Below are 57,671 nucleotides of genomic sequence, written 5' to 3' on the forward strand. Positions count from 1 at the left end.
CCCGAATACTCGCCGACGCCAATACTTACGCCGTTTGATTGAGCACAACCAAGAAAAACTCACCGTGTTGGATGAGATCTTACCCGATCCGCCACTGGTGCGAGCCATGCACCAATTATTGCTGACCCGGCTCACCGTGCAGCCTTACTTTATACGCCGAGACAATGGCGTACTCTCGGTATCCGCGGTCGGCATTAACCTACCACCGAGCCGGTTACACCGATTACTCGAGCGCGCCGGTGGAGGGCGACAGATTTCCTTCTACCCCTTGTTTGGCGACAAAATTCATACGCGCACGCATGAGGTTTCCCGCCTGTCTCAACCGCAAAAAGAACTGATCCGCGAATACTATGTCTGGATGGACATGCAAGATGAAATCGTACGCAGAGTGCATACCTTCGCGGATAGCGAGTTTGAGTCCGACGATGCCCGCCGCAAGTTTATTGAGCTGGCTCAGCGCGGTGGGCTATTTGCCGTACTGCGCAACCGCATGGCGCCGCTTGCTCATGCGGAACAAGAAATCAATCCCGAAAAACTCGCGGCATTGTTACAACGCGATACCCATAAAGCGCGCCAGCTCGAGGATGAGTTTGCCGCACTGTGCGCGTATGGCGAGCTGGTCGATGTCACCGATGAGGTGCTGATGCGCCTTGGCTGTTAGCGAGCCTGCCAACTGATACGTCCCTCGCGCAAGCTTGCCGATAGGATACAAAGCACACCGCCTAACCAAGCGTGTTTCACCGCCGCTTGCGCTTGGGCGTTGACCATCGGCTTGGCATGGTAAGCAACACCAAGCCCGGCGGCGTTCATCATGGGTAAATCGTTGGCACCATCCCCGACCGCAAGGGTATTTTCTGCTGCAATATCATATTGTTGTGCCAGCATCGTCAGCACGTCTGCCTTTCGCTGGGCATCGACCACCTGCCCTTCCACTTCTCCCGTCAGCTTTCCGTGCGCTATCGAGAGTTGGTTGGACTCGGCATAATCTAGTGACAGCATCTCTTTAAGGTGATCAGAGAAATAGGTAAAGCCACCAGAGGCAATTGCCACCTTCCAGCCATGCGCACGTAAACTGGCGACTAAACGCGCCATATCCGGCATCAAAGGCAACGTGGATTTCACTGACGCTAGGATTTGGCTGTCCGCGCCTTTCAACGCGGCAACACGCTCGCGTAAACTGGCTTCAAAGTCTAGTTCACCCAGCATGGCACGTTCTGTCACCGCGGAGACCGCACCCCCAACCCCCGCTAACGCAGCTATTTCATCAATACATTCGATTTGAATCGCGGTTGAATCCATATCGAATACCGCAAGACCCGGCTGACTGAGATCTGGCAGACCGTGCACGTCCGCACAATCTAGGCCAAGCAAATGGACAATGGTTTGATGCGCATCGGTTAATGGTCCTGCCATTAATAAGACTTCATAAGGCCCTACCCGCCAGCCATCAATCGGTGTCACCGCTTCGCCAGTAAAAAAAGCAATATCATCAAGCTGGCGCGGATCTACCAGCTCACCAAAGAGCACCCATCCACCTTGACGTCGGGTATAGCGACTGTAGATCGACAACGATGGGAAACGTTGATAAAGCGTTGGGGTGCGGTAAATTTTAAAAGGCGTCGCGTCCATGGTTGTAGGCGTCCTTGCGGCCGAAGCCGTCGATTGAATAGTGAATGAATCGTATTGAGGCTGTGATACCATAAAACCGGCACTGAGCTCCAGTGCAATTTATTCTGGCGGTTTAGCTTTTGAGGTGGCTATGTTTACGGTTTCGCGACAAGCACTGCGACGCGTGGTGAAATGGGGGATCTTGTTCAGTGCGATCGCTGCAATTGCGGCGTTGATGCTTTACAGCACGACATTAAGCCAGCGCCAATATCAAGCGCTCTACCAACAAACGGATGAGCTGGCACAACTGATGACCCGTCAGATTGGCGCACAAGCCTACGACGCCTTGGTGGATAAGAACTATCAGCCATTACAAACTATGGCCGACGCCTTGGTCAAAGAGCCTCTGATCCGCGATGCGAGTTTCTACCGCCTAAACGGTCAGGCCGTGGTGCACTCGGCTAATGCCCTGCCACTCGAAACGGCGGTTGGATTAACCACACCGCTTGGGTTAGAAAGCCGCGGCCGTCAGCAACTCATGGCCCCCATTAGCCGAGAGGGCGATGTTGCAGGCTTTCTCCGTCTCACGCTAGAACATCAGGCGGTCACAGAAAAAGCCCATCACCAATTGCAAGAGAACATGAATCAGTTTCGCACCCTGCTAGTACTTGCGATTCTGTTGGGAGCATTGCTGGTTGGCATGCTTAAGCGTCGCGACAGCCAAACCTCATTGCTTCCTTGGTAACCCAACTCAGATACACACGAGGGCGCCTCAAACCTCACTCATAAAAAAAGAGATGGCCAAAGCCATCTCTTTGATGCATGAATCCTTTATCCTTACAGGAAGGATTGTCCATAGTCCATCGGCGACGTGCCAAAATAAGCCGCTAGTGATTGGCCAATATCGGCAAAGGTTTCACGGCGACCTAATGACCCCGCAGGTACCTTGCTGCCATAAACCAGAGCAGGAATGTGCTCACGGGTATGGTCAGTGCCCGGCCAAGTCGGATCACAGCCGTGGTCGGCAGTGAGGATCAAGACATCATCTTCTTCCAGCATGGCCATGATCTCTGGCAAACGCGCATCGAAGTATTCCAAGGCCGCAGCGTAACCAGCCACATTACGGCGGTGACCATATGCAGAGTCAAAATCAACAAAGTTGGTAAAGACTAAGCTGTTATCACCCGCGTCTTTGATCGCGTCTTTGGTCGCGTCAAACAGCGCTTCAAGGCCTGTCGCTTTGATCTTTTTGGTGATCCCGCAATGGGCGTAGATGTCGGCAATCTTACCAATCGAAATCACGTCCCCGCCTTTCTCGTCCACGATTTTTTGCAATACCGTGGCCGATGGTGGCTCAACTGACAAATCACGACGGTTACCCGTACGCTCAAATTGGCCTTTGCCTGGGCCCACAAATGGACGCGCAATCACACGACCAATGTTGTAGTCTTCCAGCTCTTCACGCACGATTTGGCACAGCTCGTACAGGTTATCGAGGCCGTAGGTTTCCTCGTGACATGCGATTTGGAACACAGAATCTGCAGAGGTGTAGAAAATCGGCTTACCGGTTTTCATGTGCTCTTCGCCCAAATCGTCCAGCACTTGAGTGCCTGACGCATGACAGTTACCCAAATAGCCCGGCAGCTTGGCACGCTCGACAATACGATCTAGCAGCGCTTGCGGGAAGCTATTGGTCTGGTCAGTGAAGTAACCCCAATCAAATAGCACGGGGACACCGGCAATTTCCCAGTGACCAGACGGGGTATCTTTGCCAGATGACAACTCTTTCGCGTGCGCATAGGCACCGATGATCTCTGCGTTGGCATCTAGCCCTTCAGGGAAGTAACCCGATGATTCTTCACATGCCTTACCTAGACCTAATTTGGTGAGGTTTGGCAATGAAAGCGGGCCGCTGCGGTCGGCATTATCCGCTTCGCCTTTGGCACACGCTTGAGCAATGTGGCCCAAGGTATTAGCACCTTGGTCACCGAATTTAACTGCGTCTTCAGTGGCACCAATACCAAATGAATCTAAAACTAATACTATTGCGCGTTTCATGATCGCCTCCGTTAGACGTCTTCTAGGCTGATGCGACGGTAAACGTCTGGCGTCGCACTTGGCGCCGTATCAGCCACTTTTACTGCGGCTCGCACCGCATTCGCCGCTTGTTGCCATTGCTCTTCAGTTTGAGCATGGAGCATGGCGAGCGGTGTTTGCCCGTCCACGTGTTGCCCCAGACGAATCATTTCGTTCAGCCCAACGGCATAATCAATTTTATCGCTAGCAACCCGACGGCCGCCACCTATTTCTACCATAGCCATGCCCAATGCTCGGGTATCCATGGCACTGACTATACCTGAATCCGTCGCGTAGACTGGCTTAATGATAGCGGCGGTAGAAAGATAGCGCTCCGGCGACTCAACAAAGTCACGCGGACCACCCAGTCCAGCCACCATTTTGGCAAAGCACTCAGCCGCACGGCCACTGTCTAGTGCTTCATCCAGTTTCTGTTTTGCGCTGTTCACATCGTCTGCAAGCCCGCTAATCACCAGCATATCCGCACACAGTGCCATAGTGACATTGTACAAGCGTGGATTGCGGTATCGACCGGTCAGAAAATCAACCGCTTCTTTGACTTCTAGCGCATTGCCGGCAGAGGATGCCAATACTTGGTTCATGTCGGTTAACAAAGCGCTCGTTTTCGTACCTGCGCCATTGGCAACCGCCACAATCGATTTGGCAAGCGCCTCGGAATCTTCATACGTGGGCATAAATGCCCCCGACCCCACTTTGACATCCATCACCAATGCATCTAACCCTGCCGCCAGTTTTTTCGACAAGATAGAAGCGGTGATCAGAGAAATGTTGTCCACGGTTGCCGTGACATCGCGGGTCGCATAAACGCGTTTGTCCGCAGGCGCCAAAGACCCGGTTTGACCGATAATCGCAACGCCAGCATCACGTGTGACATCACCAAACACTTGGTTACTCGGCATGATGTTATAGCCGGGAATCGATTCCAGTTTATCTAGCGTTCCCCCCGTGTGTCCTAGACCTCGGCCGGAAATCATGGGCACATAACCGCCACATGCTGCTACCATAGGGCCAAGCATTAATGAGGTCACATCACCGACACCACCGGTCGAATGTTTATCCACCACGGGACCATCAAAATTCATATGTGACCAATCGATGGTCATTCCCGAGTCGCGCATTGCACACGTCAGAGCAACACGCTCATCCATGGTCATGTCGTTGAAGTAAATCGCCATCGCAAAGGCGGCAATTTGCCCTTCTGAGACCGATTCGTCGGCCACCCCTTGGATAAAGGTATAGATTTCTTCTTTGCTTAACGCGATGTTGTCACGTTTCTTACGAATAATTTCCTGAGGTAAGATCATCCATCCTCCTTACCGGCAAGACAGGGCAAGCAGTCACTTGCCCTGCGAATCTCATCACTAAGGATTAGTAGCCGCCTTGCGCTGCTTTTTCACCTTCACCCAGCGTATGTAATAAATTTGCTAACAAGCTTGAAGCGCCAAAGCGATAGTGGCGACTGTCTGCCCAGCTCTCGCCCAAGATACGATCAGCCATCGCGAGGTATTGCTGCGCATCCTCAGCAGTGCGTACACCACCGGCTGGCTTAAAGCCCACTTTATCCGCAACACCTTTGTCTTTAATCACGTTAAGCATAATTTCTGCCGCTTCTGGCGTGGCATTCACCGCCACTTTACCGGTTGAGGTTTTGATAAAGTCAGCGCCCGCATCAATTGAGATTTCAGACGCACGCTTGATAAGCGCGTCTGTTTTCAGTTCACCGCTTTCGATGATGACTTTTAGCAGCGCTTGATCGCCACAGGCAGCTTTACATTGTTTGACCAGTTCCAAACCGATCTCTTCGTTCCCCGCCATCAATGCACGATAGGGGAAAACAACGTCAACTTCATCGGCGCCATAGGCCACGGCCGCCTTGGTTTCAGCCACGGCAATATCAATATCATCGTTGCCGTGAGGGAAGTTGGTGACGGTAGCGATACGCACCTCGGGGGTGCCTTGCTCACGCAGCGCTTTTTTTGCCACCGGAATGAAACGTGGATAGATGCAGATCGCAGCCGTGTTACCGACTGGTGATTTCGCGTTCTGACACAAAGCGATCACTTTTTCATCCGTGTCATCATCATTCAGTGTGGTCAGATCCATTAATTTCAGTGCGCGTAGGGCTGCGGTTTGTAATTCGTTCATGGGTATCTCCAGTCCTCATTCTTTTGCCAAACAGTTATGGGTTGGCCACTGTGTAAACAACCTATTAGCAGGTTGCCGTTCAGCGGACTTGGCTCCTTGAAGTTTGAGGCTGGACATCTCGCCGCCTTCAACCAACCATCCTTGTTGCCGCGTGCAAACGTGATGTGTTTGCGTGTTCCGCCGTTGGACGTTCTAGATTGGGGCTAGCCACACCTTGTTGCTAACCATAAGAGGAAAATAAGGGATTGTGGCACCCTCAAACTATGACGGTGTTCACTTATTTTACCAACGCCATCCAAGCAAAACTAGATTTTACCGTTTCTGTTGAAATACACACTGTTGCCCACCAGCACCAATCGCAAAGATGGAGAATACTTAGCCGGTTAAGAAAAGAAACGCTCCACCACCCACTGGTAACCAATGCCTCCCAAATAGACACCGACAATCCCCATTATTCCTGATAAAACCGGTGGCGCTGGGATAGGGAGTTTAATCGCACTGAATAACACCCCGACCAAAAAACCTGCCACAAGCGCCAGTAAGACTTCCTGCATAGTATTTCCTTATTTTGTTGATAGATATCGCACTAACTAAGTATGGTCATCACAAATAAAAACGCCACACAGTCTCCTGTGTGGCGTTTTTGATGACACATGGTTGGGGGAAATTAACCCATCATGGTCAAGGTTAGGAACAGACCAGCAATAGTCGCAGACATCAGGTTAGATAGCGTACCTGCCGCAACGGCTTTCATACCAAAGCGTGCAATGTCTGGACGACGGTTTGGCGCAAGGCCACCCAGACCACCCAGCAGGATGGCGACAGATGACAAGTTTGCAAAGCCACACAATGCGAATGAAATGATCGCTTGTGTTTTCTCTGTCATCAGTGCACCTGTTTGCGCGACTAACTGACCGTTTTCACCTAGATACTGGGTGAAGTTCAAGTAAGCAACGAATTCGTTCACAACCAGTTTCTGGCCGATGAAAGAACCGGCAACGATGGCTTCTTCCCATGGCACACCAATCAAGAAGGCAAGCGGAGCGAAGACATAACCTAGGATGAGCTCAAGCGTGATGTCTGGATAACCGAACCAGCCACCGATGCCGCCTAGCATGCCGTTAATCAGTGCAATCAAGCCGATGAATGCCAGTAGCATCGCGCCCACGTTTAGCGCCAGTTGCATACCTGATGATGCACCCGCTGCGGCCGCGTCAATCACGTTCGCTGGCTTATCAACACCTTCAGCAGTTGCATCTGCCATTTGCTCGACAGGCTCTTCCGTTTCAGGCTTGATGATTTTCGCAAACAGAAGACCACCCGGTGCCGCCATAAAGGATGCCGCGATGAGGTACTCAAGTGGCACGCCCATTGATGCATAACCGGCCAGTACACCACCAGCGACAGAGGCAAGACCACCACACATAACGGCAAACAGCTCAGATTGGGTCATACGCGGTACGAATGGACGAATCACCAATGGCGCTTCAGTTTGACCCACAAAGATGTTAGCGGTTGCTGACATGGACTCGGCACGTGATGTACCCAGTGCTTTCTGTAGGCCACCACCCAGTACATTGATCACAACCTGCATGATACCTAGGTAGTAAAGTACGCTGATCAATGATGAGAAGAAGACGATAACAGGCAGAACTTTTAGCGCGAAGACGAAACCGCCACCGCCGAACAGTTCAAACATTTTGCCAGAAACCAGCCCACCGAAGATAAAGCTGATCCCTTCATCACCATAGGCGATGACGTTGGCAACGTATTGTGATGCACCGTACAAAATGTCACGACCCACGTCGACATACAGTACGAAAGCACCGAAAAAGAGTTGGATAGCGAATGCGCCACCCACGGTACGGAGGTTAATCGCTTTGCGGTTATCGGAGAGAAGGACTGCAATCCCCAGCAGCACCATCATCCCTACCACGCTCATCAGCAGGCTCATAGTTTTGGCATCCTCAAAAATAAAAATTGGCGTCTCGACAAAGTGGAATTTGGTTTCCGGGGAGGGATTATACGCATGCAAGTCACATTAAAGTAATATTCCAATCACAGTTCGCTGTAAAACTATTCTGCAATGCATCAATAAGTATGACTTTGATCTACTTTTGTGAGCTTATACGAGTGCAAACGTTTGGCTTTAGACGATAGCGGCTTATTTAAGACTAAACAATCGCTCAGCATTGCCTGATGTTTCAGTCAATAGACGATCTTTATCACAGTCTTTTAACTCACAGAGAACGTCTGCCACCCGAGAAACCTGTGCTGGGGTATTGGCTTTTCCTTGAAATCCTGCCAAAGGCATATCCGGCGCATCGGTTTCCAGTAACAGATGTGAAAGAGGTAAATGTTGAATCGCTTGACGGGTCTTATTGGCGCGCGAATAGGTAATGGTTCCACCTACTCCCAACATCAAACCCGCATCGATAAACTGCTTGCCTTGCTGTGCGCTACCACTAAAGGCATGAAGCACGCCGCGTACCCCCGGATACGCTTTAATCACACGCAATAATTGGTTATGGGATTGGCGACTGTGCAAAATAATGGGTAAGTCATAACGGCGAGCCAGCCATAACTGCCCTTCCAGTAAGGCTTGCTGGCGCTGCTTCATCTCTACGGTATTCGCGACAAAATAGTCTAAACCCGCTTCGCCCACCGCCACGCAAGATAGCGGCCGTGATACCAGCGCGTCTTCTAATGCGGTAAGACTCGAGTCGGTGTGCGTGTCGACAAAACAAGGATGCAGCCCAAGCCCGGCATAGATGCCAGCAAAGCGCTCCGTCAACGCTAACACCGCCTGCCAGTTTTGTTCACTCACGCTGGGCACTATCATCCGCGTGACGCCCACCTCACGTGCCGCTTGCCAATATTGCGCTGGCGCTTGGTTAAACGGAGGAAAATCAAAATGACAATGGGTATCAATCATGCTTGTCAGTGCGATTTATCTGAGTATGTGATTCGCGTTTTACCGGCACGCAACTGCGCCGGTTTTCAGGAGTGAGTCCCATGCGTTGGCACCAGGCATCATAACGCGCTACCCACCTTTTGATGGCCAAAGCTAGCTTCATCGCTGTCCTCTTGAGAGTAAAATGCCGTCCCTATACAGACGGCATTATAGAAGGTTTGCCTCTCACCCGCAGGGAACGAACCTGCTCCCCTACATGAGTGCGATGCCTTTGGCATCAACCCGCTTACTTAGTGCTCACGCGTTGCCCGCAATTGAATGTCCGGGAAACGCTCTTGGGTCAGGTTGAGGTTGACCATGGTCGGTGCGATATAGGTAAGATTGTCACCACCATCCAGCGCGAGGTTGGCTTGGTTTTTACGCTGGAAGTCGTCGAGTTTTTTCTCATCCTCACATTCAACCCAACGTGCAGTCGCCACGTTAATCGACTCATAAATCGCATCAACGTTGTATTCCGCTTTCAAGCGTGCCACCACCACATCAAACTGCAGCACACCAACCGCACCAACGATAAGATCGTTCGATTGTAGCGGACGGAAGACCTGTACCGCACCTTCTTCCGAAAGCTGGACCAGACCTTTAAGCAGCTGCTTTTGACGCAAAGGGTCGCGCAAGCGAATGCGGCGAAACAGTTCAGGCGCAAAGTTAGGGATCCCAGAAAACTTAAGATCTTCGCCTTGTGTAAAGGTGTCCCCAATTTGGATAGTGCCATGATTGTGCAAACCAATAATATCGCCGGCGTAAGCATCTTCAGCTCGCGCGCGATCACCCGCCATAAAGGTCACGGCGTCAGAGATATTAATCTGTTTGCCCAAGCGCACATGCTTTAACTTCATACCTTGCTGGTACTTACCGGATACCACACGGACAAAGGCAATTCGGTCACGGTGACGGGGATCCATGTTGGCCTGAATCTTAAAGACGAAGCCGGTGAATTTTTCTTCATCGGCATTAACGACACGATCTGGCGTCGGACGAGAGAGTGGTTTCGGCGCCCAAGCCGTCAACCCATCCAACATATGATCGACACCAAAGTTACCCAATGCCGTACCAAAAAAGACCGGTGTTAAATCGCCACTGAGAAACAGATCGCGATCAAATTCGTGCGATGCCCCCATGACCAGCTCGAGCTCATCACGCAAGTCTTGCGCAATATCAGCACCAATTGCTTCATCCAATTCAGGGTTATCCAACCCTTTAATGATGCGCGCTTCTTGAATGGTGTGACCTTGGCCAGACTGATACAAGATGCTTTCATCACGATGAATGTGATACACCCCTTTAAACCCTTTACCACAACCAATTGGCCATGACACTGGCGCACAGGCAATATTGAGCTCACTTTCTACTTCATCCAGCAGCTCCATCGGATCGCGAATATCACGGTCCAATTTGTTCATAAAGGTAATGATCGGGGTATCGCGCAAACGCGTAACTTCCATCAACTTGCGAGTACGATCCTCAACACCTTTTGCTGCGTCAATCACCATCAAACAGGAGTCAACCGCGGTGAGGGTTCGATAGGTATCTTCCGAGAAATCCTCGTGCCCTGGGGTATCAAGCAGGTTGACCAAACAGTCATTGTACGGGAACTGCATCACCGACGTGGTCACGGAGATCCCCCGCTCTTTCTCCATATCCATCCAGTCAGATTTTGCATGGTGGTTAGAGCCGCGCCCTTTGACCGTCCCGGCGGTTTGGATCGCACGTCCGAATAGCAGGACTTTTTCAGTAATCGTGGTTTTACCCGCATCCGGGTGCGAGATAATCGCAAAGGTGCGTCGTTTATCAACTTCCTGTTGCAGCGGTGTATTAGACATAGCAAGTTATCTTCTTGATTTATTCAGGCGGCAATCAGGCGCCAACTGAGGGGGTTAATCACAAAGGGAACGTATTTTCGCTGATCTTGTAGCCAGCTTCAATTCACAAATCTGACTTGGCACTGTTATCTGTGTTCGTTAGGGTCAAGATTGCTTGCCAAACACATCACAAATGTTGCCAATTGCACGCAGCGTGGTGTCGTTATTGGTGAAGCACGTGTATAATTAGCGCCACTTTCAGTTGTGACACAGTCAACGAAGTCGACCATCCGGTCGCGGCTATTGACAACACATTGCACGTCCGCCCGCGAGACAAGCCCTCAGTGTGTTGCCATTAGTCGCGATGGTGAACAGCTGAAAGCTTACATTTAGCTCGATAAATCGGATGATTTATCTCCTCAGCAACAAGGAAACATTCTGTGAATCCAATCGTAAAAACATTCCAATACGGCAACCATACCGTGACGTTGGAAACCGGTGTGATGGCTCGCCAAGCCACCGGTGCGGTAATGGCAAGCATGGACGATACCTCAGTATTCGTCTCTGTCGTCGGTAAAAAAGAAGCGGCAGAAGGCCAAGGCTTCTTCCCACTGACCGTGAACTACCAAGAGCGTACTTACGCGGCAGGTAAAATCCCAGGTGGTTTCTTCAAGCGTGAAGGTCGTCCTTCAGAGTCAGAAACCCTGACAGCACGTTTGATTGACCGCCCTATTCGTCCGCTTTTCCCTGACTCGTTCAAAAACGAAGTTCAAGTGATTGCGACCGTAGTATCGGTAAACCCAGCTGTTAGCCCAGATGTGGTTGCCATGCTAGGTACCTCTGCGGCACTGGCGATTTCTGGTATCCCATTCAATGGCCCAATCGGTGCAGCACGTGTTGGTTATATCAACGATGAGCTGGTATTGAACCCAAGCGAAGCAGAGCTGGACAACAGCCGTCTTGACCTTGTGGTTGCCGGTACTGAAGGCGCGGTGCTGATGGTTGAATCTGAAGCCGATCGCCTAAGCGAAGAACAAATGCTGCAAGCGGTGATGTTTGGTCATGACCAACAACAAGTCGCTATCAACGCTATTAAAGAGTTCGCCGCGGAAGTTGGTACCCCTGCGTGGGATTGGCAAGCACCAGAAGTGAATGCTGCCCTGCAAGCGCGTGTCGCAGAAATGGCGCAAGGCCCACTCGCACAAGCGTACCAAATCACTGAAAAAATGGCGCGTTATGAGCAAGTCGGTAACGTGAAGCAAGAGGTGGTTGCCGCTCTGCTTGAGCAAGACGAGACCCTCGACGAGCGTGAAATCCTCGATATGCTTGGCGACCTAGAGAAAAAAGTCGTGCGTAGCCGCATCATTGCCGGCGAGCCACGTATCGATGGCCGCGAAAAAGACATGGTTCGTGCGCTAGACGTACGTACCGGTGTGCTACCTCGCACACACGGCAGCGCGTTGTTCACGCGTGGTGAAACGCAGGCGCTGGTGACCGCCACACTGGGTACCCAACGTGATGCACAGATCATCGACTCAATCATGGGTGAGCGTCAGGACAGCTTTATGCTGCACTACAACTTCCCTCCATACTGTGTCGGTGAAACCGGTTTTGTCGGTTCACCAAAGCGTCGTGAAATCGGCCATGGCCGTCTCGCGAAACGTGGTATCGCTGCGGTAATGCCAAGCCAAGACGAATTCCCATACACCGTCCGTGTGGTCTCTGAGATCACTGAGTCAAACGGCTCATCGTCAATGGCGTCGGTATGTGGTACCTCTCTGGCACTGATGGACGCCGGTGTACCGGTGAAAAAATCAGTCGCGGGTATCGCGATGGGTCTGGTTAAAGAAGGGGACGATTTTGTCGTACTTTCTGACATCCTCGGTGATGAAGACCACCTTGGCGACATGGACTTTAAAGTCGCGGGTACCGATGACGGTGTGACTGCACTGCAGATGGACATCAAAATCGAAGGTATCACCAAAGAGATCATGCAAATCGCCCTGAACCAAGCAAAAGGTGCGCGTCTGCATATCTTGGATGTGATGGATCAAGCGATTGGTTCAGCACGTGATGATATCTCTGAGTTTGCTCCACGTATTCACACCATCAGCATCAACCCAGATAAGATCCGTGATGTGATCGGTAAAGGTGGCGCGGTGATCCGTCAGCTAACCGAAGAAACCGGCACCACAATCGAAATCGATGACGACGGTACGGTGAAAATTGCTGCAACTGATGGCGCGGCGGCACAAGATGCGATTTCTCGTATCGAAGCCTTGACCGCTGAAGTGGAAGTGGGCCGCATCTACACGGGTAAAGTCCAGCGTATCGTTGATTTCGGTGCGTTCGTGTCTGTGATCGGTGGTAAAGATGGCCTGGTACACATCTCGCAAATCGCAGATCAGCGCGTTGAGAAAGTCTCTGACTTCCTCGAAATCGGCCAAGAAGTCGAAGTGAAAGTGCTAGAGATCGACCGCCAAGGTCGTATCCGTCTAAGCATGAAAGAAGCGGCTTCGGATAAAGCAGCCACTGAGGCTGCACCTGCCGATGATGCACCTGCAACTGACGCTTAGAGTCTGATTGTAATTCATGCTATAAAGGGGGCCGTGGCCCCCTTTTTTTATATGGAGACGCACCGTCATGACCGTTTTTTTGAAGTCGCTGGTCATTGCAGGCCTTTTACTACTCACAGGCTGCACTAGTCAGTGGACTTTCCCGCCCATGGCCGTGCCATTGCAACCCACGTTGCAACAGGAAGTGCATCTTGCCCGTATTGACCAACTACTCGCTCGCGACGATCTGAGCGACGATGCGCGCGCCCAACTCCACTATGAGCGCGGTTTGCTGCACGACAGCCTCGGAATGCGCGATCTGGCACGGCTCGATTTTAATCAGTCACTCTCATTAAAGCCGGATCAACCCGATGTGTTTAATATTTTGGGCGTCTATTTCACCCAAACCGGTCACTACGATGCCGCATATGAAGCGTTTGACTCTACCTTAGAGCTAGATAACACACACACGTATGCCGAGCGCAATCGTGGTATCGCGCTTTACTATGGTGGACGCTACCGCCTCGCCTATCAGGATCTTCTCACCCATTACCAAGACGACGTGGACGATCCTTATCGAGTGATTTGGCTGTATTTGGTGGAGCGCGACTGGAAAGGCGATGACGCGGCCAAAACACATTTAGCCGATCGGATAGAAAACAGCGACCAACTGGATTGGGGATGGCAATTGGCGCGGATGTTTTTGGGCAAGGTAAGCGAGCGAGAATTGCTGGAACAATTGGCCACTCAAGCGAGCGATAACCAAGTGCTGGCGGAGCGTTTATGCGAAGCCTATTTTTATCTGGCCAAACACTATCAGTACCTTGGCAATCAAGACAAAGCGGTTGCACTATATAAGTTGGCCATGTCTGGCAATGTGTATGCCTTTGTCGAACACCGCTATGCCCTACTGGAGCTCAATCGTATTGCCTATCATCAATCCCAGCAAAACGACGAATAGCGCAAACCAATAACCGCCTTGTATAGGCGGTTATTTGATCTGGTTAGTCTGTAGGAGCGGGTACGGTTTGGGGTGGCTGCTTACGAGGCTTACTTTTTTGTAATAGCTTTTCAAATTCTCGCCGCGGCATGGGCGAGTGAAAATAATATCCCTGAATGGTGTCACAGTTTAAATTAGTCAGCACCGACGCTTGCTGGCGCGTTTCTACCCCTTCTGCTACCACCGTCATCTCCATGGCCCGCCCAAGGTTGATAATGCTTTCCACCAAGGTCACTTGCTTACTCAACGCATCCATATCGTGAATAAACGCGCGATCAATTTTCAACTCATCCAGCGGAAAACGCGCTAAGTAGGATAACGAGGAATATCCGGTTCCGAAGTCATCGATAGACAAGGCAAAACCCAGCTCTTTGATTGCATTGAGCATCTGCATAGCATGGGTATCGTCGTTCATCACCGCACTTTCTGTAAGCTCAAACGTGATGTCTTCGGGATTTGCGCCGGTTGCGCGCAGCAGTTTTTCCATATGCTCGGTCAGTTTAGGATTACGAAACTGCTCCGGAGAAAGGTTGATAGCGACGCGGCCGGGCAAGACATCATGAAGACGCCAACGACGCACATTTTGAAACACCTCTCGCATTACATTTCGGCCCAGTTGCTCAATCAAGCCACACCGCTCTGCGACCGGAATAAATCGCGCAGGACTGATGTATCCTTCGACTGGATGCTTCCAGCGCACCAGGGCTTCCGCCCCGTTGACGCGGTAATCGCTCGCGTTGACTTTTGGCTGATACCACACTTCTAGGCCATTATTTTGTAATGCTTTTTGCAGTTCAATCTCAAGCCATAGCCGCATCCGAGCTTCTTTGCTCATTTGGTCGTTATAGGCGACTACGCGGTTTCGGCCGCGCTCTTTCGCCTCATACATGGCAGTATCGGCGTTTTGCAGTAGGCTGCGTGCATCTTTGCCATCTTCTGGATAGCGTACCAACCCGACAGAGCACGCCAAGTACTTACTAAAATGGTGCAGTTCAAACGGCTGACTTATCACAGAGACCACTTTTTCCGCAAGCTGATCAGGCGCGTCATCGGTCGCCGGCTTGGGCAGAATAATTGCGAATTCGTCGCCACCCAGATGACCCACAATGGTGTCTGGTGACAGTAAACGGCGTAAGCGTTGGGCTATATCTTGTAATACCCGATCGCCAATATGGTGACCTAATGAGTCGTTGATATTTTTAAAGTTATCTACGTCAAGGTACAGCATGGCTAAGGGTGTATCGCTGGCTATCAAGCCATCCAACTCACGACTAAAGCCATGACGGTTATACAATCCAGTTAACGCATCCGTGTACGCCGAATGGATCATCGCCGCAGGTTGTGGCTCAGCCACGACAGCCTGGGTATGCAAACGCACCATATGCGCGTTTTTACCTAGGATGTGAATAGGTGCACAAGACACTTCGATGGGTGTTCCCGTGTTGGCAAGCACACACGGGATGCTTTGATGGCCTTCAGGCTGTGAAAGCATGGCGACGAGGGACTGATTAGAATCTGCGGGACGCAGGAAGGTCGATAACGACTCACCCAATAAGGCGTCTGCGCTGTCAACACCGAGGCGTTCCACTGCCATGGGATTTGCAGAGAGGATCAGTTCGTCTTCTACCAAACAGCAGCCGTCATCAATCAACTCACTCAAGCGGTAAAATTTTTCTTCGGCTTCTTCAAGGGCACTTGCAAGCACCTGCCGCTCTGATGTGTCAGCAGCATGAATGACCACATACGGCAGCCCTTTGCTGTCTCGATGCTCATTAAGCGGGGCGACACTAAAATGAAAACTGGTACTGTGATAGCCATCAGACACCACCACTTCCCCTTCAGTGCTTTTCCCTCGCCGCGCTGACTCGTAATGCGGCTTTACCGCAGCATAAAACTGTTCCCCGAGCGTTTGCCGGTCGTTCGCCCCCGCCAAGGCATCCAATGAGACCCCAGTTAAATCCGCATATCGCTGATTGGCATAGAGGTAACAATCGTCACTATCGAGAATGGCAAAAAGAAACGGACTGCTGTCGGTTAAGCGGTAAAACCAATCGGTTAACTGCGAAATTGGCATGGATGGCTCACATCTTCCTCGGTACAGGTGCCGACCAACGTGTCGTGGCGAAAAATTCGTCTCACATGTTAGACACTTTTTATTAGCTTGTCAGTAGCACTCTATGTGGAGCTGCTGTAGCGTTCAAGCTTTTAACACTATATACCGCACATCAATCTGTAAAAATAGATAAGGTGCTCAAAATCAGTCATTGGTGTTGAGTTTGCAGCGAAAGTGCGCAATTTGTTGCTTAACAATACAGACTGTGAGCGTCGATATACTAGAACCTTGTTCGCACAGTGCTTGCACCGGATCGGGAATCCGTTATCCTGACCGCATCATTTGTCATCTAGGCCTTTCGCTATGTTAATCCGCTCAGAAGCGCCCGCCGATCTGGTTCGCCTCGATCAATGGTGGCGAGATACACTCGCTAACCCTCAGCAAGCTGATCAGTTGCAACAATGGCGAGAGCAAGGGCTGATCACGCTGTCACTGGTCGCTACGGATGATATGGGCAGCACGCTGGGACACATTGCCGTCGTGGATGCACAATCCGAGGATAATGCGCAACTTATCGCGGTTTGGTTTAGCCCCGACCCTGAATTGATTGCACCCCTTTTAGATGAGGCAGAATCCGTCTTGTTTGAACTTGGCTATTGTCAGCTTAAAATTGCGCCGAGTCCTCAAGCGGCCAATGCTGAATTTGCGCCGATTTCGACCGACAAGCATTGGTGGTACAAGCAACTCGCTGCCGCCACCGTTTAACGAGCACTCGATATGCTGACCGATATTCAACGTTTACAAGCCATGGGTTTATCCGTCTGGCAACTCCGCCATCCTGAGCTTTACGGCCGTGAACAGGAAGTTATCCAACTTCCCGACAACTGCCAGCTATTGCTGGTTTGCGACGATCCTCTCAGCGAGCAAGATGCGTGGTTATTTGGCAATATCTTAAAAAGTATGAAGCTTGACGCTGATAAGACGAGGCAACTGCCCCACGCTGCGCTCGCAGCACTCGGCGATCACCACTTGGTCTGGTGTTGGTATATTGGCGAGCCGGAAGTCTTGATTGACGGTGTGCGCACACTCCGCTCTCTCCCCTTGGCACAGATGCATGATAACCCTGCGGCAAAACGCGATTTATGGCGTCAGATCTGCCAATATGACTGATTACACGCTCCAGCCTATCGACGATAAGCACCTGAGCGATATCGTACGTATTGAACAGGCCGTGCATATCGCGCCTTGGTCCAAGACACAGCTTGCACCGGCTCAGGGGCGCTTCGATCACCACTATGCGTTAGTCAACCAAGATGATCAGATCATCGGTTATTTTTACACGCGTTGCGTCGCTGGCGAAGCAGAGCTTTTAAACATTGCCGTTGACCGACCTTTTCAAGGTAAAGGCGTCGGTCACCAGCTGATCATCTTGCTAAAAAAGACACTCGTTGCTGCAGGCGCGAACACCTTGTGGTTAGAAGTGCGACAAAGTAACCGTGGTGCACGGGCGCTGTATCAAAAACAGGGATTTGAGCTGATAAGCCGCCGAGCAAGCTATTACCCCTGCCCGGATGGCACCACGGAAGACGCACTCATTATGCGCGCTCAGCTTGGCAATGACGCGGACTGAGAAAGGTTGTCCAGTTGAACCGGTGGCAATATATAGCCTTGGTAACCATGACAGCCCAGTTGATGAAAATATTGGTGCTGATCAGATTGCTCAATGCCCGTGGCAATGACGCGTATCTCTTGCGCCGCGGCAATATTGATCAGCATACGGATAAAGACATCATCCACATCGCTCGACGGCTGACCAAAGCCAATATCGAGTTTGACATAATCGGGCTCAATATCGTGGATATAATTCACGTTGTCCATATCACGGCCAAAATGGTCAATCCCCACGTCAAACCCATGCTCTCGGATCATCTTAAACAGGGTTTGGCATGCCGCAATGTCGACCTGCACCGCTTCCTCTGCAACCTCGAACGCAAGCTTATCTGACAAGTAGGTTTTTAATAAGTAGTTGGCTAACCAGTCATGGAACGCGGTACTTCTCACACTCTCTACCGTCAGGTTAATGGCAAGTTTGTCCGAGTCTGGATGCGCTTTAATGTACTGATCGGCGCGTGTCAGCACATGACGGTCAAATTCTTCACCCAGCGCGTACATTTCAATACGATTGAGCAGCTGCCCAGCAGACAACCAAGCCTCATCCACCCACAAATGGGCATAGACCTCTTGGTGCCAGTTGGTTTGATTATCACGATGTCTCACTGGCTGAGCATACAGGGTGAGCGGATTTTTATTGAGTGCATCAAGCAAAATGTTGCGCCACTGCTCTCGGGTTCGACTATCGGCATTCGCATGACTAGGCCAATGGTAAACCTCACTGCGTCGCTTCGCTTGCTGCAAAGCGTTATCCGCTTTGGCCAGTAACGACGCCGCATCATCGTCTTGTGTTTTCGCTACACCAATATGAAAACCTTGATTCGCGGGCAAGGAAATGTTTTCCAGCTCTTGGTTAACCACACGCAGTAAGCGCTGTAGATAAGGACGAATATCCCCCTCATCAACACTGGTCAGGAGAATGGCAACTTCGTTGTGGCTTAGACGTGCAACCAGTTTGTGTCTCTCAGCTAACTCACCGTGACTTAAGGCTTCACCCAGCAACCGCCAGCATTGATCGCGATATTGATAACCATACCGTGCGCGCAGGCGTGATAACCATTCGGTCTCAATTAACAATAAAGTGCAGTTCACATCGTCTTTAATAAAACTTTGCAACTGATGTTGGAAGTAACCTCGATTCGGTAAACGAGAGACGGGATCGATCATCAATTTATCGCGTAAACGCGATAGCTCTTCTTGCTGGCTTTTATGGACCCGAGCTACCTGCTGACCCGCGAGATTAAAGGCCTGCAATAAGGCTTGCAGATCTTTGACGCGCGTTCTCGACTTAGCGGGTTGATAATCACCTCGCCCTAACGCGTTTAAGCGCGTGTCCAGTTCCGCCAAAGGAGTGGTCACGCGCCGAAACATAAAGGATGCCGCAAAAGGGATCACCGCACACATGGCCGCAAGCAGCGTCACCAGTTGCGACATGCGATTCCAAAGCGCCTCAACCGCAGGGAGTGGGCTGACCTCCACCGTAACTCTCGCTAATTGGGTCCAGCCATTACTGACTGATACTGTTTTCGACGCTGACTCAATGCCGGATAAATGCACAAACCAACTAGGCGTTGCGATCGCTCTTGCATCCGCCTGCCAAAGTTGTCGTTGTCCAGAAAGCATCGGCATCACCGATACCGACTTAACTTGGGGAGCCGCCATAAAATGCGCCACGAGCTGGTTGAGCCGCTCGTTGTCGCTTTGTTCAATAATGGGTGGCAGTGCCTCGGCCATCGCTGCACTGAGTAAACTGACTTGCTGTTGCTGTTCATTTTTCAGTTGGGTTATACCGAGCTGAAAAGCGACCGCCGCCGTCGCTAACGCAGTTAGCAAAGCGGCGGCGACAACAAACAGGACAACACGTTGATGTAATGTCATGCTTTCTCTTTTAGATCATTCTCTAAGGCGTCTGCTCTGAAGAATAAATTGTCCAGCGCATATGGGTTGAGCCATGCTCACCAGTGACATGAGCAATCACTCTTCGGTTCACTTCATTAGCGTAGTCGTTTTCTTGGTCAATCAACGGACGCGACTCACCATAGCCGATAGCCTCAATACGAGCAGCAGTAATCGCAAACTGTCGCGTCAATACGTCCGCAATAGCTTGAGCACGACGTTGTGAGAGTGCGAGGTTGTACTCTGCCGACCCCACTTTACTGGCATGTCCCTCAATCACCACCTGAGTATTCGGGTAGCGCTGCATAAAGTCAGCCAAGGTTTGGATATCGGTATATTGTGAGACATCCACATCAGCGGAATCGGTGTCAAAATGCACGTTTAACTCAAACGACTCACTGGTTTGCAATTGCTCAGGACAGCCGTTGTTGTCAACCAAGGCACCGTTTGGCGTTTGCTCGCATTGCTCACGGGCAGAAATCACACCATCATAATCGGCGTCGCTCAAATCTTGGCTTTGCGCAATGGTGGTTGGCATTGTATCCACCGCTTGCGGTGCGCAGCCGGCAAGAAGCATGACGGCAAATCCCGCGATATAAAACTGTTTCATTGGCTGTCCTCCTGCTTGAGAGTCCAATACATCCAACAATGTTCGTGCATTTAGGCGAAACTCCTCACGGTAAGCATCGCGGGTATCGGTAGCCGCTTCAACATGTTGGCGCATAAAGTCACGTTGCTGCTCAAGGTACGTACGCGCGTTCCAAGCGAGGGTTGCCCCTTCAATCACGTCCCGATGTGTCATTTCATTAATCTCTCGCGCTTCAATGGTTTGATACGCCGTTTGCCGTTCACGCGCACGGTCCGCGCCCCCATTAAACAGGTTATAGCGCATGCGTAACATCGCTTGGACGTTATTGTTCTCAGGACCAACGTCAGGCGGGCCCGCCCCATCTTCCCCACCAACGTTTTCGTTCCAATTTGCCGCCACTTCAACATTTAAAGTCGGCAAATACGCAGCGCGCGAACCATCTCGCGCAGCATTGGCCGCTGCAATATCGGATTGCGCAGCATGAATACGTGGGTGCTGTTCGAGGGCAATATCTAGCATGGCTTCTAGCGTGCGCGGCAGCAACTCAGCATCAGGCATCGGCAGGCGCAATGCTTCAGGTGACTCGCCAACCATTTTGGTAAAGCGACTTTGTGCATCAGCAAGATTGTTACGAGCTGACATCAGGTTTGCATTGGCTCTCGCTAAACGCCCGGTGACCTGAGAGAGATCACTGGCTTTGGCAAACCCGCCCGCATTGCTCTCCGCAATAGCATCATAGATTTCTTGGTGGTTTTGTAAGTTCTTCTCTGCCAAGGTCACTACTTGCTCTGCAATCAATACATCAAGGTAAACGCGAGAGACCTCTAGAGCCTTATCCTCGGCAGTAGCGACCATTGCCCACTGCTCCGCCGTCGCTTCATTTTGGGTGCGATCGACTTCGTTTTGGGTACGAAAACCGTCAAATAGCATTTGCTGAAGAGAGACACCCAGTTCACGCCGTGTTAGATCCACTTCATCATCGGTGGTGGTATCACGCCGTGTCGCGGGGGAGTCGGTACGCTCCCAACCGATCCCAGCCGTCGCATCGAGCTTGGGATAATAACCGGCTTTCGCTTGATCAATGGCTTGCTCACTGGCTTTATAGCGGGCAAACGCTTGACGAATCTGAGGATGTGATTCGAGCGACTGGGCAACCGCTTGCTCCAGTGTCTGTGATAAAACAGCAGGCGAACTTAGCCCTAACATCAAGGCTATGGCAGTCACACGCTTTTTAAATACCACGTGTGGTAAGTGCAGCATGTTGTTTCTCCTATTTTTAATTAGCGCTCGCGGAGCGCATTTTCTTTTGCTCGCAGTATCGGGTTAAGTAAGTACTCAATCACCGTCCGCTTGCCGGTTATAATATCCACTGACGTTAACATGCCTGGTATGATGGGCATGGGTGTCCCATCTTTCTTAGTGAGATGGGAAGAATCCGTACGTATTCTCACTAAGTAAAAACTGTTGCCTTCTTCATCTTGCGTTGTATCGGCGCTAATGTGCTCGACAGTCCCTTCCAATCCGCCGTAACGGGTAAAATCATAGGCTGTGACTTTCACGACAGCAGGTAAGCCGGGATGCAAAAAGGCGATATCTTTAGGCAAGATTTTCACCTCTACCAACAATTGGTCTTCGGTGGGGACAATTTCAATCACGTCTTCACCGGGTTGCACCACACCACCGAGGGTATTGATGTGCACTGTCTTTACCGTGCCGTTCACCGGTGAGGTGATCACCGCTTTATCCACTTTGTCTTGCGCACCAACGGTCGCTTCCGTCAACCGAGACAGCCGTGCTTCCATTTCGCTCAGCTTGCCACGTGTTTCACTGATAAACTGAAGCGCGGCCTCTCGTCGCTTTAGTATGGCCTCATCCAACGCCGCTTTGATTTTAGGTCGAGACAGCTTCAGGTTTGTTAACTCACCTTCCATATCATTGATCTGTCGCTGGAGTTTGAGAAGTTCCACTTCTGAGACAATGCGCTTTTCGACCAGTGGACGTGTGATATTGATCTCACGTTGCATGATTGTCATGCTGTTATTGAGTGTTTTTATCTTAGAGGCGACTTCTTGAAGCTCTTGGCCTTTTTGGACAATCTGACGCGCTTGTATCTCTAGCTGGTTACTCAAGCTATCTAATCGGCTGCGATATTCAGACTTTTGGCGAGCCACCAAATTGGGTTTTCGGCTAGTGAGGGTATCGGGGAAAGTGATCGTTCTGGGTTCAATCACAATTTGCTGTTGCCAAGGCTGGCTGGCGGGCAACAGTGATACGCTATCGAGTTCGTGATACATCCGAGTCACCGCGGCACGAAGGCTATCCACTTCTTGCTCTTGCTGGGCAAGATCTGAGCGGAATCGGGTATCATCAATCCGTGCCAACGGCATGCCCTTCTCGACGAGCTGGCCTTCATCAACGAACATGGCCTGAAGGATCCCTCCATCCAAGCTTTGAATCAGCTGAACATGAGACGACGGGATCACTTTACCACTGCCACGAGTGACGCGATCCAGCTCAGCAAAAGATGCCCAAACGATAAAACTCGCGACCAACAGGAGTGCTCCCCATACCACTGCGCGATAACGCAATGGTGCATCTGTCATCATCGCACCATAAACATCATCGATCATATCTAGATCTGTATGACGGTCTTTTTTAATTAACCGCTTGATCATGATGCATTTCCTTTATTGAGCTTACTGAGCACCTGATCTCTGGGTCCATCCATGACCACGCGCCCTTTATCCATCACAATCACACGCTTAGCCAGTTTAAGCAGCGCCATATTATGCGTCACCATGATCAGTGTTCGCCCACGCGCCGCCACTTGCATGGCTTTAATGAACTGGTTTTCGGCATGGGCATCTAGGCTTGCGGTCGGCTCATCCATAATCAACATCGGTGGCTCATTGAGCAATGCTCTTGCTAAGGAGACCGCTTGGCGTTGACCTCGGGACAGCCGTTCGCCTCGCTCACCGACTTGTTTGTCTAGCCCTTCATGATCTTGTGCGGTAAATAAGCTCACACCAGACAGCTGCACAGCACGCATCAATTGGTGTTCGGTCACTTGCCGCGTACCAAACATTATGTTTTCACGGATAGTGCCATGAAACAGGGCCACATCCTGTGCGAGATACCCAACGTTTCGACGCAGATCAGCTGGGTGTATTTGCCGGCTATCAACCCCATCAAAGCGTAAGCTCCCTTGCTGCGGCTGAAATAGGCCAGCTAATAGTTTGAGTAAGGTGGTTTTCCCTGAGCCGTTTTTGCCCAAAATCGCAATGACTTCCCCTGGCTGAACACGGAAGTTTAATGGATAAAGCGCTGGACGTTCAGATTCAGGGTAATTAAACGCCAAGTTGTCAGCACTGATCTCACCTTTTAAGCGTTTGCGACTAACGAGATGGCCTTTTTCTGCAAACTCATCTTCTTGCTCCATCATGGCATTAAGCTGACGAAGCGAGGAACTGGTTTGATTCCAGCGACTGAGCAGGCTCGCCATCTGTGCCATTGGCGACACGGCGCGGCTTGAAAGCATCACCGCCGCAATAATTCCGCCCATGGAAATATCACCATCAGCGACACGATACACCCCTAAAATCACCACCGCGATAGCCATCATTTGGGTCACAAATGTCGCGGTATAGGAGATGTTGTTGGTGATTTGCTTAACTTTAAAGTTCCAGTTAGCCGTGTGTGCGGTCATTTGTTGCCAGCTACGCTGCACAATACCTTCAGCAACATTAGACTTAATCCCTTCTAACGCCGAGAGGCTTTCGATTAAGTGTCCGTGTCGCTCTGATGCATACTTGTTGCTCTCTTCGATGGCCGCTTTTAGTTTGGGCTGAACCGAAATGGTATAAGCCAATATGATAAAGCCCGCAAGCACTGGCACTATCGCTAAGTCCCCCGCAACGAGATAAATCACCGTAATAAAAAATACTGCAAAGGGAAGATCGACAAGCGTGGTTATCGTGGCTGAGGTCAACATATCTCGCACAGCATCAAACTCACCCAACTGTTTTGCGGTTGCCCCCACACTGGCTCCTCGATTGACCAAAGGGGTTCCCATCAGCCGCGCAAATAAACGAGATGACACAATAATGTCGACCTTTTTTCCTGCGACATCAATCATGTAAGAGCGAAGTTTTCGCATTAAAAAGTCAAAACAATACGCTAGCGTCGCACCGCTTGCGAGCACCCACAGTGACTCAAACGCAAGGTTAGGAACCACTTTGTCATAGACATTCATGACAAATAAAGGAGAGACAAGCGCGAAAAGGTTTACCAAAATGGAGGCTAATAACGCATCTCGATAGATAGGTGCTGCGTCTTTTACCGTCTGCCAAAACCAGTGGATCTTGGTGTCGTGCAAATGCAGATCTACAGATTGATCACCGCGGTACTGACGTTTAATCAGAAAACAGTAACCAACATACATGGCCTCAAGCGCCTCAAGCGCAATGGTCTCTTCCCCAGCATTTTCAGGCAGTTGAATAAGTGCCGTGCCCGCATCACTATCTATTTCACGCAATACACAGGCTTTTTGGTCAGAGAGCAACAGAACACAGGGCAACAAGAGCGCGCCGACATTATCCAGATTACGTCGAGACAACCGAGCAGCCAGACCCGCTCGACCCGCGGCTTGTGGAAACATGTCCGGGGTAAGCAAGGCATTAGTCATCGGTAGTCCCGCGACCAACGCATCACCAGAGCAAGGGGTGCCATAGTGCTCAGTCAATAACACTAAGCAATCAAGCAAAGGATCGTCTGTGGGTTGCTCACCGGGCGCAATTCGCCATTGTGCAGTTTGACTATTGTTAGAAGGGTCAGTCACTTACGTCTCTCTTTTGACCGAAAATGAGCAGGCAGCGACATGATAGCCGCTGCCTGGTAGGGATTACCAGTCGGTATCGATCCGAATATCATCCAGTGCATCATGATTTGACGTTACTGAGATTGAACCATCGCTATGCTTATCGATCGTTAATGCCCCTCTTTCGCCATCAATCAGCGTGTTGATCACGACCGTTCCTCCTTCCATTTTGACATTGCTCAGCTCAATGGTCTGATCAGCATCTGCCCTGTTGTGATAATCGAACTTCAACGTCACATCGACAGTACCGTCATTGTCGCTATCGTCACTGACCGTAACACTAAAACGACTGAACTCGCCGTTAACAGAATCACCTTTGAACAAGTCATTTAGGTTCAATGTATCTTCTGCGGAGAAGTCACTGATCGTATCGGTATATTCATGACCATTTTGTGAGTTCACATCAGCCATCGACCAAGAGAAAGTATCCGCGCCATCAGAGCCGGTCAGCATATCGCTGCCACGACCACCGATTAGAACATCGTCACCTTCACCACCACGGACATTATCATCGCCACCTCCGGCATCAATGACATGATTATCCGTCACCCGCCAGTCGGACACAAACTCTGACATCCGGTGCGTCTCAGGCCCGTCAATAGTAAAGCTTTCGTCGTTAATGACGACTTTTTCAGACCCACTTAAACCGACATTCAATGCTAACCAACCACTGTCTGCACTCTGCAACATATCAATTTGATCGACACCATCACCGGTTTCTATCGAATGATTTTGTGGCTCAGGCACGTTTGCTGGCTGAACAGAAAACTCACCGGTTGCCGAATCACCATCGCCATCCACGACTTGGTATGAGAAGTCGATATCAGCATCACCTTCTGGCGTTTGCACGACTTGATATTGATAGAACTCCCATTTTCCTGTCGCTGGAGTCAACTGAACTTCAAAGACCAATGCACCGTTTTCATCAGTTGCAATGAGGCGATTATTACCATCAGAACGGGTTGTAATGGCTAACCCTTCAGCGGTGCGCAATCCATCCTCAAGGCCTGTGATCTTGAGAGAGCCTAGTCCATCGGCGCCAGCGTGGTATTGCAATGTACCATCAGCAACAGCAATCGCTTGTTGATCCGATGCGCCGGTGAAAGTTATCGACTTGACGGTTAGGTCACTATTATCTGGGCCATTTCGGTTTCCATTGTCAGTGGCCTCAATAGTAATTTGGTCAAAGCCACCTTCCTGAATATCAAAGTTCTTCGCATAGTCACCACTGGCCTCATCGGAGGTGAATGCCTTTTCAGCAATAAGCTGCCCATCACGATAGAAGCGCACAATGCCTGACTCGAGCTCTCCGCCATACATTTTTGAGAACTCAATTTGAGCGCCGTAAGCCACTTTGCCATTTAATGAGAAAATGAGCTGTTCGGACACACCTTGGCCTGTTTCCGTGATGCGATATTCGATCTCATTGGATAACGGATGACCGTGTTCGTCAGGATTACTTGGCCATGGCCAAGGAGTAGGCGAAGACCCGCTATCAACACCGATACCATCAGACGATAGATTCACCTTATCGTATTCAAGTTGTGTGTTGTAATCATTCGCAAACCCGAGCGCGGTCACCGTAACATCACCAAAGGTGACACTATCTCCCGAACCTTGCCCAGTAAACGAGACTTTGCCAGTAAGTACATCAGGGATGTCTTGCAACTCGACTGGAATAGCCTCTGCCGCTGTCGTTTCAGGGCTATCATCCTCAACAGTAACACTCAACGGCTTACTCAAGCCCGTGTGGTTGTCATCACTCACAACAACATTGATAGGAAGCGCGAGTGTATCTTCTGTCTGTGAGTCTGAATGATCGAGCGATCCATGCAACTCGACGTCATAAGTCCATACTTCGTTTCCGGGAGTAGGCTCATTAAGTGCAATGGAAACAACAGGGTTTGTGGTGCTCGTATACCCGATTAAGCGATTTGTAGATGCATCCCATGTCCAGGCTACCGCTTCACCGTTAGAGGTCAAACCGCTGCCGCCGGCAAGTGCGACGGTCACATTACCCACGCCTCCCGTCACAGCGAACTCGCCCGATACCGATGGGCTATTGGTCGTATCTGTGCCCGTTGGAGCGCTATCGGCGTTCCCACCATCCAGCCCCTCTTCGGACACATTAACACCCGAGCCAATGGTAATCACAGGCGCGAAACTTTTCACAACTGAATCATCAAACCATTGACTACCGTTTACATTCGTAGCGACGTTACCATCTTGGTCGATAAATGATGCAAACGCTTCAATGTCGCCATCTTGTAGATTACTGACATCAATACCACTGATGGTAAACAGGCCATTCTGTCCAGAAAGAGTAAGCGCATTTGCGTCAAGCTCTCCATTGATGACGTTAATACGTGGACCGTTATGATCCCAGACCAGTTGCAGTTCAACATCTGAATCATTGCCTGAACTATCTCGCAAGGCAATTGTACTGGTTCCAGCCGTAACCCCTTCACCAAAATCGACTGTTATTTCAGCCGTTTCTGAATTGGTGATCACGTCATCGCCATCGTTCTCCGTGCTGTCCGTAATGACAATATTAGGTAAACGTATATCACTAGGATCTTCGCCATCTTCACCACCATACTGAGTATCGAGTACGGCGCTGTCGCTGCCTGGTTCTGATGTATTGCCGATCTGATCTTCCAGTTCTGCAGTCACGGTGAGGGTTTCACCTTCCGCCGGGGCATCGAACGAAGTTGCTACGCTACCGTTGTCGATGTCGGCCTCGACCAACACGATCTCGTTGGTCGTGGTGCCATCGCTGACGCGGATGGTGTCGCCCACAGAGGCCCCAAGAGGCAGACCGACAATCACATCAACGTCACCATTCAGTTCATTGGCAGTGATAACACCATCATCGTTGGCGTCTTCACTAATAGTCACTGTTGGCGTGAAGAGTTCATCAATATTTTTTTCATCACCATCAATATTGATTGTCTCGAAATCACGAAGCTCGATACGATCTCCGGTATCACTGTTTTCGACGATGAGATAACCATTAGTGTCTTTACTAAAAGATAAATGACCAACACGAGTATTGAACACAGCTTTATCAGTACCCGCCCCACCATCAATCACCAATTGATCGTTCGCATCATCGGTAATGATATTAACCGTATCGTTACCTTTACCGGTTAGGACATAATCATCCCCTGTTTCGGTATTTGCATTCGCCCAACTACCGTGCCAGTAATGCACTGCCTCTGATGGCTCACTCTGATTGCCCGCATCGTCACTCTGTACGGCTTCTAAACGTACATTGTCATTCGTATCGATGCCTTCGATACCCTCGAGCTCAACGGCCCAAGAGCCGTCCGCTGCCACTGTGACTTGAGCAAGAGGCGCTCCACTCTCACCTTCGAAGTAAATCGAAATGGTTGCTCCAGGTTCACCCGTACCGTGCATAGTGACGTCGCTGTAATCACTACCCGCGGAGTCATCAGTAATATTGGTGATGATTGGAGTGTCTGGGGCCGCCGTATCTAGGATTGTGGTGTCGGTGACATCGCCGGTGTTGCCCGCCTTGTCCGTCACGTTCATGGTCACCGTCAAGGTGCCATCCGCTAACCCTGACAAGTCTTGACCTGTCACGGTCACGGCGCCTGTCTCTGCGTTCACCGTGATGTCGTCTGCGTCAACCGTGATTTCTTTCGCTGGCGTGCTGCCATCGCTGATCACGATGCTGTTGACCGTGCTGCCCACTTCGACCTGACCACTTAAGGTCACGCTGTCCGCTTCGTCTTCGCTCACCAACTCATCGCCGCCATCGTCGAACGCGATGCGGTTGCTGCCATCACCGGTGTCTGGGGCCGCCGTATCTAGGATTGTGGTGTCGGTGACATCGCCGGTGTTGCCCGCCTTGTCCGTCACGTTCATGGTCACCGTCAAGGTGCCATCCGCTAACCCTGACAAGTCTTGACCTGTCACGGTCACGTTGCCATCACCATCCACGCTGATGTCGTTCGCATCCACGGTGATGTCGGCCGTGTTGGCGTCGCCGTCGCTGATCACGATGCTGTTGACCGTGCTGCCCACTTCAACCTGACCACTTAACGTCACGCTGTCCGCTTCGTCTTCGTTCACCAAGTCATCGCCGCCATCGTCGAACACGATGCTGTTGCTGCTATCGCCACCTTCGCCTGGGGCCGCCGTATCAACCGCATGCTCTGATGAACCGATGCTCTCTACCGTATTGCCCGCGGCATCCGACGAGCTCACTGTGACTTCAAACTCGGTGTCCGCGGCCAGATCGGCACCCGCCACATCCACTGTCCAGTTGCCACTGCCATCCACGGTGGTGGTGTACTCGTTACCATTGATGGTCATGGTCACCACATCGCCTTCGCTGATGTCGCCACCTGTCGCCGTACCGGTCACCGTGATGGGCTCGCCTGCTTCTTGCGCGTTGATCACGTCATCGCTGGTGATGTTATCTACGCTGACCGTGCCGGCGTCTGCGCTGGTATCAATTTCCGCACTATCACTGCCTGGCGCGGAGGTGTTACCAGAAGTATCGGTAATGGTGGCGTCTACGGTGAGGGTTTCACCGTCTGCGGGAGTATCAGGGAGGGTCACGACGACAGAGCCGTCGGTAATATTATCGTCTGTCAGGGTGAAGGCTTGTCCATTCACCGTTAACACATCGCCCGGATTAGCGTTAGTACCCGTTAAATCGATAGATACACGAATACCGTCGCCAATTTCTTGGCTGCTAATCACACCATCATTGTTTGCGTCATTGAGGATGGTCACACCTGGCGCGTTGGGTGCCGTTGCATCAACGAAGCGTCCAAAGCCGTCTTCTTGGTTAGTGCCAATCGCACCTGCGTTGTTAGCAATCGAGTCAGAGTCAAATCCAGAGCTTGCGATGGTCTCGCTTCCATCACGCGCAATGTTGACATAGCTCCACGAGCCACTTCCGGTCGCGTCTTGTCCCGCAGCCGTCGCCTGATCTTCTTGAATGGTGATCTCGCCTTCACCGTCAAGGATTTGCTGTTGAATGTCTGCGATTTCGTCTTGGACGTCTTGTGGTAATGCGTCAAAAAGAGAGTCCGACGATTCACTCTGTGGTTCAATCATAAGCTGTGTCCCGTCACTCAAGGTGATAACGGTGTCACTGCTATCCGGCAAGCCAAGCTGGGTTCCCGACGGGAGCGTAGCCCCTTCGCTGAGTGTGGTCAGTTCACCATTGACTAAAACACGACCACTGCCTTGAATTGTGTCGATTGTAACGTTGCGAGAGAGCGAGATTGATTTCATAGTACGAGACTCTTTAACCGAGAAAAGTGTGAGACGCATTCAAAATATCTATTACCTCAGATTATCTAAGCATATAGATACAGATGGAAGTGATTTTAACTAGAAATGTGCGACCCATACGGCTCAAAAATGAGACAAAGTAGAAAGGAAAGCTTTATTCTCAAAGAGGCAGTGGTTTCGTGTTTATATCAAGTATATAGCGTAAATTACGTGCTACTAATTACTTCTTATTTTACATCGATGTCTCACGCGCTTTGACGATAAAGTCATCAATGTAATCATCCCGTTTTTCTTCTCGCATCCCAAGATGAATTGCCTTGTGAATACCTTGTTCGCCCATACGAAGAATATGGAGGTTGAGTCGCTGTTGGTATTCTTGTGCCAGCCATTTGGGCAAAGCCGCAATCCCTCGCCCTGCGGCAACCATTTGAAGCATGATATCTGTGGTTTCAATCGTTTTGTGTTTGCGTGGGGCACAGTGCGCCGGCGCCAAAAACTGGGTAAAGACATCTAAACGCGATTGATCGACTGGGTAGGTGATCAGGACGTCTTGCGTCACTTGATGGGGCTCAACGTAGTCAAACGCTGCCAAAGCGCTTTGGCGATGAGTAACCAGCACGAGTTCATAATCGAATACGGATACGTACTCTATACCTGGCTTGAGCAAAGGATCGGGCGTGACGAGTACATCAATCTCATGGCCAAACAATGCGCCCAAACCACCAAATTGGAACTTTTGTTTAACGTCAACATCCACATCCGGCCATTGATGCAAGAAAGGCTCAACCACCTTAAGCAACCACTGATAACAAGGGTGACACTCCATACCAATGCGCAGTGTGCCACGCTGGCCTTGTGCAAATTGTTTAAGTTGCTGTTCAGCGTGTTCGAATTGAGGAAGCATACGCTCAGACAGCGTAAGCAAGTACTCACCTGCTCGCGTAAAATGAAGCTGTCGCCCCGACTTTTGCCACAAGCGAATCCCGAGCTGGCTTTCCAGTTTTTTCATTGCGTGGCTGATCGCGGATTGAGTGAGGTATAGCCTCTCTGCGGCAGCGGTTAGCGACCCTTGCTCTTTGATGGCACGCAGAATATGAAGGTGATGACGTTCTAACATGTCTATTCCATGACTAAAATTCATTGATTGATGAAATAATGCCATTTTAGTTCATAACGAGAAAGCCCTATGCTGATTTCAATCGAAAAGGAGGACGTATAGATGGCTAAAACTCATAATCTCGGCTTTCCACGTATCGGCGCACAGCGCGAACTTAAATTTGCACTGGAGCGTTACTGGCGTGGCGAATCATCACAACAAGACTTAACCGATCTTGCGAAAGATCTGCGCCGCAATCACTGGCAACAACAAAGTGAACTCGACATCGCTCCCGTAGGCGACTTTTCATTTTACGATCATGTACTCGATACCAGCTTTTTAGTCGGCAATGTGCCTGAACGTGTTGCCTCGCACCAAGACAATGACCTTGATAACTACTTCCGCGTCGCTCGTGGTCGCTCAGCAAACGATAGTGCTTGCCAGTGCGTACACGCCGGTGAGATGACTAAGTGGTTTGACACTAACTATCACTACATCGTGCCAGAATTTACCGCGCAAACAACGTTTAGTCTTCATGCTGAAAATCTATTGACGCAAATAGAAGAAGCTAAACAAGCTGGTGTTCAGGCCAAACCGGTTCTAGTCGGTCCCGTCACGTATCTGTGGCTAGGTAAAGAAAAAGATGCCTCTAACAAGCTAGATCTGCTCGATAAGCTCTTACCCGTATATCAAACCTTACTGAACAAACTGGCAGAGAAAGGCATTGAGTGGGTCCAAATCGATGAGCCGATCTTGGTCACGGAGCTCACGCCTGAATGGCAGGCGGCGCTAAAAACCGCGTATCGTGCATTAAGCCAAACGAAGGTCAAGTTATTGCTGGCGAGCTACTTCGGCGAGCAAGCTGAAAATCGTCCATTGGCGCAATCGTTACCCGTTGACGGCTGGCACTTGGATGCTATTCGTGGCCGAGGGGATGTAGATGCGTACCGTGAAGCGCTTAGCGATCAACACGTTCTGTCTCTGGGTGTAATTAATGGTCGTAATGTTTGGAAAACTAACCTTGATGCCACGTTAGAATGGCTCGAACCGATTCATCAAGCCGTCAAACCGTTCAGTCAGCGCTGGACAATAATCGTGAGGCAATCGAAAGCCGCCAGCAATCACCACGCGTACACAACCCTAAGGTACAAGCCGCATTGGCAGCAATTACACCGCACTTAGGGACACGGCAGCGTCCGTTTGCCGAGCGTATTCGCCTGCAACACGTGCAGCTTAAACTGCCGCGCTTCCCGACCACCACCATAGGGTCATTCCCGCAAACCAGTGCCATTCGCCAAACACGCTTGCAATACAAGAAGGGCGACATTGATGCCGCCACTTATCAAGACATTATGCGCAAAGAGATCGCCCATGCGGTGGAAAAGCAAGAAGCGTTAGGGCTCGATGTCTTGGTTCACGGTGAAGCTGAGCGTAACGATATGGTGGAGTACTTTGGCGAACAGCTGGATGGGTATGTGTTCAGTCAGTTTGGCTGGGTACAATCGTATGGTTCTCGCTGTGTGAAGCCGCCGATTTTATTTGGTGATATTGAGCGCCCGAAAGCAATGACAGTGGAGTGGACCCAGTACGCTCAGTCTCTGACTGATAAGCCACTGAAAGGCATGCTCACTGGACCGGTCACCATTCTTAATTGGTCATTTGTGCGTGATGATCAGCCACGATCGCAAACCTGTAACCAGCTGGCGCTGGCGATCCGTCAAGAGGTGCAAGATCTTGAGAAAGCCGGCACCAAGATCATTCAAATAGATGAAGCGGCACTCCGTGAAGGCTTACCTTTGCGTCGCAGTGAGTGGCAACACTACCTCGATTGGGCCATTAACGCATTTAAAATTGCCGCCAATGGTGTGAGTGACAAGACGCAAATCCACACCCATATGTGTTATTCCGAGTTTAACGATATCATCGCATCCATCGCTGACATGGACGCCGACGTGATCACCATTGAAACCTCTCGCTCGGATATGGAACTGTTGGATGCATTTGATCACTTTGACTATCCCAATGATATTGGCCCAGGTGTGTATGACATCCACTCGCCAAACATTCCCAGTCAGGCACAAATCATTGCGTTAATGAAAAAGGCTGCCGCCCGTATTCCTGAAGAGAGATTGTGGGTGAACCCAGATTGCGGTCTAAAAACCCGCCAATGGAATGAGGTGATCCCGGCGTTAGAAAATATGGTTGCAGCGGCGAAAGCGCTTCGTCAGGAATAGCGCGTCAGCAGCGTACCGCTATCCGCATTGACTGAACCCTATAACGACAAAACGCGCCACGGATAACTCCGATGGCGCGTTTTTTATCGCAAAAGAAAAGGGAGCCTGAGCTCCCTTTTCTCCAGAATCTTAGCGACGGATGCCTAGACGCTTGATAACGTCCAAGTAACGGTCAACATTGTTCTTTTTCAGGTAGTCCAACAGCTTACGACGACGTGAAACCATGCGTAGCAGGCCACGACGGCTGTGGTGGTCACCTTTGTGCTCAGCGAAGTGCGATTGCAGATCGTTGATAGATGCAGTCAACAGGGCGATTTGAACTTCTGGTGAACCAGTGTCGTTCTCAGTTTTACCAAAATCAGCAACGATTTTAGCTTTTGCTTCTGCAGTCAGAGACATAATGCTCTCCTAATAAGAGTGTGTGATTATCATGCACTAGCCAATCTCTGATTCAGCCAGTGCCCGAAGGCGCGAATTCTACCCGTTTTAGCTGGGTATCGCAATGTTATTGCCGACTATCACGCCAGTTTCTTACCGTCGCCACCTTATCGATTGAAATACGGTAAGTTTATTCGCAGCACGCTCGCGCTGTTTCGCGCCAGCTGTACTTGGCAAGCGCGCGTTTTAGCTAAGCGTGCCGCTAACGTGCTCTAGGCGTTGTCACTGCGCGCGGTTTGCGGCTCAGGTTGACGGCTCGCGACCAAACGGCGCGGCGCAACCAGACCATCAGCATCAATTTCACCCACACCGATAAACTGACGCTCTTCGCCAGCCGTTAAACGCACATAGCCTTCAGTCGGAGCATTAGGCACTTGCACCGCTTGACCTTGTAGCGCATAACTTGCCACGACGGGCAGTAGGTTAATCTCGCGTAGATCTTGTACCGCCGTATCAAGTGACAATAGCAAAGGATCGAGCAGTTGTTTTGGCTGGATCTCTTGCTCACGCGCTTGGTTAAGCAGACTTTCAAGCTGCTCTAAGGTCACCATGTTACGCGCAGGATAGCCTGACACACCAATACGACGCAGCGCCGTGACATGTGCACCACAGCCAAGCATTTCACCTAAATCGTCAACGATGGTGCGGATGTAGGTGCCTTTTGAGCAATGCACTTCCATCTCGATTTCATGGCCTTCAAAGCGCAGCAGTTCAATCTGATAGACCTTAATGGTACGCGCTTCACGTGGTACTTCGATGCCTTGGCGCGCGTATTCATACAAAGGTTTCCCTTGGTATTTCAACGCCGAAAACATCGATGGGATCTGCTGGGTTTCCCCGCGGAATTTTGCAATACAACGCTCAAGCAAACCTAGGTTTACTTTGACGTCACGGGTTTCTACCACTTCACCATCTGCATCTGAGGTATTGGNTTTTCATCATCACTGCGACGTTCATCGTCATCGCGTACCGCCTTGCTGACCAAGTTCGAGATACGCATCCCTTCAGTCAGTGACTCGTCAAACACGAAGGTCAACTCAGGGGTCACACGCAAACGAATCGCTTTGCCAACCAATGAACGGATGTAGCCACTGGCTTCGTTCAGCGCCTTAAGGCTCTCGGTAGGGGCTTGTTCATCGACGGTTAAAAAGGTCACGAAGACTTTGGCATACGCCAGATCACRTGAAATTTGCACATCGGATACGGTGACCATTCCGATGCGAGGGTCTTTGATTTCGCGTTGTAGGATCAGTGCAATCTCTTTTTGCAGCTGATGCGCAACGCGATCAGTACGGCTAAAATCTTTACCCATAATCTTTTCTCTCAACAAAATGGGGGTAAGCGCATGCGCCTCCCCCCACGGTGTATCCAAACAACCTCGTTGTATTGTCGCGTTCAATTAGTCGATTGAACGTTGAATCTCAACGGTTTCATAGACTTCGATTTGGTCACCAACGCGAACATCATTGTAGTTCTTCACGCCAATACCACATTCGTAGCCTTTCTTCACTTCGTTCACATCATCTTTGAAGCGGCGGAGTGATTCCAACTCACCTTCGTAGATAACCACGTTTTCACGTAGGACACGAATTGGGTTGTTACGCTTAATCACACCTTCAGATACCTGACAACCGGCAATGGCGCCCAGTTTTGGTGATTTGAAGACATCACGCACTTCTGCCAAACCGATGATTTCTTGTTTGAATTCAGGCGCAAGCATACCGCTCATCGCTTGTTTCACTTCATCAATCATGGTGTAGATGACAGAGTAGTAACGCAGATCCAAGCTTTCCGCTTCAATGGTCTTACGCGCAGCGGCATCCGCACGCACGTTAAAGCCACAAATAATGGCGTTAGACGCGGCCGCAAGTACTGCGTCAGTTTCAGTGATACCACCAACACCAGAACCCACAACTTTCACTTTTACTTCGTCAGTTGAGAGCTTAACCAGTGCATCGTTGATCGCTTCCACTGAGCCTTGTACGTCAGCCTTAAGCACGATGTTCAGCTCAGCCACTTCACCTTCTTCCATGTTCGAGAACATGTTTTCCAGTTTGGCTTTTTGCTGACGCGCCAGCTTCACGTCACGGAACTTGCCTTGACGATAGAGCGCCACTTCACGCGCTTTCTTCTCGTCACGCACAACTGTGGCTTCATCACCCGCAGCAGGCACGCCAGATAGGCCTAAAATTTCCACAGGAATCGAAGGTCCTGCTTCTTCTACTTCTTGGCCATTTTCATCACGCATCGCACGTACACGGCCATATTCCAGACCACACAGAACAATATCGCCTTTTTTGAGCGTACCTTCTTGAACCAATACGGTAGCAACTGGACCACGACCTTTGTCGAGGCGAGATTCAACCACAACGCCACGCGCCATACCATCTTTAACCGCTTTCAGTTCAAGCACTTCTGATTGCAGCAAGATAGCTTCTAGTAGCGCATCGATGTTTTGGCCTTGTTTCGCAGACACGTGAACAAACATGTTCTCACCACCCCAGTCTTCTGGGATAACGTCATGCTGTGCCAGTTCGTTCTTCACGTTGTCAGGGTTCGCACCCTCTTTATCCATCTTGTTCACTGCCACGATAAGAGGCACACCGGCCGCTTTTGCGTGTTGGATCGCTTCGATGGTTTGTGGCATTACGCCGTCGTCAGCAGCAACGACCAAGACAACGATATCCGTTGCACCGGCACCACGTGCACGCATCGCGGTAAACGCGGCGTGTCCTGGGGTATCCAGGAAGGTGATCATGCCATTGTCGGTTTGTACGTGGTACGCACCAATGTGCTGGGTAATACCGCCCGCTTCGCCCGTGGCAACGTGTGCTTTACGGATGTAGTCAAGCAGTGAAGTTTTACCATGGTCAACGTGACCCATGATGGTAACGACTGGCGCACGTGGCGCAACGGGTGCATCGTTATCACGATCAGACAGTACCGCTTCTTCCAGCTCGTTTTCTTTACGCAAGATAACCTTGTGACCCATTTCCTCTGCAACAAGCTGTGCAGTCTCTTGGTCAATCACTTGGTTAATGGTCGCCATCGCGCCCATTTTCATCATGGTTTTAACGACTTCAGCGCCTTTGACTGCCATTTTGTTGGCCAACTCGGCAACGGTGATGGTTTCACCGATTTCAACTTCACGGTTTACTTTTTGCGCTGGCTTTTTAAAGCCGTGTTGCATCGAGGTTGGCTTAGCCATGCGGCCTTTGCCTTTCCCGCCTTTGCCACGACGGCCACGAGGTGATTTATCCTCAGCTTGAGTCGCTTTTTTCTTTTTCTTACGACGCGGTGCAGCACTTTCTTCGCGACGATCCGCTTCGTCTTCCGCTTCGCGGGCATACTGAGAGGTAACTGTATGGTGATCAGCTGCCTCCATGGTGGTTAGCGCTTGATCTTGTTCAGACCAGCGTTCTTGGTTTGCTTCTGCCATTTTGCGTGCCTCTTCTAACTGCCGCTGACTTTCTTCTTCAGCTTTACGCTTGGCTTCCTCTTCCTGGCGACGCTTAAGTTCATCAGCTTCTTTCTTCGCTTGCGCATCGGCAGCACGAGCTGCAGCAGTCTCCGCTGCGTCCTCTTCGGACTGCTCGTTTTGTGGTTGCGCTTGCGGTTTGGCTTCACGCTTAGCTTTCTCTTCGGCTTCGCGTTTGGCTTTCTCTTCAGCTTCGCGTTTGGCTTTTTCTTCAGCTTCACGCTTGGCTTTCGCTTCTGCTTCACGCTTCGCTTGCTCTTCAGCTTCTTGGCGCGCTTTCTCTTCGGCTTCACGTTTGGCACGTTCTTCCGCTTCTTGCGCAACCTTTTGCTCTTCAAGCTCGCTACGTTTCACATAGGTGCGTTTCTTACGCACCTCAACTTGGACATCTTTGTTCTTTCCGCCAGCTCCTGAGACGCTCAGCGTGCTGCGTTTTTTGCGCTGTAGCGTCAGACGCGTCGGAGCATTGCCGTTGTCGCCGTGCTCACGTTTGAGATGCGCCAACAAGGCTTGTTTTTCATCTTGGCTTACCTGATCGTCAGCTGACTTTTGCATACCAGCTTCTTTAAACTGCTTCAGCAGACGATCGACTGGCGTATCAATTTCCTTCGCCAGTGTATGTACTGTAACCTCTGACATTCTGCTCCTCCTTTGCCGTCTTTACGCTTCGTCGCTGAACCAGCAAATATTACGTGCTGCCATAATGAGCTCGCCCGCACTTACTTCGTCCAATCCTTCAATGTCCAACAGATCATCGGTGCCTTGGTCGGCAAGATCTTCCAGCGTTTTCACGCCTTTCGCCGCCAATTTAAAGGCCATTTCGCGAGAAAGACCTTCCAGCGCCAACAGATCGTCAGCAGGCTCAGCGCCTTCCAGCGACTCTTCTTGTGCCAGTGCGATGGTGGTCAACGCTTCTTTGGCACGTGAGCGCAAAATGTCGACAGTGTCTTCATCTAGGCCATCAATTTCGAGCATTTCACTCGTTGGAACGTAGGCCACTTCTTCTAGAGTGGTGAAACCTTCGTCAACCAAGGTCGCGGCAAAGTCTTCATCGATGTCGAGGTGTTTAACAAACAGCTCCAATGAGGCTTGTGCTTCTTCTTGGTGTTTTTTCTGAAGGTCTTCAACCGTCATGACGTTCAGTTCCCAACCCGTCAGTTGTGAGGCTAAACGTACGTTTTGACCATTGCGGCCGATCGCCTGTGCTAGGTTATCTGCCTCAACAGCAATATCCATGGTGTGGGTGTCTTCATCGACGATGATAGAGGCCACATCGGCTGGTGCCATTGCATTGATCACAAATTGCGCTGGGTTATCGTCCCAAAGCACGATATCAATACGCTCACCGCCTAACTCACCTGAAACGGCTTGGACGCGCGCACCACGCATACCGACACAAGCGCCGACAGGGTCAATGCGTTTGTCGTTGGTCTTCACGGCAATCTTTGCACGTGAGCCTGGATCGCGTGCCGCACCCATCAGCTCAATCATTTCTTCGCCAATTTCCGGCACTTCAATGCGGAACAGCTCGATCAGCATCTCTGGCTTTGAGCGTGTCATGAAGAGCTGGAAACCACGCGCTTCTGGGCGCACAGCATACAGCAAACCACGGACGCGGTCGCCTGGACGGAAGTTTTCACGCGGTAGTTGATCGTCACGCTGAATCACAGCTTCTGCGTTATTACCCAGATCCACGATGATCACATCACGGTTCACTTTTTTCACTACACCGGTAACCAGTTCACCTTCGTTATCCATGAACTGCTCAACCACTTGTGCACGCTCAGCTTCACGTACTTTTTGTACAATCACCTGCTTCGCGGTTTGGGTGGTAATACGGTCAAAAGTGACAGACTCGATTTCGTCTTCGATGTAACCACCAAGTTCAATCGTTTCGTCTTCGTATTGCGCCGCTTCCAATGTAATTTCACGGGTTGGCAATGTGACTTCGTCAACCACGAGCCAACGACGGAAGGTATCGAATTCACCGGTTTTGCGATCAATGGCGATACGTACATCAATGTCGGCTTCGTACTTCTTTTTGGTTGCCGTTGCCAGTGCGGTTTCCAGTGCCTCAAAAATACGCTCACGCGGAACGGCTTTTTCGTTTGAGACCGCTTCGACAACAGCCAAGATTTCTTTATTCATCTACTAATGCCTCATTTACTTTTAAAATGAAGGAACCAGGTTTGCTTTGGCGATATTACTCAAGGCAAACGCCTCATCTTGGCCGTCAACGCGAACCGTGATGGTGTCGCCATCGACAGAAAGGATTTCTCCTTTCCACTTACGGCGGTTTTGCATAGCCATTTTCAGCACGATGTTCACTTCATGCCCGATGAATTGCTGATAATGATCAGCGGTGAACAGTGGGCGATCCACGCCTGGCGATGACACTTCCAGGTTGTACGCCACTGTGATTGGGTCTTCCACATCCAACACTGCGCTAACCTGACGGCTTACATCGGCGCAATCGTCGACAGTAATGCCATTTTCATGGTCAATAAAAATACGCAATGTTGAGTGTTGGCCAGCCCGAACGAACTCTAGTCCAACTAACTCATAGTCCAACGCCTCAACCGGCGCGGTCAAAAGTTCAGTCAGTTGTTTCTCTAATCCTGTCATTCCAAACCCCAGAAATAAAAAAAGGGCTTAAAAGCCCAGTTACTATCCGAATGGTCGTTTTCAGATAACAAAAAACCCCGATAATCGGGGTTTAATGTAACTGGACCCTGATGCTATACCAGTGACGCATGTCGTTGGTATAGCCGTTATCGCTGGTCTCGGAAATATTTCAGCAATAACGAGAGAGTAACTCTCCGTGCCGATAAAAATGGTTTTTATTGGCACTGCCCCGAGGGCAAAACGGCCAGCCGTTGGCTAGCCGAGTTAGCGTAACTTTGTAAAAGAACGCTAACGCGTCTTTCAGTTTAGCAGTTGAGTAGACTACTAACTAAATGTGGTTGCGGGAGCCGGATTTGAACCGACGACCTTCGGGTTATGAGCCCGACGAGCTACCAGACTGCTCCATCCCGCGTCCGAGTGGCGATGATTATATCGCCTTTTCTTTCAAAGGTGCAAGTGATTGCACTTTGAGAACCTTGGTGCCGAGAGCGGGACTTGAACCCGCACGCCCATACAGGCACTACCCCCTCAAGATAGCGTGTCTACCAATTCCACCACCTCGGCAAATTTTTTACTGAGGGATCTCGCTGTTATCAACAGGGATTTCATTCTCAGTTTGTGTCGCTTGCTGTTCTACAGCAGGCTGACTTAAATCTTCAAAACCGCTTTGCGCTTTTGGCTTATGGGCTGTCATGTTACCTAGCACCAAGCTCAGGGCAAAAAATGCAATCGCAAAACCGGTTGTCATTCGGGTTAAAAAGTTTCCTGAGCCGCCAGAGCCAAATACTGTGTTTGATGCTCCAGCCCCGAACGAGGCTCCCATATCTGCGCCTTTACCTTGCTGAACCAGAACCAGGCCAATTACACCGATTGCGGCCAACAGATAAATCACAAGTAGAATTTCGTACATGGTTCCACCTATGCTCCAGGTTGTTGAGCCGGCAGTGTTACTTCTCAGCCAGCGCAGCCCCCTTTGTTGGGAGCGGGTGAATACTAGCGAAAGCCTGATGCCGAAACAAGAGAAAAATGCAAAAAACCCTGATTTCGGCACTGTTTGCGCATTCTATAACCACCCGCTGATGAATTATTAACAGTTTGCTTTGACTGCCTCTGCAATTTCAAGCGCATAAGCCTTTACGGTTTCCGCATCAGGCCCTTCAACCATGACACGGATAAGTGGCTCAGTACCTGATTTGCGCAGCAATACACGCCCTTTTTCACCCAGCTTTTCTTCCACGTTGGCTTTCGCGGCGAGCACGGCTTCGCTTTGTAGTGGGTCAACATCACCTTTAAAACGAACATTTTCCAGCACTTGCGGCAGAAGCGTCATACCGTCGGTCAGTGTTTTCAGATCCATGCCGGTCGCTGCAACACTGGCTAGCACTTGTAATGCAGCCACAATGCCGTCTCCGGTAGTCACTTTATCCAGCACAATCACATGGCCGGAATTCTCTGCCCCGATACGCCAACCTTTCTCTTGCAGCATTTCCATCACATAGCGATCACCGACTTTGGCGCGCGCAAAAGGAATACCCAGTGATTTAAGCGCCAGTTCCATGCCCATGTTGGTCATCAGGGTCCCAACGACACCACCTTTAAGTTCACCGCGACGCAGGCTCTCACGTGCAATGATATAGGCGATTTGATCACCATCGACCTTGTTACCAAGATGATCCACCATGATCACACGATCGCCATCCCCGTCAAACGCAACGCCAAGATCCGCTTTTTCTTCCAGAACACGCTGCTGCAACGCACGCACGTCTGTCGCACCAACTTTGTCGTTAATGTTGGTGCCGTTGGGAGCACAACCAATCGTCGTTACCTCTGCCCCCAGTTCTCGGAAGACTGAAGGAGCAATATGGTAGGTTGCACCATGCGCGCAATCGAGCACAATCTTGAGGCCGCTCAAGCTTAGAGCACTGGGGAAGGTACCTTTACAGAACTCGATGTAGCGCCCCGCGGCATCATTAATGCGGCTCGCTTTACCCAGCTCGGCGGACTCCACACAGGTCAACGGCTTTTCAAGCTCGGCTTCGATAGCCAGCTCAACCGCATCGGGTAGCTTGGTGCCTTCCGATGAGAAAAACTTAATTCCATTATCGTAATGCGGATTATGAGAAGCAGAGATCACAATACCCGCTTCAGCGCGGAAGGTTTGAGTCAGATATGCGATCGCAGGGGTGGGCATCGGACCGGTAAATGCGGCCTCAAGACCTGCGGCAGATAAACCTGACTCGAGGGCCGATTCGAGCATATAGCCTGAAATCCGGGTATCTTTACCAATCAGTACCTTACGAGTACCTTGTTGCGACAAGACACGCCCTGCTGCCCAACCAAGCTTGAGCATAAACTCAGGAGTAATCGGGAATTCACCTACCTTGCCACGTACCCCATCGGTACCGAAATATTTACGTTCTGCCATTATTTTTATTCTCCTAGTGCGCCTGCACGCTTTGTCATGGCGACCACACGCAGCGCGTCCGCCGTTTCTTTCACATCATGAACGCGAATAATTTGCGCACCTTTCTGCGCTGCCAAGGTCGCGCATGCAATGCTACCACCTAAAATGTCGTGTGGTGTCTTATCGACCAGCTTATAGATCATTGATTTACGCGACATGCCCGCTAACACCGGCAAGCCAAAATCATGGAAGCTGTCTAACTCGGCAAGCAATTGATAATTGTGGGCCAAGCTTTTACCAAACCCATAGCCAGGGTCAAGGATAATCTGCTGTCTTGAAATGCCGGCAGCTTCACATGCTTGGATTCGCTCGGTTAAAAACGCTTTTACGTCACGGGTAACATTGTCATACGCTGGCGCAGCTTGCATGGTACGCGGCTGCCCTTGCATGTGCATAATACACACAGGCACTTGTCGTTCAGCTGCCACCTCGAGTGCGCCTGGCTCTTGCAAGGCACGTACATCATTAATCAAGTCCGCCCCCGCATCTATCGCAGCACGCATCACAGCCGCTTTGCTGGTATCAATAGAAATCCAACAGTCCGATTGGGCGCGAATGGCTTTTATGACAGGAACAACCCGATCGATTTCTTCTTGTTCTGCCACGTCAGCAGCGCCGGGACGGGTCGATTCACCACCGATATCGAGGATCGTGGCGCCATCAGCAAGCATTTGCATGGCATGTTCAATCGCTTTGTTCGATTGCTGATATTGCCCCCCATCAGAGAAAGAGTCTGGGGTGACATTAAGAATGCCCATCACAACAGGGCTATCCAGGGAGAGTCGTTTATTTTTGTGTGTTATTTCCATGAGATGTCCCAACAAGGATCAAAAAAACCCCGATAAGATCGGGGTTTTATATCGCGTGGGCTTAGGCTTCAGATTGGTTTTCTGAGTCTAGCGGTTTTTGCTTTTTATCATCAGACGCTTCAGAGGAAGCCTCTGGTTTTTTCGGTGTGTCATCCGATGATGAGCCACCACTGCCACCTTCCCAACCAGCTGGCTCGCGAACATCGCGACGTGCCATCAGATCATCAATTTGGGCAGCATCAATGGTCTCGTACTTCATCAGTGCATCTTTCATCGCGTGCATGATATCCATGTTTTCTTCTAGGATCTCTTTTGCACGGTGATAGTTACGGTCGATGATGTCACGGATCTCGCTATCAATCAGGCGCGCAGTGTCATCAGAGACATGCTTGGTCTGCGTCACAGAGCGACCAAGGAAGACTTCACCTTCATCTTCAGCATAAAGCAGCGGGCCTAGCTTCTCGGAGAAACCCCATTGCGTCACCATCTTACGGGCGATATCGGTCGCGCGCTCAATATCGTTTGATGCCCCGGTCGACACTTTGTCTTTGCCATAAATCAGCTCTTCGGCCAAGCGACCACCATAAAGGCTCGAAATCATCGACTCGAGGTGCTGACGAGACATGCTGACTCTGTCTTGCTCTGGTAAATACATGGTGACACCTAGTGCACGGCCACGCGGGATAATCGACACTTTGTACACAGGATCGTGCTCAGGCACTAAACGACCGACAATCGCGTGTCCTGCTTCGTGGTACGCAGTCGACTCTTTGGTTTCTTCCGACATCACCATTGAGCGGCGCTCAGCACCCATCATGATTTTGTCTTTGGCAAGCTCAAACTCGACCATCGACACCACGCGCTTGTTACCACGCGCGGAGAACAACGCAGCTTCGTTCACCAAGTTGGCAAGATCGGCTCCCGAGAACCCGGGTGTACCACGCGCAATCAAAGACGCATCGACGTCGTTACCCAACGGCACTTTGCGCATGTGTACTTTCAAAATATGTTCACGGCCGCGGACATCTGGCAGGCTGACCACCACTTGTCGGTCAAAACGGCCAGGACGCAATAACGCGGGGTCCAGAACGTCTGGGCGGTTAGTCGCGGCAATCACAATCACACCTTCGTTGCCCTCAAAACCATCCATTTCAACCAGCATTTGGTTCAAGGTTTGCTCACGTTCATCGTGTCCGCCCCCAAGGCCGGCACCACGTTGGCGGCCCACCGCATCAATCTCATCGATAAAGATGATACACGGCGACGCTTTCTTGGCTTGTTCGAACATGTCACGTACGCGTGAGGCACCCACACCCACGAACATTTCTACAAAGTCAGACCCCGAGATGGTAAAGAAAGGCACTTTCGCTTCACCGGCAATCGCTTTTGCCAGCAAAGTTTTACCGGTACCCGGAGGACCAACCATGAGTACGCCGGTTGGGATCTTACCCCCTAACTTCTGGAAGCGGCTAGGGTCGCGCAAGTAATCCACCAGCTCTTTGACGTCTTCTTTGGCTTCGTCACAACCAGCCACGTCATTAAAGGTGGTTTTGACTTGCTCTTCGCTCATCATCTTGGCTTTGGATTTACCAAATGACATGGCGCCTTTACCGCCGCCACCTTGCATTTGGCGCATGAAGAAAATCCATACCCCAATCAGCAGCAACATGGGGAACCATGAGATGAAGATCGAGGCCAGCATGCTTGGCTCTTCAGGTGGCGTGCCTTTTACGCGCACGTTTTTGTTGAGCAAGTCATCCAGCAACTTAGGATCGTTATACACAGGCATGAAAGTGACATAGCGTGAGCCGTCACGTCGGGTAATGGTCAGCTCACGATCGTCAAAAGTTACTTCCTGTATTTGATCGTTGCCGATTTCACGTACGAAGGTGGTGTAGTCGACTTGACGACCGGCGCTGTCGCCTGGTCCAAAGCTTTGGAACACAGACATCAAGACAACGGCGATAACCAGCCACAAAATCAAGTTTTTTGCCATGTCACTCAAGGTGTTAGCCTCGCATAACTGAGATAGATAAATGTAAGGGTACTACAGTTTATAACCTGTAGCCACAATGTAGACCTCACGTGAGCGCGCACGTGACGAGTCAGGTTTCCGAATTTTGACCGCTTTAAACATTTTACGCACTTCGGCCAAATACTGATCAAAGCCTTCGCCTTGAAATACTTTCACAATAAAGGCGCCATCAGGCCCCAATACTTCACGACACATTTCGAGCGCAAGCTCGACCAGGTACATCGCACGAGGTTGATCGGCCGCCTGATTACCACTCATGTTCGGTGCCATATCAGACATCACCACATCAACCATGTCCGGTTGGATACGATCTAACAGTGCATCAAGGACGGATTGTTCGCGAAAGTCCCCTTGTAAGAAGCTGACACCGGGCAGCGAGTCCATCGGTAGAATGTCACACGCAATGACTTGGCCCTCGTCGCCGACTTGCGTCGCCGCGTATTGCGACCATCCGCCCGGCGCGGCCCCCAAATCAACCACTGTCATGCCCGGTTTTAGAATACGGTCTTTTTGCTGAATTTCTTCAAGTTTAAAGATAGCGCGTGAGCGATACCCTTTTTTTTGTGCTTCGTTGACGTATTTATCGTCAAAATGTTCTTTTAGCCAGCGTCCGGAGCTAGCAGAGTGCTTTTTTTTACTCATGGTTTTCCTAAAAGTGGCTCTCGCTTTGGGTCGCATTCAGCGGGAATTCAACGCGTTGTTCCTGCTTTCTCACCTTTCTGGCCATGTCGGCAATCGCGCTCAACCGCCAGCAACACGATGAGCACCATTTATACTGTTTCAGTTTGTGGTGAGATGGCGTTAGAATGGCATGTTTTCAACCCCTAGCAAATAGAAATCGAGCCAACATGAAACTCAGCACCAAACAAAAACAGTATCTCAAAGGACTGGCTCATCAGCTCAAGCCCGTTGTATTGATGGGCGCAAATGGCTTAACCGAAGCCGTGGTCGCTGAAATTGAGCTTGCTCTTGACCACCATGAGCTGATTAAGGTGAAAGTGGCCTCTGAAGACCGCGAGACCAAGAACCTGATTGTTGACGCCATTATTCGTGAAACTGGCGCAGAAAAAGTACAGGTTATCGGTAAAACCTTGGTGATCTATCGCCAAAGCGAAGAGCGTAAAATCGAGCTGCCGCGCAAATAACTGAATGGTTCGCGGTAACTTGCCGCATACCTTAACAAAAAGGCCGCATTGCGGCCTTTTTACTGTGTCAAAGTCAGAGAATGTTTACACTCTGTAACACTTTCTCTTAAAGATACTCGACTTTATCGATTTCGAATTCTTTTAACCCACCCGGTGTAGTGATGCTGACTTCGTCACCTTCATCTTTACCAATCAAACCACGGGCAATGGGGGAATTCACTGAGATCAAGTTCGCTTTGATATCCGCCTCATCGTCACCAACGATGCGATACGTCACTTCCTCATCCGTGTTCACGTCAATCAGTGTCACGGTCGCCCCAAAAATCACTTTGCCGTTTTGTGGCATCTTGGTGACATCAATCACTTGTGCCACCGAGAGTTTATATTCGATGTCACGGATTTGCGCTTCGCAGATGCCTTGCTCCTCGCGAGCGGCATGGTACTCTGCGTTTTCTTTTAGATCGCCCAGTTCACGCGCCTCAGCAATAGCGTTGGAGATCTCAGGGCGACGCTTGATCAACTTATCCAGCTCTTCACGCAGCAGTTTCTCACCGCGTACGGTCATTGGCACTTTATCCATAAATGACATTACCTCTTTCAATCCGCAGCAAAGGGATTTTGGCAAAACAAAGCCACGCCCAAACCAAAGATTCGGGCGCGGCGTAATTCAACTCTTTCATCAGATTGTAAACAAGAATCCGCGCAAAATCACCTTTGATCCAAGCAAAGCGTGAGGCCTATACGGCACGCACCGGTACAAAAGCACGTACAGCCGCAGCCGGCGTGCGTTTGACGCTTGTCTTCAATGCTATACAAGGTAGGATGAGCAAAGACAGAACTGACCGAGCACGCATTCATGACAGGTTTTATTCGACAAACGATTGTACTGGTTGGCGTTTTATTGATCAGCGCCCTTTCGCCCGCCCTTTCGCAATCACTGCGCGTTGAACAGCTCACTCCAGTCCTCCCCCAAGGGAGCCAACTAGCATTGTGGGTGAGTGATGTCAAAACCAATCATCCTCAAGTTGCCTTGCAAGCGGATGCATTACTGCCGCCAGCCAGCACGCAAAAGCTGGTAACCGGTCTCGCCGCTCGCTTATATCTGCCAGAGACCTTTCGTTTTTCTACTCGCTTAGTCCAAGCTGGTGATGATATTGCGCTGGTGTTTAGCGGTGATCCGCTGCTCACACGCAAAGACTTGCGCCAACTACTTCGCCAGCTGCCCGCACGAGGGCTCACCACGATTAATAACGTCTTTTTAGATGGTCATATCTTTAGCGGTAAATCACGCGCCGTTGGCTGGCCGTGGGATATTCTCGCTGTATGTTATAGCGCTCCCTCGACGTCCATTGCGCTCAATCACAATTGTGTGCAAGGCGCGATATACAGCACACCAGACGCCGAGCATACCCGTGTCCATGTACCTAGCCATCAACCGATCACAGTCATCACCGAGGCACGCGCGGTCAGTGAAGAGCAAAAAGACGCGGCACACTGTGACTTAGACCTTACCGCAACTCCCCGCAATCATTATCGTTTTTCTGGCTGTTTGGCGCATCGAGAGCGACCGCTGCCGCTCAATTTTGCCGTGCAAAATCCGCCCGCTTATGTGAAAGCGATAATTGCCGATGAATTAGCCCGGCTCGGCGTCAAAGTAACAGGCAATATTGTACAGGCGCGCACTCCAAACCAAGTCCGAGAGCTGGCGCGTCACGACTCCGTCAACTTGGAAGCCTTGCTAACCCGCATGATAAAAGACTCGGATAACTTAATTGCGGACAATCTGCTGAAAACAGTCGGCCAGCGGTATTTTCAGCAACCAGGGTCGTACCGAAATGGTGTGGCGGCGGTGAAGGCGATCCTCGCCGAGAAAGGGCTGGATCTTACCCATGCCATCATGGTTGATGGCTCAGGGCTATCGCGGAATAATCGTTTAAGTGCACGCCAGCTTTCTGAGGTAGTGCACTATATTCTCACCCATCCAGAATTAGGCCTCAAAGCGATGCTGCCCATCGCCGGGATTGATGGCACCTTAAAATACCGCCAGAGTGTGCGTCGCGCGCCCATCAAAGGGCGGTTATTTGCGAAAAGCGGTTCACTTTACGGCAGTCATAATTTGGCAGGGTTTATTGAAACTGACGACAATCAGCAACAAATTGTGGTACAGCTGGTTAGCCACTACCACCCTGATGACGAGGCCTTGCCAGATAACGTGCCAGCCCCCATCACTCAGTTCGAGCGAGAGCTTTATCAGGCGCTAATTCATCGTCGTCTGCTGCCTTAAACGCGCCTTTAGCAAAAAAACGCCCACCGGATGGTGGGCGCTATCTGTATCAGCACGTTGTCGTTTACTTATTCAATACGCGCGCATGAAGCGCTTGCACCGAATTGACTTTGCTCATGTCTGCCGCCGTCAATGCCATACAAGTGGCAAAGGCAGCATTGAGTGTGGTGGTATAGTTCACCTTGGCAGCGAGTGCACCACGACGTAGCACTTTCGAGTCTTCAATCGCTTGGCGTCCTTCGGTGGTATTCACAATGTAGCTGTACTCACCGTTCTTGATCCGGTCAAGAATATGAGGACGTCCTTCGTGAACCTTGTTAACCAATCGAGGATTGATACCCGCTTCGCCCAAAATCACGGCGGTACCGTGAGTGGCATCCAGCTCAAACCCTAATTTCAGCAGCTTAGCGGCCAAATCGACCACACGTTGCTTGTCATTGTTACGCACCGATAGCAGTGCGCGTCCCCCTTCGCTGTAGGCTTTCCCGCACGCTAAATCCGCTTTAGCGAACGCTTCAGCAAAGGTGTCGCCAACTCCCATTACTTCACCGGTTGAACGCATTTCAGGGCCCAACAATGGGTCAACACCGGGGAACTTGTTGAAGGGTAACACCACTTCTTTGACTGAGTAGTAAGGCGGGATCACCTCTTTGGTAAAGCCTTGCTCAGTCAGCGATTGGCCCGCCATCACACGCGCTGCAATTTTGGCGAGTGGCACACCGGTCGCTTTCGACACAAATGGCACCGTTCGTGCGGCACGCGGGTTCACTTCAATCAGGTAGATCTCATCGTCTTTAACCGCAAACTGCGTGTTCATGAGGCCACTGACCCCCAGCTCCAACGCCAACTTACGCACTTGCTCACGCATCCGGTCTTGAATGTCATCGCTGAGGGTGTAAGCCGGCAGTGAGCAGGCCGAGTCACCGGAGTGCACACCCGCTTGCTCGATGTGTTCCATGATGCCACCAATCACTACGGTTTCACCATCACACACCGCATCAATATCCACTTCCGTGGCATCGTCGAGGAAATGGTCGAGCAATACTGGGGATTCATGCGACACACTTACGGCTTCGTTAAAGTAACGACGCAGATCGGTCTCGTCATACACAATTTCCATCGCTCGTCCACCTAGAACATAGGAAGGACGCACCACCAGTGGATAGCCAATGTCTTTAGCTTTTTCAACCGCTTGCTCTAACGCGGTCACCGTTGCATTCGCCGGCTGCTTGAGCCCAAGGCGCTGTACGGCATCTTGGAAACGCTCACGGTCTTCCGCGCGGTCAATCGCATCTGGGCTAGTGCCAATAATCGGTACCCCAGCCGCTTCAAGGTCACGTGCCAATTTCAGTGGCGTTTGCCCCCCGTATTGCACAATCACGCCTTCCGGTTGCTCCACACGTACAATCGCCAGCACATCTTCAAGCGTCACAGGTTCAAAGTAGAGACGGTCGGACGTATCGTAGTCGGTCGAGACGGTTTCAGGGTTACAGTTAACCATGATGGTTTCATAGCCATCTTCACGTAGCGCCAGAGACGCGTGCACGCAACAGTAATCGAATTCAATGCCTTGACCGATGCGGTTCGGACCACCGCCCAATACCATGATCTTTTTCTTGTCGGTTGGCTGCGACTCACACTCCTCATCATAGCTGGAGTACATGTACGCAGTATCTGACGCAAACTCCGCGGCGCAGGTATCTACGCGCTTGTACACAGGATTAATGCTGAATTTATCGCGCAACTTGCGGACTTCAATTTCAGACACACCCAGTAATTTGGCAAGACGCGCATCGGCAAACCCTTTGCGTTTTAGCTGGCGCAATGCGGTTTCATTAAGCCCCGCAAAGCCATGCTCGCGAACTTGTTGTTCCTGTTTAACGATGTCTTCAATTTGCACCAAGAACCAGCGGTCGATGTTCGTCAGATTAAAGACGCCATCAACTGACATGCCGGCTCGGAACGCATCCGCAATGTACCAAATACGCTCTGCACCTGGCTCTTTGAGCTCATGACGAATGCGAGTCAGGGCATCATCGTCGTCCAAGTTCACCATCTCATCAAAACCTGACGCGCCCACTTCCAAACCACGCAAGGCTTTTTGCAGTGACTCTTGCTGGTTACGGCCAATTGCCATCACCTCGCCCACTGACTTCATTTGCGTGGTCAAACGGTCATTCGCACCGGCAAATTTTTCAAAGTTAAAGCGCGGAATTTTGGTCACGACATAGTCGATGGTCGGCTCAAAAGAAGCCGGAGTCGCACCGCCTGTGATGTCGTTCATCAACTCATCAAGGGTAAAGCCGACAGCAAGCTTAGCCGCCACCTTGGCAATCGGGAAACCGGTGGCTTTTGATGCGAGTGCGGATGAGCGTGACACACGTGGGTTCATCTCGATGATGACCATGCGTCCAGTTTTAGGGTCAATACCAAACTGTACGTTCGAGCCGCCCGTCTCAACACCAATTTCACGCAGCACCGCCAGTGATGCATTTCGCATCAATTGATATTCTTTGTCGGTCAGCGTTTGCGCAGGTGCCACCGTAATGGAGTCGCCGGTGTGGACGCCCATGGCATCGAAGTTTTCAATCGAACAAACAATGATGCAGTTATCATTTTTATCCCGCACCACTTCCATTTCATACTCTTTCCAACCAATCAACGACTCATCAATCAGAAGCTCATTGGTGGGGGACAGGTCGAGACCGCGTTCACAAATTTCCTCGAACTCTTCTTTGTTGTAGGCGATCCCGCCTCCGGTTCCTCCCATTGTAAAAGAAGGACGGATGATGCAAGGGAAACCGACTTCATCTAAAACCTTGTAGGCTTCATCCATGCTATGGGCAATCCCTGCACGAGGACACTCAAGGCCAATGCTACGCATGGCTTCATCGAATCGGTGTCTGTCTTCGGCTTTATCAATTGCATCTGCGGTGGCGCCGATCATCTCCACACCGAATTCGGCGAGTACGCCGTGGCGCTCGAGATCCAGCGCACAGTTCAGTGCGGTTTGTCCGCCCATGGTCGGCAAAATTGCATCAGGACGTTCTTTGTCGATGATGTGTTTCACAACCTGCCATTGAATCGGCTCAATGTAGGTCGCATCGGCCATTTCTGGGTCGGTCATGATGGTGGCAGGGTTCGAGTTCACCAGAATGACACGATACCCTTCTTCACGCAGCGCTTTACACGCTTGTGCCCCTGAATAGTCGAACTCGCAGGCTTGGCCAATAATGATTGGGCCTGCGCCCAGGATAAGAATGCTTTTGATGTCTGTGCGTTTTGGCATGCTCAACGACTCCAATTAGGCGCGGTGTTGTTTGATGAGGTCGATAAAGTGATCGAAAAGGGGCGCAGCATCATGTGGCCCTGGGCTTGCTTCAGGGTGCCCTTGGAAGCTAAAGGCTGGCTTCTCGGTATGATGGATCCCTTGCAAGCTGCCATCGAACAAGGACACATGCGTCGCACGTAATGTGTCAGGCAAGCTGTCATTGTCTGCGGCAAAGCCGTGGTTTTGGCTGGTGATCATCACCACCCCACGCTCTAAATCTTTCACCGGATGGTTAGCACCATGGTGGCCAAACTTCATTTTGACCGTTTTCGCACCGCTCGCTAGCGCCAAGATTTGGTGCCCCAAGCAAATACCAAATAATGGCACGCCTTCCGCTATGAAGGTTTGGGTGGCCGCAATCGCATACTCACACGGCGCTGGATCGCCAGGGCCATTAGATAAGAAGACACCATCAGGATTCATCGCCAGCACTTCGTCTGCCGGGGTGGTTGCCGGTACCACAGTCAAACGGCAGCCGCGGTCGACCAACATGCGCAAGATGTTGCGCTTGGCACCAAAGTCGTAAGCGACAACATGGTAAGGCAATTCACTGTCCGGCAATGCATCTGGTAGGCCCTGATGCAGCTGCCATGATCCTTGCGTCCAGCTGTAACGCTCCTGCGTCGTCACTTCTTTGGCAAGATCCATCCCTTTCAAGCCTGGGAAATCTTTCGCCTTGGCCAGCGCCAGCGCTTCATCAACGCTCTCTCCGGCCACAATACAGCCATTCTGCGCCCCTTTTTCACGTAACAAACGAGTGAGCTTGCGTGTATCAATGTCGGCGATGCCAACAATGTTGTGTTGTTTGAGGTAATCAGAGAGGGATTGTTGATTGCGGAAATTGCTAGCTAACAGGGGAAGATCGCGAATGACGAGGCCTTGGGCGTGGACTTGGGAGGATTCTTCGTCTTCGGTGTTGGTGCCGGTGTTGCCAATATGGGGATAGGTAAGTGTTACGATCTGACGGGAATAAGAGGGGTCGGTTAATATTTCTTGATACCCCGTCATCGAGGTATTGAAAACCACTTCTCCCACCGCGGTGCCATCAGCGCCGATCGGGGTACCGTGGAACACTGTCCCATCTTCTAGGACTAAGAGCGCAGACTTGCTCAAGACAACCTCCAATTATATAGAAATGCACTTTTTACGACTAACGTTGCATTCACGTATTCCATCTAAGATCAAAACTCACGTCAAGCTGAATTTTGACAAATTGCGCGCATTCTAGAGATGCAAGGTTTGGCTGTCAATAATGCGTGCTACTTTTTATTGTATTTACTAAGCACTCAAGAAAAACAGGCCACCTAAGCAAGATAAAGCACAATCTTGTCTTTATTTTCAAACCAAAGAGCTAGATAAATTGGCAGATAAATAACTTTTTTACCCAAACCGAGAGAGAAACATAAAACTGGCGTGCGCAAACGTTTACCGCGCAACAAAGATCATAACTGGAAGAGTTATCGCGTCGAAATGCTGTCAACAAGGGGAAAACAAAGAAAAAATTACGACAATATGAAGTGCATTGCATGAGAAAAAGAAAGGGGCATAAAAAAACATCGCGCCTAAGCGCGATGCATAATTATTTAAGATTAAGTACATCCTGCATGGTATAAAAACCTTGCTGGTGTTGATTGAGCCATACCGCGGCACGGACCGCTCCCTTGGCAAAGGTGGAACGACTTGACGCTTTGTGCGTGATTTCAACACGCTCGCCAATATCCGCAAACATGGCGGTATGCTCCCCCACGATATCGCCAGCGCGAATAGTGGCAAAGCCGATTTCATGTTTGCTACGCTCGCCAGTGATCCCTTCTCGGGCATACACAGCGACATCGCTCAGCTGGTTTCCCATCGCCCCGGCAATGGCTTCTCCCATTCCCAGTGCAGTGCCCGATGGCGCATCCACTTTATGGCGATGATGCGCCTCAACAATCTCAATATCGCATTCCTCACCCATCACTTTGGCGGCTTGTTCAAGCAGTTTAAATACAAGGTTCACGCCGACACTGTAATTGGGGGCCATCACTACTGCCGTCGCTTCTGAGGCATCTTGGATGGTTTGCTTTTGTGCGTCATCAAATCCAGTTGTTCCAATCACCAACTGCTTGCCTTTTTGTTGGCACAACGCCAAGTTCGCGAGTGTGGCCGCGGGTGCGGTAAAATCAATGATCACATCGAAGTCATCCGCCACTTTGGCCAGAYCGTCCACCACTTGTACGCCGAGGCGGCCCACACCCGCCAGCTCCCCTGCATCCGTCCCAATCAAGCTTGATTCAGGCCGTTCACTCGCCGCCCCTAATGTTGCGCCCGCGTATTGCGTAACCGCTTGAATAAGATTGCGTCCCATACGGCCGGCTGCACCAGCAATGGCAATACGTACCATGGTTCTCCCCTCTTTTACTTCACCAGCAGCGCTGGCCACCTATCCATTAACCCATCACTGTAGCGCGTTCGTTTCAGCTTGTATATTGCTGAAAGTGGCCCAGAAGCATGCTAACAAAAAGGGAAGCTTTCGCTTCCCTTTAATTTTGTCGATGGGTAACTAGGTCACCTCACGAATTTGTAACTCTTTCGGCACTTCGAAGAACATGTTTTCTTCACGGCCACTCAGGTTTTCTACCTCAGTGGCACCCAACGCCTTCACGCGGGCAATAATCAAATCAACCAATTCTTCTGGTGCCGAGGCGCCAGCAGTGATCCCAACCGTGTACTTACCCTCGAACCACGCCGGATCAATGTCTTCCGCACAGTCGGTTAGGTACGCCGGGGTTCCCAGTTTTTCGGATAACTCGCGGAGACGGTTTGAGTTCGAGCTATTCTTCGAGCCCACCACCACCATCACATCACAGCTTTGGGCGAGATCACGCACTGCATCTTGGCGGTTTTGTGTCGCGTAGCAAATATCATCTTTGCGTGGACCTTGAATGTTGGGGAAGACCTGACGCAAGGTATCAATCACATCAGCGGTTTCGTCCACTGACAGCGTGGTTTGACTCACATAATGCAAGTTATCCGGATCGTTGACTTGAAGCGTGTGCACATCCGCTGGCGTTTCAACCAAGTACATACCGCCGGTTTCACTGGCATATTGACCCATAGTGCCTTCCACTTCGGGGTGCCCAGCATGACCAATCAATACCACTTCCATATTTTTACGGCTGGCTCGCGCCACTTCCATATGTACTTTGGTCACCAAGGGGCAGGTTGCATCGAACACCGTCAGTTGACGAGATTTAGCTTCATTGCGCACCGCTTGCGATACACCGTGGGCCGAGAAGATCACAATGCTGTCGTCAGGCACTTCGCTTAATTGTTCCACAAACACCGCGCCGCGTTGCTTTAGGCCTTCCACCACAAATCGGTTATGCACCACTTCATGGCGCACATAAATGGGAGGCTGATAAATTTCCAAAGCACGTTCAACGATGCTGATCGCGCGATCGACACCAGCACAAAAGCCTCGGGGATTCGCAAGTAGGATCTTCATGACTTTGCCTTATTGCACACTGATTATTTCTACGTCAAAAATCACGGTTTTCCCTGCCAACGGATGATTAAAATCGACCGTCACAGATTCGCCGCTGACCTCGGTCACGATACCGGGAATTTCTTGTCCTTGAGGGCCGCTAAACGCAATGATGGCACCCACTTCAGCAGGCGTGTCTCCCCCAAACTGACGGCGGTCCATATAGTGGATATTATCCGGGTTTGGCTGGCCGAATGCATCTTCAGGTGCCAGCGTAAAGCTGCTTTGCTCCCCTTCATGCAGCCCTAACAGACAACGCTCAAAGTTCTCGGTCAAGCTGCCGTCTCCCATCACTAACTTAGCGGGTTTTCCGGCGTTGTGGGTGCTGTCGGCGACCGAGCCATCTTCAAGCTTAATGGTAAAGTGCATCAATACTTCACTGGATGCGCTAATCGCTTTCATGATCTGTCCTTATCGAAAGTCGTGTTGGGCTAATTACTACGAGCGACCCCTAGGTCGCCGATGACTGCTCATGACGAAAACTGTCTAGCACCACTAAAACGGCGCCAACACAAATGGCTGAGTCAGCAAGATTAAAAGCCGGCCAATGTGAATTGCCAATGAAAAAGTCGAGAAAATCGATCACATAGCCATGAACGAGGCGATCAAATAAGTTACCCAATGCTCCGCCGATAATCATGGCATAGGCGATATTGAGCATGCGCTTACTTGCCGGTGTCACTCGCATCCAGTATGTCAGCAAGCCGCTCACGCCTAACGCGATAACGCTAAAAAGCCAACGCTGCCAACCGCCTGCATCGCTTAAAAAGCTAAAGGCCGCACCATGGTTATGGACGTAGGTAAGATTAAAAAACGGCAGTAATTCAATGCGGTTTGCGGGACCATAGCCCATGGTGTTCATCACCAGCCACTTACTGCCAATGTCTAAAACGAAAACCAGAGGCGCCAGCCAAAGCCAGCGCCATCCTGATTGCGAGAGTGAGTGAGAGGTCATCACGCAAATTGGCGAGTTTCGCCTTCTCCTGCAATGTTAGTCACACAGCGGCCACAAATTTCTTCGTGTCCTTCGATCGTGCCCACATCAGCAACATGGTGCCAACAGCGGTCACATTTTTTCGCTTCAGACGCCACAACGTCAACAGATAGCCCTTCGACATCCGTTTGCGTCGCAGAGGATGGCGCCTCACCAGCGATCACTGTCGCTTTCGAGGTCAGCAGCACAAAGCGTAACTCATCGCCCATCATTTGCAGCTTTTGCGCAAACTCCGCCGGCGCGTATAGCGTGACTTCGGCTTCAAGTGAACCACCAATGACCTTGTCATTACGGGCCTGCTCGAGGGTTTTATTCACCGCGGCACGCACATCCAGCAGTTTTGCCCAGAATGCATTGTTGAGCACGGCATCGTCTTCTAAGCCAAATAAGCCGTCATACCAGACATCGGTGAACACAAACTTGCCGCGTTCGCCAGGCATTTCGTTCCAGATCTCATCTGCCGTGAACGACATAATCGGTGCCATCCAACGTACCAGCGCTTCGACAATGTGGAACAGTGCGGTTTGGCAACTACGGTGCGCGTGGCTCCCCGCTTTCGCCGTGTACTGACGGTCTTTGATGATATCCAGATAGAAAGAGCCCATCTCAATCGAGCAGAACTGCATCAAGCGTTGGGTGACTTGGTGGAAGTTGCAAGCTTCAAACGCTTCGGTG

43 protein-coding genes, 2 tRNA genes and 2 pseudogenes (2 of these 47 cut by a window edge) are annotated in these 57,671 nt (G+C 50.8%); 11 read left to right on the forward strand and 36 right to left on the reverse strand.

What is annotated here, in order from left to right; all coding sequences use genetic code 11:
* A protein-coding gene (locus tag BZJ17_RS06920; RefSeq protein WP_077640217.1) for a PilZ domain-containing protein crosses the window boundary here: on the forward strand, positions 1–661 show its 3' end. 1,697 nt of this gene lie to the left of the window's left edge; only the last 661 of its 2,358 coding nucleotides appear in the window; its start codon lies off the left edge, out of view; its stop codon occupies positions 659–661.
* Here the strand turns inward: BZJ17_RS06920 and serB are convergent.
* Entirely contained in the window at positions 658–1,629 is a 972-nt protein-coding gene (serB, locus tag BZJ17_RS06925; protein ID WP_077640218.1) for a phosphoserine phosphatase, read from the reverse strand. The two genes, BZJ17_RS06920 and serB, sit on opposite strands and share 4 nt — an antisense overlap.
* Positions 1,630–1,759: 130 nt before the next feature.
* Here serB and BZJ17_RS06930 point away from each other — a divergent pair, with 130 nt between their 5' ends.
* Complete coding sequence (locus BZJ17_RS06930; RefSeq protein WP_069589164.1) at positions 1,760–2,353, forward strand: AhpA/YtjB family protein; 594 nt, start codon at positions 1,760–1,762, stop codon at positions 2,351–2,353.
* 92 nt (positions 2,354–2,445) lie between these two features.
* Here BZJ17_RS06930 and BZJ17_RS06935 read toward each other — a convergent pair whose 3' ends face one another.
* From BZJ17_RS06935 to prfC, 7 genes are all read right to left on the reverse strand, one after another.
* Positions 2,446–3,666, reverse strand: a complete 1,221-nt coding sequence (locus BZJ17_RS06935; RefSeq protein ID WP_069589163.1) for a phosphopentomutase — start codon at positions 3,664–3,666, stop codon at positions 2,446–2,448.
* A gap of 11 nt (positions 3,667–3,677) precedes the next feature.
* Entirely contained in the window at positions 3,678–5,009 is a 1,332-nt protein-coding gene (deoA, locus tag BZJ17_RS06940) for a thymidine phosphorylase (RefSeq protein ID WP_077479902.1), read from the reverse strand.
* 64 nt (positions 5,010–5,073) lie between these two features.
* A complete protein-coding gene (gene deoC, locus BZJ17_RS06945; protein ID WP_077640219.1) occupies positions 5,074–5,850 on the reverse strand; it encodes a deoxyribose-phosphate aldolase in 777 nt (258 codons plus the stop codon).
* A gap of 383 nt (positions 5,851–6,233) precedes the next feature.
* A complete protein-coding gene (locus BZJ17_RS06950; RefSeq protein ID WP_077640220.1) occupies positions 6,234–6,404 on the reverse strand; it encodes a XapX domain-containing protein in 171 nt (56 codons plus the stop codon).
* 113 nt (positions 6,405–6,517) lie between these two features.
* Positions 6,518–7,804 (reverse strand): NupC/NupG family nucleoside CNT transporter, encoded by a 1,287-nt coding sequence (locus tag BZJ17_RS06955; RefSeq protein ID WP_077479901.1) that lies wholly within the window; start codon positions 7,802–7,804, stop codon positions 6,518–6,520.
* Between the two features lie 210 nt (positions 7,805–8,014).
* The gene (locus BZJ17_RS06960; protein WP_077640221.1) at positions 8,015–8,785 is read right to left on the reverse strand and encodes a TatD family hydrolase; all 771 of its coding nucleotides are present in this window, start codon (positions 8,783–8,785) and stop codon (positions 8,015–8,017) included.
* A 269-nt stretch (positions 8,786–9,054) separates the two neighbouring features.
* Positions 9,055–10,644, reverse strand: coding sequence for a peptide chain release factor 3 (prfC, locus tag BZJ17_RS06965; protein WP_077640222.1), 1,590 nt, complete (start codon positions 10,642–10,644; stop codon positions 9,055–9,057).
* Positions 10,645–11,063: 419 nt separating this feature from the next.
* Here prfC and pnp point away from each other — a divergent pair, with 419 nt between their 5' ends.
* Positions 11,064–13,199: a polyribonucleotide nucleotidyltransferase gene (gene pnp, locus BZJ17_RS06970; RefSeq protein WP_077640223.1), complete on the forward strand. Its 2,136-nt coding sequence runs from the start codon at positions 11,064–11,066 to the stop codon at positions 13,197–13,199.
* A 67-nt stretch (positions 13,200–13,266) separates the two neighbouring features.
* Positions 13,267–14,139 (forward strand): lipoprotein NlpI, encoded by an 873-nt coding sequence (nlpI, locus tag BZJ17_RS06975; RefSeq protein WP_077640224.1) that lies wholly within the window; start codon positions 13,267–13,269, stop codon positions 14,137–14,139.
* A 43-nt stretch (positions 14,140–14,182) separates the two neighbouring features.
* Here the strand turns inward: nlpI and BZJ17_RS06980 are convergent, their stop codons facing one another.
* Positions 14,183–16,252: a bifunctional diguanylate cyclase/phosphodiesterase gene (locus tag BZJ17_RS06980; protein WP_077640225.1), complete on the reverse strand. Its 2,070-nt coding sequence runs from the start codon at positions 16,250–16,252 to the stop codon at positions 14,183–14,185.
* A 342-nt stretch (positions 16,253–16,594) separates the two neighbouring features.
* Between BZJ17_RS06980 and BZJ17_RS06985 the strand changes: the two genes are divergently transcribed.
* From BZJ17_RS06985 to rimI, 3 genes are read left to right on the forward strand one after another with little or no spacing between them, the layout of a single operon-like run.
* Positions 16,595–16,996 carry a hypothetical protein gene (locus BZJ17_RS06985; protein WP_077640226.1) on the forward strand — a complete coding sequence of 134 codons (402 nt, stop codon included), beginning with the start codon at positions 16,595–16,597 and terminating at the stop codon, positions 16,994–16,996.
* Positions 16,997–17,008: 12 nt separating this feature from the next.
* Entirely contained in the window at positions 17,009–17,401 is a 393-nt protein-coding gene (locus BZJ17_RS06990; protein WP_077640227.1) for a DNA polymerase III subunit psi, read from the forward strand.
* Complete coding sequence (rimI, locus tag BZJ17_RS06995; RefSeq protein ID WP_157893171.1) at positions 17,394–17,861, forward strand: ribosomal protein S18-alanine N-acetyltransferase; 468 nt, start codon at positions 17,394–17,396, stop codon at positions 17,859–17,861. The genes BZJ17_RS06990 and rimI overlap by 8 nt, the downstream gene beginning before the upstream one ends.
* Here the strand turns inward: rimI and BZJ17_RS07000 are convergent.
* From BZJ17_RS07000 to BZJ17_RS07025, 6 genes are all read right to left on the reverse strand, one after another.
* Positions 17,837–19,780 carry an EAL domain-containing protein gene (locus BZJ17_RS07000; RefSeq protein ID WP_077640229.1) on the reverse strand — a complete coding sequence of 648 codons (1,944 nt, stop codon included), beginning with the start codon at positions 19,778–19,780 and terminating at the stop codon, positions 17,837–17,839. The two genes, rimI and BZJ17_RS07000, sit on opposite strands and share 25 nt — an antisense overlap.
* Positions 19,781–19,802: 22 nt before the next feature.
* Positions 19,803–21,647 carry a TolC family outer membrane protein gene (locus BZJ17_RS07005; protein ID WP_077640230.1) on the reverse strand — a complete coding sequence of 615 codons (1,845 nt, stop codon included), beginning with the start codon at positions 21,645–21,647 and terminating at the stop codon, positions 19,803–19,805.
* A gap of 20 nt (positions 21,648–21,667) precedes the next feature.
* Complete coding sequence (locus tag BZJ17_RS07010) at positions 21,668–23,059, reverse strand: HlyD family type I secretion periplasmic adaptor subunit (RefSeq protein ID WP_198534116.1); 1,392 nt, start codon at positions 23,057–23,059, stop codon at positions 21,668–21,670.
* Entirely contained in the window at positions 23,059–25,224 is a 2,166-nt protein-coding gene (locus BZJ17_RS07015) for a type I secretion system permease/ATPase (RefSeq protein ID WP_069589141.1), read from the reverse strand. The genes BZJ17_RS07010 and BZJ17_RS07015 overlap by 1 nt, the downstream gene beginning before the upstream one ends.
* A gap of 63 nt (positions 25,225–25,287) precedes the next feature.
* Complete coding sequence (locus BZJ17_RS07020) at positions 25,288–30,537, reverse strand: Ig-like domain-containing protein (RefSeq protein WP_198534114.1); 5,250 nt, start codon at positions 30,535–30,537, stop codon at positions 25,288–25,290.
* Between the two features lie 232 nt (positions 30,538–30,769).
* Positions 30,770–31,654, reverse strand: coding sequence for a LysR family transcriptional regulator (locus tag BZJ17_RS07025; RefSeq protein ID WP_077640233.1), 885 nt, complete (start codon positions 31,652–31,654; stop codon positions 30,770–30,772).
* Positions 31,655–31,756: 102 nt separating this feature from the next.
* On the opposite strand from BZJ17_RS07025, the pseudogene metE reads away from it, so the two are divergent.
* Positions 31,757–33,867, forward strand: a pseudogene (gene metE / locus BZJ17_RS07030) (5-methyltetrahydropteroyltriglutamate--homocysteine S-methyltransferase).
* A 129-nt stretch (positions 33,868–33,996) separates the two neighbouring features.
* On the opposite strand, the gene rpsO reads toward metE, so the two are convergent.
* From rpsO to secG, 9 genes and pseudogenes are all read right to left on the reverse strand, one after another.
* Positions 33,997–34,266, reverse strand: a complete 270-nt coding sequence (rpsO, locus tag BZJ17_RS07035; protein ID WP_069589916.1) for a 30S ribosomal protein S15 — start codon at positions 34,264–34,266, stop codon at positions 33,997–33,999.
* Positions 34,267–34,517: 251 nt separating this feature from the next.
* Positions 34,518–35,234: pseudogene (truB, locus tag BZJ17_RS07040) on the reverse strand (tRNA pseudouridine(55) synthase TruB); the annotation flags it as partial.
* Complete coding sequence (gene rbfA / locus BZJ17_RS07045; RefSeq protein WP_077640234.1) at positions 35,204–35,617, reverse strand: 30S ribosome-binding factor RbfA; 414 nt, start codon at positions 35,615–35,617, stop codon at positions 35,204–35,206. The gene rbfA and the pseudogene truB, both read right to left, overlap by 31 nt.
* Positions 35,618–35,704: 87 nt before the next feature.
* Positions 35,705–38,422, reverse strand: coding sequence for a translation initiation factor IF-2 (gene infB, locus BZJ17_RS07050; protein WP_069589912.1), 2,718 nt, complete (start codon positions 38,420–38,422; stop codon positions 35,705–35,707).
* 21 nt (positions 38,423–38,443) lie between these two features.
* Positions 38,444–39,931 carry a transcription termination factor NusA gene (nusA, locus tag BZJ17_RS07055; RefSeq protein ID WP_069589911.1) on the reverse strand — a complete coding sequence of 496 codons (1,488 nt, stop codon included), beginning with the start codon at positions 39,929–39,931 and terminating at the stop codon, positions 38,444–38,446.
* A 21-nt stretch (positions 39,932–39,952) separates the two neighbouring features.
* Positions 39,953–40,408, reverse strand: a complete 456-nt coding sequence (rimP, locus tag BZJ17_RS07060; RefSeq protein WP_069589909.1) for a ribosome maturation factor RimP — start codon at positions 40,406–40,408, stop codon at positions 39,953–39,955.
* Positions 40,409–40,743: 335 nt separating this feature from the next.
* Positions 40,744–40,820, reverse strand: a tRNA-Met gene (locus BZJ17_RS07065).
* Between the two features lie 65 nt (positions 40,821–40,885).
* Positions 40,886–40,972, reverse strand: a tRNA-Leu gene (locus BZJ17_RS07070).
* A gap of 7 nt (positions 40,973–40,979) precedes the next feature.
* Positions 40,980–41,318 carry a preprotein translocase subunit SecG gene (secG, locus tag BZJ17_RS07075; protein WP_069589908.1) on the reverse strand — a complete coding sequence of 113 codons (339 nt, stop codon included), beginning with the start codon at positions 41,316–41,318 and terminating at the stop codon, positions 40,980–40,982.
* 10 nt (positions 41,319–41,328) lie between these two features.
* Between secG and BZJ17_RS17195 the strand changes: the two genes are divergently transcribed.
* On the forward strand, positions 41,329–41,499 hold the full coding sequence (locus BZJ17_RS17195; protein ID WP_157893172.1) for a hypothetical protein: 171 nt from the start codon (positions 41,329–41,331) through the stop codon (positions 41,497–41,499).
* On the opposite strand, the gene glmM is transcribed toward BZJ17_RS17195, so the two are convergent.
* The 4 genes from glmM to rlmE all read right to left on the reverse strand — a co-directional run bounded on the left by glmM (position 41,496) and on the right by rlmE (position 46,358).
* Positions 41,496–42,833: a phosphoglucosamine mutase gene (gene glmM, locus BZJ17_RS07080; protein ID WP_077456275.1), complete on the reverse strand. Its 1,338-nt coding sequence runs from the start codon at positions 42,831–42,833 to the stop codon at positions 41,496–41,498. The two genes, BZJ17_RS17195 and glmM, sit on opposite strands and share 4 nt — an antisense overlap.
* 5 nt (positions 42,834–42,838) lie before the next feature.
* Positions 42,839–43,681 carry a dihydropteroate synthase gene (folP, locus tag BZJ17_RS07085; RefSeq protein WP_069589905.1) on the reverse strand — a complete coding sequence of 281 codons (843 nt, stop codon included), beginning with the start codon at positions 43,679–43,681 and terminating at the stop codon, positions 42,839–42,841.
* Between the two features lie 61 nt (positions 43,682–43,742).
* Entirely contained in the window at positions 43,743–45,677 is a 1,935-nt protein-coding gene (gene ftsH / locus BZJ17_RS07090) for an ATP-dependent zinc metalloprotease FtsH (RefSeq protein ID WP_069589903.1), read from the reverse strand.
* Positions 45,678–45,728: 51 nt separating this feature from the next.
* Complete coding sequence (gene rlmE / locus BZJ17_RS07095; protein WP_069589901.1) at positions 45,729–46,358, reverse strand: 23S rRNA (uridine(2552)-2'-O)-methyltransferase RlmE; 630 nt, start codon at positions 46,356–46,358, stop codon at positions 45,729–45,731.
* Between the two features lie 206 nt (positions 46,359–46,564).
* On the opposite strand from rlmE, the gene yhbY reads away from it, so the two are divergent.
* A complete protein-coding gene (gene yhbY / locus BZJ17_RS07100; protein WP_069589899.1) occupies positions 46,565–46,861 on the forward strand; it encodes a ribosome assembly RNA-binding protein YhbY in 297 nt (98 codons plus the stop codon).
* 106 nt (positions 46,862–46,967) lie between these two features.
* Here the strand turns inward: yhbY and greA are convergent, their stop codons facing one another.
* A complete protein-coding gene (greA, locus tag BZJ17_RS07105) occupies positions 46,968–47,441 on the reverse strand; it encodes a transcription elongation factor GreA (protein ID WP_069589897.1) in 474 nt (157 codons plus the stop codon).
* A gap of 276 nt (positions 47,442–47,717) precedes the next feature.
* On the opposite strand from greA, the gene dacB reads away from it, so the two are divergent.
* The gene (gene dacB / locus BZJ17_RS07110; RefSeq protein ID WP_241836772.1) at positions 47,718–49,145 is read left to right on the forward strand and encodes a D-alanyl-D-alanine carboxypeptidase/D-alanyl-D-alanine-endopeptidase; all 1,428 of its coding nucleotides are present in this window, start codon (positions 47,718–47,720) and stop codon (positions 49,143–49,145) included.
* A 64-nt stretch (positions 49,146–49,209) separates the two neighbouring features.
* On the opposite strand, the gene carB is transcribed toward dacB, so the two are convergent.
* The 7 genes from carB to ileS form a co-directional block, all read right to left on the reverse strand.
* Positions 49,210–52,434 carry a carbamoyl-phosphate synthase large subunit gene (carB, locus tag BZJ17_RS07115; RefSeq protein ID WP_077640235.1) on the reverse strand — a complete coding sequence of 1,075 codons (3,225 nt, stop codon included), beginning with the start codon at positions 52,432–52,434 and terminating at the stop codon, positions 49,210–49,212.
* Between the two features lie 15 nt (positions 52,435–52,449).
* Complete coding sequence (carA, locus tag BZJ17_RS07120) at positions 52,450–53,589, reverse strand: glutamine-hydrolyzing carbamoyl-phosphate synthase small subunit (RefSeq protein WP_077640236.1); 1,140 nt, start codon at positions 53,587–53,589, stop codon at positions 52,450–52,452.
* A gap of 466 nt (positions 53,590–54,055) precedes the next feature.
* Positions 54,056–54,859 (reverse strand): 4-hydroxy-tetrahydrodipicolinate reductase, encoded by an 804-nt coding sequence (gene dapB / locus BZJ17_RS07125; protein WP_077640237.1) that lies wholly within the window; start codon positions 54,857–54,859, stop codon positions 54,056–54,058.
* Positions 54,860–55,018: 159 nt separating this feature from the next.
* Complete coding sequence (ispH, locus tag BZJ17_RS07130) at positions 55,019–55,963, reverse strand: 4-hydroxy-3-methylbut-2-enyl diphosphate reductase (RefSeq protein WP_077640238.1); 945 nt, start codon at positions 55,961–55,963, stop codon at positions 55,019–55,021.
* Positions 55,964–55,972: 9 nt separating this feature from the next.
* Positions 55,973–56,404 (reverse strand): FKBP-type peptidyl-prolyl cis-trans isomerase, encoded by a 432-nt coding sequence (fkpB, locus tag BZJ17_RS07135; RefSeq protein WP_069586572.1) that lies wholly within the window; start codon positions 56,402–56,404, stop codon positions 55,973–55,975.
* A 49-nt stretch (positions 56,405–56,453) separates the two neighbouring features.
* The gene (gene lspA / locus BZJ17_RS07140) at positions 56,454–56,957 is read right to left on the reverse strand and encodes a signal peptidase II (protein ID WP_069586571.1); all 504 of its coding nucleotides are present in this window, start codon (positions 56,955–56,957) and stop codon (positions 56,454–56,456) included.
* On the reverse strand, positions 56,957–57,671 hold the 3' end of the coding sequence (gene ileS, locus BZJ17_RS07145) for an isoleucine--tRNA ligase (protein WP_077640239.1). The gene runs 2,111 nt beyond the window's last position; only the last 715 of its 2,826 coding nucleotides appear in the window; its start codon lies off the right edge, out of view; it ends in the stop codon at positions 56,957–56,959. Before ileS ends, lspA begins: the two co-directional genes overlap by 1 nt.

The sequence above is a fragment of the Salinivibrio sp. IB574 genome (genome assembly GCF_001996205.1).
Lineage (GTDB): Bacteria > Pseudomonadota > Gammaproteobacteria > Enterobacterales > Vibrionaceae > Salinivibrio > Salinivibrio proteolyticus.

Coding starts and splice junctions, on each gene's coding strand:
- serB (WP_077640218.1), bottom strand. CDS start 1,629: ATGGACGCGACGCCTTTTAAAATTTACCGCACCCCAACGCTTTATCAA.
- BZJ17_RS06930 (WP_069589164.1), top strand. CDS start 1,760: ATGTTTACGGTTTCGCGACAAGCACTGCGACGCGTGGTGAAATGGGGG.
- BZJ17_RS06935 (WP_069589163.1), bottom strand. CDS start 3,666: ATGAAACGCGCAATAGTATTAGTTTTAGATTCATTTGGTATTGGTGCC.
- deoA (WP_077479902.1), bottom strand. CDS start 5,009: ATGATCTTACCTCAGGAAATTATTCGTAAGAAACGTGACAACATCGCG.
- deoC (WP_077640219.1), bottom strand. CDS start 5,850: ATGAACGAATTACAAACCGCAGCCCTACGCGCACTGAAATTAATGGAT.
- BZJ17_RS06950 (WP_077640220.1), bottom strand. CDS start 6,404: ATGCAGGAAGTCTTACTGGCGCTTGTGGCAGGTTTTTTGGTCGGGGTG.
- BZJ17_RS06955 (WP_077479901.1), bottom strand. CDS start 7,804: ATGAGCCTGCTGATGAGCGTGGTAGGGATGATGGTGCTGCTGGGGATT.
- BZJ17_RS06960 (WP_077640221.1), bottom strand. CDS start 8,785: ATGATTGATACCCATTGTCATTTTGATTTTCCTCCGTTTAACCAAGCG.
- prfC (WP_077640222.1), bottom strand. CDS start 10,644: ATGTCTAATACACCGCTGCAACAGGAAGTTGATAAACGACGCACCTTT.
- nlpI (WP_077640224.1), top strand. CDS start 13,267: ATGACCGTTTTTTTGAAGTCGCTGGTCATTGCAGGCCTTTTACTACTC.
- BZJ17_RS06980 (WP_077640225.1), bottom strand. CDS start 16,252: ATGCCAATTTCGCAGTTAACCGATTGGTTTTACCGCTTAACCGACAGC.
- BZJ17_RS06985 (WP_077640226.1), top strand. CDS start 16,595: ATGTTAATCCGCTCAGAAGCGCCCGCCGATCTGGTTCGCCTCGATCAA.
- BZJ17_RS06990 (WP_077640227.1), top strand. CDS start 17,009: ATGCTGACCGATATTCAACGTTTACAAGCCATGGGTTTATCCGTCTGG.
- rimI (WP_157893171.1), top strand. CDS start 17,394: ATGACTGATTACACGCTCCAGCCTATCGACGATAAGCACCTGAGCGAT.
- BZJ17_RS07000 (WP_077640229.1), bottom strand. CDS start 19,780: ATGACATTACATCAACGTGTTGTCCTGTTTGTTGTCGCCGCCGCTTTG.
- BZJ17_RS07005 (WP_077640230.1), bottom strand. CDS start 21,647: ATGCTGCACTTACCACACGTGGTATTTAAAAAGCGTGTGACTGCCATA.
- BZJ17_RS07020 (WP_198534114.1), bottom strand. CDS start 30,537: ATGAAATCAATCTCGCTCTCTCGCAACGTTACAATCGACACAATTCAA.
- BZJ17_RS07025 (WP_077640233.1), bottom strand. CDS start 31,654: ATGTTAGAACGTCATCACCTTCATATTCTGCGTGCCATCAAAGAGCAA.
- rpsO (WP_069589916.1), bottom strand. CDS start 34,266: ATGTCTCTGACTGCAGAAGCAAAAGCTAAAATCGTTGCTGATTTTGGT.
- infB (WP_069589912.1), bottom strand. CDS start 38,422: ATGTCAGAGGTTACAGTACATACACTGGCGAAGGAAATTGATACGCCA.
- nusA (WP_069589911.1), bottom strand. CDS start 39,931: ATGAATAAAGAAATCTTGGCTGTTGTCGAAGCGGTCTCAAACGAAAAA.
- rimP (WP_069589909.1), bottom strand. CDS start 40,408: ATGACAGGATTAGAGAAACAACTGACTGAACTTTTGACCGCGCCGGTT.
- secG (WP_069589908.1), bottom strand. CDS start 41,318: ATGTACGAAATTCTACTTGTGATTTATCTGTTGGCCGCAATCGGTGTA.
- BZJ17_RS17195 (WP_157893172.1), top strand. CDS start 41,329: ATGCTCCAGGTTGTTGAGCCGGCAGTGTTACTTCTCAGCCAGCGCAGC.
- glmM (WP_077456275.1), bottom strand. CDS start 42,833: ATGGCAGAACGTAAATATTTCGGTACCGATGGGGTACGTGGCAAGGTA.
- folP (WP_069589905.1), bottom strand. CDS start 43,681: ATGGAAATAACACACAAAAATAAACGACTCTCCCTGGATAGCCCTGTT.
- ftsH (WP_069589903.1), bottom strand. CDS start 45,677: ATGGCAAAAAACTTGATTTTGTGGCTGGTTATCGCCGTTGTCTTGATG.
- rlmE (WP_069589901.1), bottom strand. CDS start 46,358: ATGAGTAAAAAAAAGCACTCTGCTAGCTCCGGACGCTGGCTAAAAGAA.
- yhbY (WP_069589899.1), top strand. CDS start 46,565: ATGAAACTCAGCACCAAACAAAAACAGTATCTCAAAGGACTGGCTCAT.
- greA (WP_069589897.1), bottom strand. CDS start 47,441: ATGGATAAAGTGCCAATGACCGTACGCGGTGAGAAACTGCTGCGTGAA.
- dacB (WP_241836772.1), top strand. CDS start 47,718: ATGACAGGTTTTATTCGACAAACGATTGTACTGGTTGGCGTTTTATTG.
- carB (WP_077640235.1), bottom strand. CDS start 52,434: ATGCCAAAACGCACAGACATCAAAAGCATTCTTATCCTGGGCGCAGGC.
- ispH (WP_077640238.1), bottom strand. CDS start 55,963: ATGAAGATCCTACTTGCGAATCCCCGAGGCTTTTGTGCTGGTGTCGAT.
- fkpB (WP_069586572.1), bottom strand. CDS start 56,404: ATGAAAGCGATTAGCGCATCCAGTGAAGTATTGATGCACTTTACCATT.
- lspA (WP_069586571.1), bottom strand. CDS start 56,957: ATGACCTCTCACTCACTCTCGCAATCAGGATGGCGCTGGCTTTGGCTG.